The 41416-nt window shown below is 62.5% G+C and carries 44 protein-coding genes and 2 tRNA genes; 25 read left to right on the top strand and 21 right to left on the bottom strand.

The features are described from left to right. The 6 genes from AC04SG_RS29840 to AC04SG_RS29815 form a co-directional block, all read left to right on the top strand. A partial coding sequence (locus AC04SG_RS29840) for an FAD-binding oxidoreductase (protein ID WP_488553959.1) occupies positions 1-1079 on the top strand: 1079 nt, incomplete at its 5' end. Continuing rightward, entirely contained in the window at positions 1076-1819 is a 744-nt protein-coding gene (locus AC04SG_RS29835; RefSeq protein ID WP_488553958.1) for a FadR/GntR family transcriptional regulator, read from the top strand. The genes AC04SG_RS29840 and AC04SG_RS29835, both read left to right, overlap by 4 nt. Positions 1820-1821: 2 nt before the next feature. Further along, the gene (locus tag AC04SG_RS29830) at positions 1822-2259 is read left to right on the top strand and encodes a VOC family protein (protein ID WP_488553957.1); all 438 of its coding nucleotides are present in this window, start codon (positions 1822-1824) and stop codon (positions 2257-2259) included. A gap of 87 nt (positions 2260-2346) precedes the next feature. Continuing rightward, a complete protein-coding gene (locus AC04SG_RS29825; protein WP_488553961.1) occupies positions 2347-3375 on the top strand; it encodes an ABC transporter substrate-binding protein in 1029 nt (342 codons plus the stop codon). After that, positions 3375-4148 carry an ABC transporter ATP-binding protein gene (locus AC04SG_RS29820; RefSeq protein ID WP_352591755.1) on the top strand — a complete coding sequence of 258 codons (774 nt, stop codon included), beginning with the start codon at positions 3375-3377 and terminating at the stop codon, positions 4146-4148. Before AC04SG_RS29825 ends, AC04SG_RS29820 begins: the two co-directional genes overlap by 1 nt. Continuing rightward, on the top strand, positions 4145-4900 hold the full coding sequence (locus AC04SG_RS29815) for an ABC transporter permease (RefSeq protein ID WP_488553956.1): 756 nt from the start codon (positions 4145-4147) through the stop codon (positions 4898-4900). Before AC04SG_RS29820 ends, AC04SG_RS29815 begins: the two co-directional genes overlap by 4 nt. A gap of 45 nt (positions 4901-4945) precedes the next feature. On the opposite strand, the gene AC04SG_RS29810 is transcribed toward AC04SG_RS29815, so the two are convergent. After that, positions 4946-6127 carry a M24 family metallopeptidase gene (locus tag AC04SG_RS29810; RefSeq protein WP_488553955.1) on the bottom strand — a complete coding sequence of 394 codons (1182 nt, stop codon included), beginning with the start codon at positions 6125-6127 and terminating at the stop codon, positions 4946-4948. 208 nt (positions 6128-6335) lie between these two features. Between AC04SG_RS29810 and AC04SG_RS29805 the strand changes: the two genes are divergently transcribed. The 6 genes from AC04SG_RS29805 to AC04SG_RS29780 all read left to right on the top strand — a co-directional run bounded on the left by AC04SG_RS29805 (position 6336) and on the right by AC04SG_RS29780 (position 11651). Next, positions 6336-7502 carry an ROK family transcriptional regulator gene (locus tag AC04SG_RS29805; protein WP_488553954.1) on the top strand — a complete coding sequence of 389 codons (1167 nt, stop codon included), beginning with the start codon at positions 6336-6338 and terminating at the stop codon, positions 7500-7502. Then, positions 7499-8263: an ATP-binding cassette domain-containing protein gene (locus AC04SG_RS29800; protein WP_112561392.1), complete on the top strand. Its 765-nt coding sequence runs from the start codon at positions 7499-7501 to the stop codon at positions 8261-8263. Before AC04SG_RS29805 ends, AC04SG_RS29800 begins: the two co-directional genes overlap by 4 nt. Positions 8264-8304: 41 nt before the next feature. Next, complete coding sequence (locus tag AC04SG_RS29795) at positions 8305-9345, top strand: sugar ABC transporter substrate-binding protein (protein WP_488553953.1); 1041 nt, start codon at positions 8305-8307, stop codon at positions 9343-9345. 151 nt (positions 9346-9496) lie between these two features. Further along, entirely contained in the window at positions 9497-10492 is a 996-nt protein-coding gene (locus AC04SG_RS29790; protein ID WP_488553952.1) for an ABC transporter permease, read from the top strand. Between the two features lie 13 nt (positions 10493-10505). Then, positions 10506-11276, top strand: coding sequence for an SDR family NAD(P)-dependent oxidoreductase (locus AC04SG_RS29785; RefSeq protein WP_488553951.1), 771 nt, complete (start codon positions 10506-10508; stop codon positions 11274-11276). 174 nt (positions 11277-11450) lie between these two features. Beyond that, a complete protein-coding gene (locus AC04SG_RS29780) occupies positions 11451-11651 on the top strand; it encodes a hypothetical protein (protein ID WP_488553950.1) in 201 nt (66 codons plus the stop codon). 105 nt (positions 11652-11756) lie between these two features. Here AC04SG_RS29780 and AC04SG_RS29775 read toward each other — a convergent pair whose 3' ends face one another. Continuing rightward, entirely contained in the window at positions 11757-12581 is an 825-nt protein-coding gene (locus AC04SG_RS29775; RefSeq protein ID WP_488553949.1) for a M15 family metallopeptidase, read from the bottom strand. 117 nt (positions 12582-12698) lie between these two features. Here AC04SG_RS29775 and AC04SG_RS29770 point away from each other — a divergent pair, with 117 nt between their 5' ends. Next, positions 12699-13316, top strand: a complete 618-nt coding sequence (locus tag AC04SG_RS29770; protein ID WP_488553948.1) for a hypothetical protein — start codon at positions 12699-12701, stop codon at positions 13314-13316. A 123-nt stretch (positions 13317-13439) separates the two neighbouring features. On the opposite strand, the gene AC04SG_RS29765 is transcribed toward AC04SG_RS29770, so the two are convergent. After that, positions 13440-13515 (bottom strand) — tRNA-Val (locus AC04SG_RS29765). A 218-nt stretch (positions 13516-13733) separates the two neighbouring features. Here AC04SG_RS29765 and AC04SG_RS29760 point away from each other — a divergent pair. Further along, positions 13734-13810: transfer RNA gene (locus AC04SG_RS29760), tRNA-Asp, on the top strand. 126 nt (positions 13811-13936) lie between these two features. On the opposite strand, the gene AC04SG_RS29755 is transcribed toward AC04SG_RS29760, so the two are convergent. From AC04SG_RS29755 to AC04SG_RS29740, 4 genes are all read right to left on the bottom strand, one after another. Continuing rightward, complete coding sequence (locus tag AC04SG_RS29755; RefSeq protein WP_488553947.1) at positions 13937-14185, bottom strand: exopolysaccharide production repressor protein; 249 nt, start codon at positions 14183-14185, stop codon at positions 13937-13939. A gap of 497 nt (positions 14186-14682) precedes the next feature. After that, entirely contained in the window at positions 14683-15627 is a 945-nt protein-coding gene (gene rbsK, locus AC04SG_RS29750; RefSeq protein ID WP_488553946.1) for a ribokinase, read from the bottom strand. 4 nt (positions 15628-15631) lie between these two features. Then, positions 15632-16084, bottom strand: coding sequence for an RbsD/FucU family protein (locus AC04SG_RS29745; protein ID WP_112561382.1), 453 nt, complete (start codon positions 16082-16084; stop codon positions 15632-15634). A 43-nt stretch (positions 16085-16127) separates the two neighbouring features. Next, complete coding sequence (locus AC04SG_RS29740; RefSeq protein WP_488553945.1) at positions 16128-17180, bottom strand: ABC transporter ATP-binding protein; 1053 nt, start codon at positions 17178-17180, stop codon at positions 16128-16130. Between the two features lie 271 nt (positions 17181-17451). On the opposite strand from AC04SG_RS29740, the gene AC04SG_RS29735 reads away from it, so the two are divergent. The 3 genes from AC04SG_RS29735 to AC04SG_RS29725 all read left to right on the top strand — a co-directional run bounded on the left by AC04SG_RS29735 (position 17452) and on the right by AC04SG_RS29725 (position 21234). Beyond that, complete coding sequence (locus AC04SG_RS29735; RefSeq protein WP_488553944.1) at positions 17452-19116, top strand: ABC transporter substrate-binding protein; 1665 nt, start codon at positions 17452-17454, stop codon at positions 19114-19116. Between the two features lie 69 nt (positions 19117-19185). Beyond that, positions 19186-20307: a carbohydrate ABC transporter permease gene (locus AC04SG_RS29730; protein ID WP_488553943.1), complete on the top strand. Its 1122-nt coding sequence runs from the start codon at positions 19186-19188 to the stop codon at positions 20305-20307. Positions 20308-20316: 9 nt separating this feature from the next. Next, positions 20317-21234 (top strand): carbohydrate ABC transporter permease, encoded by a 918-nt coding sequence (locus AC04SG_RS29725; protein WP_352559816.1) that lies wholly within the window; start codon positions 20317-20319, stop codon positions 21232-21234. Between the two features lie 91 nt (positions 21235-21325). Here the strand turns inward: AC04SG_RS29725 and AC04SG_RS29720 are convergent, their stop codons facing one another. The 3 genes from AC04SG_RS29720 to AC04SG_RS29710 form a co-directional block, all read right to left on the bottom strand. Next, a complete protein-coding gene (locus AC04SG_RS29720; RefSeq protein ID WP_192253428.1) occupies positions 21326-21667 on the bottom strand; it encodes a hypothetical protein in 342 nt (113 codons plus the stop codon). 118 nt (positions 21668-21785) lie between these two features. After that, on the bottom strand, positions 21786-22529 hold the full coding sequence (locus AC04SG_RS29715) for a creatininase family protein (RefSeq protein ID WP_488553942.1): 744 nt from the start codon (positions 22527-22529) through the stop codon (positions 21786-21788). A 5-nt stretch (positions 22530-22534) separates the two neighbouring features. Then, entirely contained in the window at positions 22535-23101 is a 567-nt protein-coding gene (locus tag AC04SG_RS29710) for an SIS domain-containing protein (protein ID WP_488553941.1), read from the bottom strand. Positions 23102-23277: 176 nt separating this feature from the next. Here AC04SG_RS29710 and AC04SG_RS29705 point away from each other — a divergent pair, with 176 nt between their 5' ends. Further along, positions 23278-24300, top strand: coding sequence for an aldo/keto reductase (locus AC04SG_RS29705; RefSeq protein ID WP_488553960.1), 1023 nt, complete (start codon positions 23278-23280; stop codon positions 24298-24300). A gap of 107 nt (positions 24301-24407) precedes the next feature. On the opposite strand, the gene AC04SG_RS29700 is transcribed toward AC04SG_RS29705, so the two are convergent. From AC04SG_RS29700 to clpP, 4 genes are all read right to left on the bottom strand, one after another. Continuing rightward, a complete protein-coding gene (locus AC04SG_RS29700) occupies positions 24408-24680 on the bottom strand; it encodes an HU family DNA-binding protein (RefSeq protein ID WP_112392385.1) in 273 nt (90 codons plus the stop codon). A gap of 301 nt (positions 24681-24981) precedes the next feature. Next, a complete protein-coding gene (gene lon, locus AC04SG_RS29695) occupies positions 24982-27393 on the bottom strand; it encodes an endopeptidase La (protein ID WP_203279389.1) in 2412 nt (803 codons plus the stop codon). Positions 27394-27667: 274 nt separating this feature from the next. After that, entirely contained in the window at positions 27668-28942 is a 1275-nt protein-coding gene (clpX, locus tag AC04SG_RS29690) for an ATP-dependent Clp protease ATP-binding subunit ClpX (protein WP_023682305.1), read from the bottom strand. Between the two features lie 294 nt (positions 28943-29236). Continuing rightward, the gene (gene clpP, locus AC04SG_RS29685; protein ID WP_436259655.1) at positions 29237-29866 is read right to left on the bottom strand and encodes an ATP-dependent Clp endopeptidase proteolytic subunit ClpP; all 630 of its coding nucleotides are present in this window, start codon (positions 29864-29866) and stop codon (positions 29237-29239) included. Positions 29867-30183: 317 nt separating this feature from the next. On the opposite strand from clpP, the gene AC04SG_RS29680 reads away from it, so the two are divergent. The 3 genes from AC04SG_RS29680 (at position 30184) to AC04SG_RS29670 (ending at position 32866) form a co-directional block, all read left to right on the top strand. After that, positions 30184-30774 (top strand): hypothetical protein, encoded by a 591-nt coding sequence (locus AC04SG_RS29680; RefSeq protein WP_488553940.1) that lies wholly within the window; start codon positions 30184-30186, stop codon positions 30772-30774. A 107-nt stretch (positions 30775-30881) separates the two neighbouring features. Then, on the top strand, positions 30882-32144 hold the full coding sequence (locus AC04SG_RS29675; protein ID WP_488553939.1) for a cytochrome P450: 1263 nt from the start codon (positions 30882-30884) through the stop codon (positions 32142-32144). Then, on the top strand, positions 32141-32866 hold the full coding sequence (locus AC04SG_RS29670) for a transporter substrate-binding domain-containing protein (protein WP_488553938.1): 726 nt from the start codon (positions 32141-32143) through the stop codon (positions 32864-32866). The genes AC04SG_RS29675 and AC04SG_RS29670 overlap by 4 nt, the downstream gene beginning before the upstream one ends. On the opposite strand, the gene AC04SG_RS29665 is transcribed toward AC04SG_RS29670, so the two are convergent. The 6 genes from AC04SG_RS29665 to AC04SG_RS29640 all read right to left on the bottom strand — a co-directional run bounded on the left by AC04SG_RS29665 (position 32863) and on the right by AC04SG_RS29640 (position 37308). After that, positions 32863-33210 (bottom strand): cupin domain-containing protein, encoded by a 348-nt coding sequence (locus tag AC04SG_RS29665; RefSeq protein ID WP_488553937.1) that lies wholly within the window; start codon positions 33208-33210, stop codon positions 32863-32865. The genes AC04SG_RS29670 and AC04SG_RS29665 overlap by 4 nt on opposite strands. 91 nt (positions 33211-33301) lie before the next feature. Further along, positions 33302-34582 (bottom strand): O-acetylhomoserine aminocarboxypropyltransferase, encoded by a 1281-nt coding sequence (locus AC04SG_RS29660; RefSeq protein ID WP_488553936.1) that lies wholly within the window; start codon positions 34580-34582, stop codon positions 33302-33304. A 180-nt stretch (positions 34583-34762) separates the two neighbouring features. Next, positions 34763-35284, bottom strand: a complete 522-nt coding sequence (locus tag AC04SG_RS29655; RefSeq protein WP_488553935.1) for a CoA-binding protein — start codon at positions 35282-35284, stop codon at positions 34763-34765. Next, positions 35281-36057, bottom strand: a complete 777-nt coding sequence (locus AC04SG_RS29650; protein WP_488553934.1) for an AAA family ATPase — start codon at positions 36055-36057, stop codon at positions 35281-35283. The genes AC04SG_RS29655 and AC04SG_RS29650 overlap by 4 nt, the downstream gene beginning before the upstream one ends. 9 nt (positions 36058-36066) lie before the next feature. Further along, positions 36067-36489, bottom strand: coding sequence for a VOC family protein (locus AC04SG_RS29645; protein WP_488553933.1), 423 nt, complete (start codon positions 36487-36489; stop codon positions 36067-36069). Positions 36490-36492: 3 nt separating this feature from the next. Then, positions 36493-37308 carry an enoyl-CoA hydratase gene (locus AC04SG_RS29640; RefSeq protein ID WP_488553932.1) on the bottom strand — a complete coding sequence of 272 codons (816 nt, stop codon included), beginning with the start codon at positions 37306-37308 and terminating at the stop codon, positions 36493-36495. Between the two features lie 177 nt (positions 37309-37485). On the opposite strand from AC04SG_RS29640, the gene AC04SG_RS29635 reads away from it, so the two are divergent. From AC04SG_RS29635 to rpsI, 3 genes are all read left to right on the top strand, one after another. Further along, a complete protein-coding gene (locus tag AC04SG_RS29635; protein WP_436259644.1) occupies positions 37486-37950 on the top strand; it encodes a PaaI family thioesterase in 465 nt (154 codons plus the stop codon). Between the two features lie 223 nt (positions 37951-38173). Next, positions 38174-38638: a 50S ribosomal protein L13 gene (gene rplM, locus AC04SG_RS29630; protein ID WP_112561362.1), complete on the top strand. Its 465-nt coding sequence runs from the start codon at positions 38174-38176 to the stop codon at positions 38636-38638. Between the two features lies 1 nt (position 38639). Continuing rightward, positions 38640-39122 carry a 30S ribosomal protein S9 gene (gene rpsI / locus AC04SG_RS29625; RefSeq protein WP_112561361.1) on the top strand — a complete coding sequence of 161 codons (483 nt, stop codon included), beginning with the start codon at positions 38640-38642 and terminating at the stop codon, positions 39120-39122. A gap of 262 nt (positions 39123-39384) precedes the next feature. Here the strand turns inward: rpsI and AC04SG_RS29620 are convergent, their stop codons facing one another. Beyond that, the gene (locus AC04SG_RS29620) at positions 39385-40284 is read right to left on the bottom strand and encodes a LysR family transcriptional regulator (protein ID WP_488553931.1); all 900 of its coding nucleotides are present in this window, start codon (positions 40282-40284) and stop codon (positions 39385-39387) included. A 91-nt stretch (positions 40285-40375) separates the two neighbouring features. On the opposite strand from AC04SG_RS29620, the gene AC04SG_RS29615 reads away from it, so the two are divergent. Next, on the top strand, positions 40376-41245 hold the full coding sequence (locus tag AC04SG_RS29615; protein ID WP_488553930.1) for an aldo/keto reductase family oxidoreductase: 870 nt from the start codon (positions 40376-40378) through the stop codon (positions 41243-41245). Positions 41246-41416 lie beyond the last annotated feature (171 nt).

Genomic DNA, 41416 nt, shown 5'->3' with positions numbered 1-41416 from the left:
GTATTGCCGCCTTGTGGGATGATGCCGACGAACAGGACTGCCTGTTTCCGCTGGCGCTTGGCGCCCAGGGCGGTTGCCAGATCGGCGGCAATGCGGCCAGCAACGCCGGCGGCATCAACGTGCTGCGCTACGGCATGGCGCGCGATCTCATCCTCGGCCTTGAAGTGGTGCTGCCGGACGGCGAGTTGTGGAACGGCTCTTCCGGTCTGCGCAAGAACAACACCGGCTATGATCTGAAGCAGCTGTTCATCGGTTCGGAAGGGACGCTCGGCATCATCACCGGCGTCGAACTGAAACTGTTTCCAAAACCGGTCCGGACCGAGACCGCCTATCTCGGCCTTGCCTCGTTCGAAGCGGCAATCGCGCTGTTTCGGCAGGCCCGCCGCGCCTCGGCCGATCTGATGTCGGCGTTCGAGATCATCGGTTCGGAATGCATCGCGCTGGCGCGCCTGATCGACGTCAACATGGTGTCGCCGGTCGAAGCGCCCGTCCATGTATTGATCGAACTGTCGGCCAGTGCGGCGATCGACCTGCGCACGCTGCTGGTCGATTTCCTGACTGAAGCCATGGATAGTGGCCAGGTCATCGATGCCGTGCTTGCCGAAAGCAGCGCCCAGGCAAAATCCTTCTGGGCAATCCGCGAAGGGCTGGTCGAGGGGCAGGCCAAGCGTGGCTATCATGTGCGCACCGATCTTTCGGTGCGGATCTCGGACATCCCTGCCCTCATCGACCAGGCCCGCCGCTTCGTTGCTGAGGACCATCGCGGCTGGGTGCCGCTGGCCTATGGCCATGCCGGCGACGGCAACATCCATTTCAACGTGTTGCCGCCGGAAGGCCTCGACGAGCGCGAGGCCCGCGCCCGAGGCACTGACATCACCGCCGGACTCTACCGGATCGTCAATTCGCTCGGCGGCTCGATCAGCGCCGAGCATGGCATCGGCCGCACCCGCCACCGCACCTTCATGGCCGGCCTGGCGCCTGCTCATCGCCGGCTTATCGGCACGCTGAAGAATGCACTCGACCCGCAAGGGCTGATGAACCCCGGCTGCCTTCTGCCGGCAACGGAGACCGCTCCATGAAGCAAAGACTGGCTGCCATCGGCACCGTCGAGACGCTGCCGCACCGCGTCGCGACCTTCCTCGGCCGCGAGATCGAATCGGGTGACCTCAGTCCGGGCACACGGCTGCCGACGGAACAGGAGCTTTCGGAGAAATTCGGCGTCAGCCGCAATGTCGTGCGCGAAGCGATCGCGCAGCTCAGGGCCGACGGCATGATCGAGGCGCGGCAAGGCATCGGCGCCTTCGTGTTGGCGCCGGAGCAGCGGGCGTCGATCCGCATCGACGGCGAGGCGCTCAAAGAAGGCCAGAACATGGAGCGGCTGTTCGAGCTGCGCTGCATCCTCGAAGCCGAATCCGCTGCGCTTGCCGCCGAACGGCGTGGCCAGGAGCATCTCGACGCCATCAAGGCGGCGCTCGACCGCATGAGCGGCGAGGAACGCTGGGAAGAAGGCAGCATCGACGCCGATCTTCTGTTCCACCGTGAGATCGCGCGCGCCACCGGAAACAACTACATCCACACCTTCATTTCCTTCGTCTGCGAACAGATCCGCCGCTCGATCTACTACGCGCGGCAGACCAACCCGCTGCACGATCTGGTCGAGATCAATGTCGGCGAGCATGTGCGCATCTACGAGGCGCTGGTTGCCGGCGATCCCGCACAGGCGGAAGCGGCCATGCGCACCCACATCATCGGCGCGGCTCAGCGCGTCGGCGTCAAGTTGCCGGCCGCACGGCGCCTGCCCGCCAGCAAAGGGATTTAGCCATGCCGCTCGGAGGCGCTTACGCGATTTCGGATGTCTGCCTGCTGGTCGAGGACATCGGCCGGACCGTGGATTTCTATGTCGACAAACTCGGCTTCCGGCTGCGCCGCCGCGCCGAAGGCTTTGCCGATTTTCATGGCGAGGGCGTCACGCTCGCGGCGTGGGAGATCGACCACATCAGCCAGCATACCGGCGTGTCGAAGCTCAGATCGCCGCGTCATGCGCACAAGGTTTGCGTGGCGGTCAGGCTCGATACGCCAGCCGATATCGACCGTTTGCACGGCGAGCTCAACGCTAGGGGCGTGCCGTTCCACGGCCCGCCGGAAAACTATGTCTGGAACGCGCGCTGCGCCTATTTCACCGACCCGGACGACACACTCTGGGAACTATACGCCTGGCTCGACGGCGGCCCCGGCGACTACCACGACGAACAGCCGTAGACGACAGCGCGCCGTGGGAGCGGTGCGCAATGAACAGAGCAACGCTTGCAACAGGAGCGAAAAATGAGTGGGAACAAGCGATACAACATGAACCGCCGCAGCTTCGTGACATCCGGCATCGCCGCCGTGGCAGCCGCATCGGCCGGGATGCAGCTGGTGCTGACGCCGGGCGCCAAGGCGGCCGGCAAGGTCGTCATCCAGTATGACTGGCTGGTGTCGAACGGACAGATCGGCGACATCGCCGCCGTCGCCAACGGCTATTTCAAAGACGCTGGCCTCGATGTTGAGTTCAGCCCCGGCGGACCGAACTCCGCGACCGTGCCGCCGGTCGTCTCGGGTTCGGCCCAGCTCGGCCAGTTCTCCGAAACGCCGCAACTCTTTGCCGCGCGCGCCAGCGGTGTGCCGGTCAAGATCATCGCCTGCGGCTTCCGCACCGGCCCCTATGCCTTCACTTCGAAGCCGGCCAAGCCGATCCGTGGCGTCGCCGACCTCAAGGGCAAGAAAATCGGCATCCAGCCGACGGCGCGTTTCGTCATCGACGAGATCCTGGCCAAGAACGGCATCGACCCCGCTGACGTCACGGTCGTCAATGTCGGCTTCGACAAGGCGCCGCTGGTGCGCGGCGATGTCGACGCCATCGGCGGCTGGATCACCAACACGCAGGCGCTGAGCGTCGTCGGCGACGACCGCATCGACCTTCTGGTTCGCGATCTTGGCTTGAGTTCCTACGCCGACGTCTATTTCGCCACCGACGCGGCGATCGAAAAGGATCCCGAGACGCTGGCCAAGTTCATCGGCGCCGTCGGCAAGGGCTGGGGCTGGGTGCATGCCAATCCGCAGGAAGCGGTGAAGAAAATGGTCGCCGCCTATCCGGAAATGGATCTCGGCTGGGAAGAAAAGACCGTCAATCTGGTGCTGAAACTGTCCTTCGATGGCGCGACGGCCAAGGATGGCTGGGGAACGTTCGACCCCGCCTCAATCGAGGAGCAGCTGGCGCTGCTGGACAAGGTCGGCCAGTACCCCAACGGACGCCCCGCCGCAGCCGATGTCTACACCACAAAAATCCTCGAAATGTCGGTCGCAGAGCGGCCCAAGCTCGACGCGCCCGCCGCCTGATGGCAAACGCGATCGAGGCAGAGAAGCTGGATGTCGGCTATGGCGGCCGGCATTCGGCCGTCAAAGTGCTCTCCGGCCTCGACCTCACGGTTGCGGCCGGCTCATTCCTGTCGATCCTCGGACCATCGGGCTGCGGCAAGTCGACCTTGCTCAGGGTCGTTGCCGATTTGCTCGACCCACTTGGCGGCACGATCAGCGTGCTTGGCGACACGCCGCATGCGGTCCGCTCGCGCCGGGATGTCGGCTTCGTCTTCCAGGATTCGACACTGCTGCCCTGGCGCAGCGTGCGCGACAATGTGCGTTTGCCGCTGGGCGTCGGGCAAGGCAGCCTGACCCGCCAGATCGAAGACCGCTCAGAGGAGTTGCTGGAGCTGATGGGGCTTGGCGGTTTTGGCGAGCGCCTGCCGCACCAGCTTTCCGGCGGCCAGCGGCAGCGTGTCGCGATCGCCCGCGCCCTGCTCGGACAGCCGAAACTGCTGTTGATGGATGAGCCGTTCGGCGCGCTCGACGAAATCACCCGCGACCGCCTCAATGACGAGCTGCTGGCGCTGTGGCGGCGCAGCGGCACGACCATCCTGTTCGTCACCCATTCGATTGCCGAGGCCGCCTATCTCGGCGAGCGGGTGATCGTGCTGGCCGCCAATCCCGGACGTCTGGTCAAGGATCTCGACATGCGGCCGTTCAAGCAAGACGGCAACCGCTGCTCGCGCGAGGATCCGGCAATCGTTGCCGCCATGGCGGACCTGCGCAAAGCCCTGGAACTGGCCTCATGAGACAGGAGCCTTTGCCACCCGCGCTGGCGATTGCGCTGCCCGTCCTGGGGGCCGCCTCCATTCTGATCACCTGGCAGTTCCTGCTGCCCTGGCTCGGCGTTCCGGCCTATATCGTACCGACGCCGACAGCCATACTCGGCGTCTTCCAGAAGAGCTTTTCCCTGCTGCTCGGCAATCTCTGGCCGACGCTGATCGAGGCGCTGGCCGGCTTTGCCATCGGCAATCTCGCCGGTGTGCTGCTGGCGGTGCTGTTCGTACACAACCGCGTGCTGCAGGCGGCCTATTTCCCGATCGTGCTGTTCTTCAACACCATTCCGATCCTGGCGCTGTCGCCGATCATCATGCTGATCTTCGGGCTGGGCATGACGCCGAAGATCGTCATTGCGGCGGTGATCTGCTTCTTCCCGACGCTGGTCAACATGATCCGCGGCCTGGATTCGGCAAGCAGCAACGAGCACGAGCTGTTCCGCGTGCTGTCGGCAACGCGCTGGGAAGTCTTCTGGAGCCTGCGCCTGCCGCGCGCGCTGCCGATGCTATTCTCATCGCTCAGGATAGCCTCGGCGACCGCCGTGATCGGCGCCATTGTCGGCGAATGGATCGGCTCCGACAAAGGGCTCGGCGCACTGATCATCCAGGCGTCCTTCAACTACCAGTCGGACCGCCTCTATGCGGCGATCGTGCTGTCATCGGGCCTGTCGATCGTGCTGTTCTGCCTCGTGGTGCTGATCGAGCGCCGGGCGATCAGATACTGATCGCCGTCAGGCGGGATCGCGGCGCCGCCAAGTACTGCCGGCCGGTCAGGATTTGACATGGATGTCTCGCGGAAATTTCGTCAGCGTCTCATTGCCGGTCTCGGTCACCAGAATGGTTTCGCTGACCTCGATGCCCCAGCCATCCATCCACATGCCGAGAATGGAATGCACGACATTGCCTGATAGCAGCACCGTCTTGTCGCCGGGCCGAAGGCTGATCGTGTGCTCGCCCCAGTCCGGCGGATAGGCGACGCCGATGGAATAGCCGATGCGCGATTCCTTCTTCAGCCCGTAGCGCTGGATGACCTTGCGCCAGGCGGCTTCGACCGCTTCGGCCGATGTTCCTGGCCTGACCGTATCGAGCACCGCATCCATGCCTTCGATCACCGCCTTTGCGGTGTCGGCGACACGCGTCGGCGTCTTGCCGAGCTGCATCGTCCTGGCGAGCCCGGCGGCGTAACGGCGGCAGACGCCGGCGAGTTCCAGCGCGATCGTCTCGTTCTTCCCGAACCGCCTGTCGCTCCACATGATGTGCGGCGCCGAAGCATTTTCGCCGCCGAGGATCGTCGGCGGCAGTGCCGTGATGTCGCCGGCAAAATCAGGACTGCCGGCAATCTGCGCTGCCTGGATGGCGGCGATCGCATCGCATTCGCGCACGCCTGGCACGATCACTTCGAAGGCTCGTGCGACCGCTGCTTCGGCCAGCGTCGACGCCTTGCGCAGATAAGCGATCTCGGGCGCCGATTTGACCGCACGGATCCAGTTCACCAGGAGATCGGCGTCCTGCCATTTCGCGTTTGGCAATCCGGCGACGAGCCGGGTATGGGCCTTCGGCGAGAAATAGTAAGCTTCGAGCTCGATGCCGATGTGTCTGCCACCCCAGCCCTTGGCGACAATCCAAGCAGCGATCCAGTCCATCGGATGACGATCGGCTCGCTGGACATGGTCTTCGGGAAAGCCAATCACATTCTCAGGCTTCATCCAGACCGTCAGCAGGCCGCCGGCCGCATCCATGGCGCGGCCGATCCAGACCGGCTCGGCCTCCTCATCGATCGGAACCAGAACCACTTGCGGCGTGTAGAACGACCAGCCGTCATAGGCGGTGATGTAATGCTGGTTGGCGACGTCGTTGACGAAAAGCAGTTCGATCCTGCGCTTGGCCATCTCGGCGCGGATTTTTTTGAGACGCTGCTGGTACTCGTCGCGCGCAAAAGGCAATTCGATCATCGGTTTTCCCTGCTGGATCATCGGCCGGGCGAAGCCCCGCCCGCCTGACGTCATTCACCATTGCGGGGGTTTAACCCGGCTGCAATCGGCCAGCGCAGCGCATGGGACAGGTCCTGCATCGCGTCCGGAACCGTCACAAATTATTTTTGAATTCCATTTGACTGAATAAATTGCCTGTGCAAGTCTCCTCTCTCCCAGGGAGAGGGAAATGGCACTGCGGGGAACCAACCAGGAGTTCGGACGGCCCTACAACCGGCGCATCGTGCTGGAGTCCATCCGTCTGCACGGCCCCATTGCCCGCGGCGACATTGCCAGCCGCGTCGGCCTCACCGTCCAGACCGTATCGACCATCGTTCGCGAGCTCGAAGAGCACGGCTATGTGCTGTCGCTGCGCGAAGAGCCGCGCGGGCGCGGACTGCCGCCGGCTACGCTCCGTATCAACCCCGAGGGCGGCTATGCCGTCGGCATCCACCTCACCCCGCTCGGCATCGACGCTGCGCTGATCAATCTCAGCGGCGATGTCATCGAAAGCACGCATCGCGAGGCGCCGCATGCAACGCCCGACCATGCCTTCGACCTGATCGGCGCCATGGTGCCCGAACTGACCGCGTTGCGGCCTGGCGGCCGCGTGCTTGGCATCGGCATGGCGCTGCCCGGGCCTTTCGGTGTGGAATCGATGAGCTTCGTCGGCCCCACGACCATGGCCGGCTGGAAGGATGTCGCGCTGCCGGAGCGGCTGGCGGCATCGACCGGGCTGCCGGCCTTCTTCGAGACCGACATGGCGGCAGCTGCCATGGGCGAGCGCCTCTACGGCCTCGGCGCCGGCTATTCCGAATATTACTACCTCTATTTCGGCGTCGGCCTTGGCGGCGTCATCGTCCATGACGGCGCGGTGATGCGCGGCGCCTGGGGCAATGCGGGCGAAATCGGACACATCCCCGCCGTTCCCGGCGGCGAACTCTGCCCCTGCGGCAACCATGGCTGCCTCGAACGGTATCTCTCGCTCGAAGCACGTCGCCGCCGCAACATCAGCGATGCCGCATGGGTGGCCGAAGTTGCGCCGATCTTCCGCAACACGATCGTCACCATCGAGAATGTGTTCGATCCCGAAACCGTCATCCTCGGCGGGCTTGCGCCCACCGACCTGCTCGAAAAGCTGGTCGGCGCGGCAGGACAGCTTCCCAACTCGGTCTCGGCGCGGCGCGACCGCAAGACCCCGCGCGTGACGGTGGCGACCGGTGGCCAGCATTCGGTGCTGCGGGGCGCTGCCGCATTGGCGGTCTCCGGTGTGTTGTCGCCGCGGTTTGGCCAGATGTTCATCGCCGAGCGCGAGCGCCGGTCCGACCTCATGCACAGCAAGGGAGTGGCGGCATGACCGAACCGCTGCTGGTACTCGAAAACGTCACCAAGAATTACGGCGCCATCCAGGCGCTGAGAGGCATCAGCTTCTCGATCGGCAAGGGCGAGGTCGTGGCACTGCTCGGCGACAATGGTGCCGGCAAGTCGACGCTGGTCAAGATCATCGCCGGCGGCCTCGAGCCGAGCTCCGGCCGCATGCTGTTCGAGGGCAAGGAATTTCTGGCGAAAACGCCGGCCGAGGCCAAGGCTGCCGGCATCGAGACCGTCTACCAGGACCTTTCGCTCTGCACCAATGTCGATGTCGTCGCCAATTTCTTCATGGGCCGCGAGATCACGCGCAAGGTGCTCGGCATTCCGATCCTCGACGAGCGCGCCATGGAAGCCGTCGTCGGCAAGGCGCTGGCCAGTGCGGGCACGCGCATTCCGTCGCTGCGCACCAATGTCGAGCACCTCTCGGGTGGCCAGCGCCAGGCGATCGAGCTCAACCGCTTCGTGCATTGGGGCGGCAAGCTCGTGCTGCTCGACGAGCCGTTCGCGGCCCTCGGCGTAGAACAGACCAGGCGCGGCCTCGAGATGATCCGCCAGGTGGCCAACCAGGGCATCGGCGTCGTCATCATCACCCATATCATGCAGCAGGCCTTCCAGGTCGCCGACCGGATCGTGGTGATCCGGCAAGGCGTCGTGGCCGGCGATGTCGCACGCAACAAAACAAGTCCCGATGCGGTGATCAACATGATCACCGGTGAGACGCTTGCCGGTGCCGGACCGGCAGGTTGAGGGACAAAAGAGGGGTCCGGTATAAAAGAGGAGCGAACGACATGAAGCGAATATTGGTTCTTGTCTTCGGTATCCTGGCACTGGCTCTTGCCTCGCTCACGCCGGCAATGTCCCAGACCAAGGGCACCGTCTACTATATGGTTCCGACCCTGCTCGATGAATTCCAGACCGGCTCGGTGAGCGCGCTGGAGCTGTTCCTCAAGCAGGTCGGCTATGAGGTGAAAACACTCAACGCCGACAACAAGACCGACGCGCAGCAATCCCAGATGAACGACGTCATTGCGCTGAAGCCGGCGGCGATCATCCTGGCCGCCGTCGATTTCAACGCGCTGAAGCCGTCCATCGAAGCAGCCCGTGCCGCCGGCATCCCGGTGGTCGAGTTCGACCGCCAGATCACCTCGACCCCGTCCGACTTCACCTCGGTGGCTGGCACCGTGGAGATCGGCTACGTCGCAGCCGAGCAGGCTGAAAAGCTTCTGAAAGCCAAGAACGGTTCGGTGAAGGGCAAGGTGTTGCAGGTGCTCGGCGATCCCGGTGACCCCTACACGCTCGACATCCAGAAAGGCTTTGAGGAGAAGATGAAGGCGTTCCCGGACGTCAAGATCATCTCGCTGCCCGCCATGCAGTGGGAAGCCAGCAACGCCGGCACCATCGTTGCCGACCAGATGCTGGCCAACCCCGACATCGACCTGATCTTCAGCCATGCCGCGCATCTCTCGGTCGCTGCCGTCGCCTCGCTCGAGGCCGCCGGCAAGAAGCCGGGCGATGTCATGCTGATGAGCTCGAACGGCGCTCCGGTCGGTCTCGACCTGATCCGCAAGGGCTGGCTCAATGTCGAAGTCGAGCAGCCGCTCTACGCGCAGGCTGCTGCCGTCGCCATGTTCATGGGCAAGATCGCCGGCAAGCAGGAAATCAAGCCCGGCGAGTATGACGTGCTCGGCTTGAAGTCGACCGTGACCACGGAAGCCTGGGGCCCGAACATCAAGATCCCGGGTGCCGCCATCACCAAGGAAAACGTCGACAATCCGGCCTTCTGGGGCAACCAGAAGCCGCCGACGGAAACCATCAAGCCGGTCGAATAGCCGCTTGCCAAGCGCTCCGGGCCGCCCAGGCCGCCCGGAGCCTGCCCTTTCACAACGCCGCGTCTGACAAGGACGCTGTGGCGAATTTGAAGCCGCGCCTTGGCCCGACAAAATCAATTTGATTTCGCGGGGGCGCCAACCGGATCAGCCCATGAACCCGCGCACCCGCAAAGCCCTGGAGTTCGTCCTCGACAACCTCGTCTGGTTCATGCTGGTCTTTGTGTTGATCGTCTTTTCCATCTTCGTCCCGAACTATTTCCAGCTTGGCATATTTGCCAACATCATCGAGGCCTCGAGCGTGCTCGGCGTGATGTCGATCGGCCTGTCGCTGGTCATCATTGCCGGCCACATGGACCTGTCGGTCGAATCGGTGGCGGCACTCAGCGCCATGACGGTCGGCATCCTGTTTTGCTCGTCGGGCATCGGCATGGGCATACAGCTCAACCCGCAATGGCTGATGGTTCCGGTTTCGCTGCTGATCGCGATGGCCGTCGGCGGCATCATCGGCGCCTTCAACGGCTATCTCGTGGTCAAGGTGAAGATGAGCGCCTTCATCATCACGCTAGCATCCTACATCTGGGTGCGCGGCCTTGTGCTGGTCATCTCCGGCGGCCGCTCGGCACAGGATCTGGCGCCGGCCATACGCTGGTTCGCCATCCAGCGCCTCGCTGGCCTGCCGCTGACGGCCTGGATCGCCGTCGCCTGTTTCGTTCTCTTCTCACTGATCATGGCCAAGACGCCGTTCGGCCGCCACCTGATCATGATTGGCGGCAATGAGACCGCAACCTTCCGTGCCGGAATCCGCGTCAACCGCAATTTGGTCATCGCCTTCGTGCTTGCCGGCGCCATTGCCGGCCTCGCCGGCTGGCTGCTCGCAATCCGCACATCCGGCGCGACCGCCAATCTCGGCGTCGGCCTGTTGTTCAATGCCTTTGCCGCCGTCGTCATCGGCGGCGTCAGCCTGAAAGGCGGCGTCGGCACCTTGCCCGGTGTCTATGCCGGCGTGCTGCTGCTCTCCTCCATCAACACGGCGATCAACCTGATGGGCCTGCCAGCCAATTACACCCAGGTGATCCACGGCCTGCTGGTGCTCGCCGCCGTGCTGCTCGACGCCTTCAAGCAAACCATTCGCCAAAGACTCGCATGAAAGGACGGCTCGCATGAGCGGACGGCTGCAAGACAAGGTCGCGCTGATCATCGGCAGCGCGCGCGGCATCGGCAAGGGCATTGCGCAGCGCTTTGCAGAGGAAGGCGCAAGGCTGATCCTGGCCGACAGCGAGGCCGAGGCAGGCCAGGCGACCGCCGACGAGCTCGGCGCTGCCTTCATTCGCACCGACATCTCGCTGATGGCCGATGCTGAAGCCGCGGTAGCGCTGGCGCTGAGCCATCACGATCGCCTCGACATCGTCGTGCAGAATGCCGGCATCTATCCCTGGCAGCTCATCGAAAACACCAGCCCGGACGATTGGGACCGGGTGATGGCGGTCAATCTGCGCGGCACCTTCAACGCCACGCTGGCGGCGCTGGCGCCGATGAAAGCGCAAGGCTATGGACGCATGCTCTACACCTCGTCGATCACCGGCCCGCATGTCACCAGCCCCGGCCACGGCCATTACGCCGCCAGCAAGGCCGGCATCAACGGCTTGATCCGCTCGGCGGCGCTGGAATTTTCCGGCTACGGCATCACGGTCAACGGCGTCGAGCCCGGTAACATCCTGACCGAGGCGATCGAGCTGCATCGCGGCGCCGCCTACATCAAGAACATGGAAGACTCGATCCCGCTCGGCCGCCTCGGCAGCCCGCGCGACGTCGCTAACGCCTTCCTGTTCCTCGCCTCCGACGATGCCAGCTACATCACCGGAACGACCATCGTCGTCGACGGCGGCCAGTTGCTGCCCGAGGGCAAGGATTTTAGGCTGCTGCCGCCGTGATCCTTGCATCGATGGGCAACGGACCGGAATGCGCCTCCTGACGACGAGAGGTCACTTTAGCGAAAGATACAGCGTTCCCTGCGTCGGCGATCCAACTTCCCTTCTAAGTTGCATGGAACCCGAATACTTCTCGAAAGTTGTTCATGACGTGCCGATCAAGGGAGGTATTTGTGAATGGCAGACAACATCAGAGCCAGCCATATCTACCAGCGGGCGCATGCTTTGGCACAAGATGGTTTCCACCAGTCGCCGGCCGAGATTGTTGCCGCGTTGCTGGCCGAGGGCTTTCCGGAAGCCGCCGAGTTGCTGAACTCCGAAAACATCCGTGCCGATCTTCGCCGGGTTTGTAGTGCCGCGACCGCCAACGGCCGGTAAGTCGCCACGAACCTGGGACCTCGTTATTGATGTTCGTAAGCGCGGTCTAGGCGGATGTCGGCACCTTCGGCTGGCGCATGCGCCTTCCGGCTGCTGCCGCCGTAGTCAGCCCGATTTCTTGTAAAGCAGCAATTCGGGCCGATATTCGAAATGCATGGTGTCATAGTGATACCAGCGCCCACCCCAGATGAAGCCGTTTTTCTCAAACAGTTCCACGATTTGCAGCGGAATCCGGTTCCTGAACGGAATGTGGGCCTTGGGGTCGGCTTTGTTTCTGTTGTTGTACCAATAGTCGGAGAAACCGACATTGATATCGAAGGCTGCGCCGAAAGAGTGGACGCTCAGGCGGTTTGTGCCGGCGATGGGCCGCCAGACAAAGCCGCCGCCGGGCTTGAGCCCGTAACGGCTGAGCTCCGCGGGCATCGCCTCCAGAGCATCCGAGACCTTGCCCAACCGGTCGTTGATGCCGAAAATTTTGGTGACCTGCACGGTTTTCTTGGCAAGTTTCGGCAGCCATTTGACGTTGGCGATGTGCTTGCCCACTTCCGCGGCGCTTGCCCCGTAAAGCTTCTCGAAGAAAGCTTCGTTGCGGATACGGCCGGGATCGAAATCCTCCGCCGGGACCAGCGCGCCCGCCGCTGCCGTGGGATAGACGTAGCGAAACATGTCTTCGATGTCGGGGCTCTCCAGCAGCGCCTCAGCGTCGCGCGCCTTGCCGTCGTCCCACACCATCGTGGTGCCGTCGGTCCAGGTCAAAACATTACCCGAGATGGTGAAGAGTCCGGGATAGGCCTTGAGCAAGGCCGCTTTGGCGGCCGGCTGGTCCACACCGTCGCCGCCGGCCTCTGTCGCATAGGCGAGGCGCCCGGTGCCACAAATTGCCAACACGATCATCAGCTGAAGCAGCAGGCGCTTGGGACCGTCGATCATTGTCCTGCCTCTCCGGAGAGCCAATCGATTGCTGACCAGGACCCTTATCAAATCCGGAATGATGGCGGCAGCTCCCTGGCCAGAAAACGGGAAATCAGCTCATGCCGGCTGTTGGCAATGGCTTTCGTTCATCTTGCGTTTGGCAAGGCTGCTGTAAGATGGCGCGTGAATCAAAAAGGGAGACAGATCGTGTCAAAAACCTCCAACGCCCTGATCCGGATGGCGTTCACATTCATTTGCCTGGTTGGCCTTGTCTCGGCCGCCTCTATTCTTTTCCCGGCCACCGCATCGGCCCAGCGCATGCAGCGATGCGCTGACGAGGGTGGCATCTGCCGCCTGCCCTATCCAGCCGAAGTGGTCTATGGCGCGCGCGGCCAGACCACCTCCCGCTTTTTCGACCGCCCTGCCGTGCCCTGTTCAAACCGCGTCTTTGGGGATCCCGCGCCCGGCCGCGACAAGGCCTGCTATATCGTGAGGCGCGGCGGCGGTAACGATTATGGCGACAATGACGACGACAATTACGGTGACGACGACTACGGCCAGGGCCGCGGCAGGTGGGTGGCCTGCGCCAGGGAGAATCAGTACTGCGATTTCCGTGGCCGCAAACTGGTGAGATACGGAGCGCGCGGTCAGTTCACGCAAGGCGTGTTCAGGAACGGCGTGCGCTGCAGCAACGACGCCTTTGACGAGGATCCCGCTCCGCGGGCGAAGAAGACCTGCTACATCAGGCAGTAGGTAGCACACCGGCAGAAAGGCGGGCGCGGCCGAATGTGGCCGCGTCCTCGCTATCGGTCATACGCAGCTGAGTTGCGAACATGAAGGCAACGGACGTCGAGGCATGGGCCGGCGTGCGGGATATGGTGGGCGATGACGGGCTCGAACCGCCGACATCTTCGGTGTAAACGAAGCGCTCTACCAACTGAGCTAATCGCCCGCTCCGGGCCGGACCTTTAAGCGGTCGCAACCGGCTTCGCAAGGCCAAATGAGCAGGCGTGAGCTTAGCCGCATAGTGGTTTTCCCGGACAAAGTGCCGCCTGTCAAAAAACCTTCTCCTGTTTGCTGTTATGCTGTCGAGGTGCGCTTGACACCCGGTGGCGAACCCCTTATCCACCGCCCCAACGACGAACACGGCTGACACGTGCTCGTCCATGCGCGGGTGTAGCTCAGTTGGTTAGAGTGCCGGCCTGTCACGCCGGAGGTCGCGGGTTCGAGCCCCGTCACTCGCGCCATTTCTCTTCAAGGGTCACGATCCTTGGTGCAGGAGAAATGTCGACGTTGATGTCAAAAATGTCTTCTTGGATGCATTCATTCAGATCGATCGCCTTGCAGCGATCAATGGCAGCGCCTGGTGCAGCTCAGAGTGCCGGCCTGTCACGCCGGAGGTCGCGGGCTCGAGCCCCGCTCGCACCATTTCCCTCGACGACTTCCGATTCCCGCCTGTAGACCAGGCGGACGACGAGACCGATGTATCCGAGCTGAAGAATGACCATTGCAAGAACAGCCCAGCCGAGCGCCTTCCAGACGGAGCCAGTTGCCATGTCCGCCCAGATCGCAACGACGAACGACGTTGCGAACATGCCCACCAGAAATTGCGGAAAATACATAATGGCCCAGCACCCAATGTTTCGGCGATTCAGGGTTTCGGCGATTCAGGCGGCTTTTTAAATCGGCACCTAAGAGCCCGCCGCTTCATTTTGAGAAGCAGCGGGCCCCAATCGCCCCCCGGCTTGCCAGGAGCGATGGATGCCCCCGGCGTTGCTGACAGTGCAATTGCGGTGCCAGACACGGTGACCCATTACCGGACATCTATGCCAATGGCGCAAGACCGGATTGCCGATTAACATTACCTGTTGCTAATATGACACCCTGGTCGGGAAGGACCAAGGTGGCGCCGTTTTTGGCAGGCTTGTTGGCAGCGACGCTGGTGGCGTCGGAAAGCAGATGCTGGTCCAAGGACACCAACAAGCAAATCTCCGAAGACGCACTGAGAACGATCAGCGCCCAGGGCGGCTTGGCATGCCGCGCCAATTCGGTTGTCTCGATGCATGTTGGCTCGACGACGATCCAGACTGGTAAGGCCCTATATGGGACGTGGTCGAGATCAAACCCTGGCCAGCAGCGCCTCGACCTCCTGCAGCGTCGGCATGGATGGCGCCGTGCCCGGACGCGTCACAGAAATGCCGGCGACGGCGCAGGCGAAGCGGACCGCTTGCAGCGGTTCCACGCCTTTGGCGAGCGCTGCGGCCAGTCCGCCATTGAAGGCATCGCCCGCACCCGTGGTTTCGACCACAGGGCCGGCGCTGACCACGGGGACTTGGTCGGAACGATGCGCGGTGTGCAGCAGCGCGCCTTTTTCGCCGAGCGTGATGATGACCGAGCCGACGCCCTTTTTGAGCAGGCTGTCAGCGGCGCGGCGCGCGTCGTCGATGGAAGAAACCTTGATGCCGGTCAGTTCCTCGGCCTCGGTCTCGTTGGGCGTGACGTAGTCGCAAAGCGTATAGATGCGGTCCGGCAGCTTGGCCGCCGGCGCCGGGTTCAGGATGGTGGTCACCCCTGCCCCGCGCGCGATCTCGAGGGCGCGCAGTGCAGCGTCGATCGGCTGTTCGAGCTGGGTGACGAAGACACCGGCCCCGCCAATTAGGCCGGCATTGGCCTCGATGTCTTCAGGCGAGATCAGCATCGCCGCACCGGGACTGACGATGATGGCGTTGTTGCCGGTGGTCTCCTCGATGAAGATATAGGCGGCACCCGTATAGCTCTGCGGCGTATCGATGACGGCGGATTTCACGCCGGCATCTTTCCAGGTCGCCTTGGCCATGTCGGCGAAAGCATCGACGCCGAGCCGCGTCAGGAAGGTGATGTCGGCGCCGAGCTTGCCGGCTGCCACCGCCTGGTTCGAGCCCTTGCCGCCGGGCCCCAGCTTGAAGGAATTGCCAAGGATGGTCTCGCCCATGCGCGGCTGGCGGTCGGCGCGGTAGGCGGTATCGGCGACGAAGACGCCCAGTATGACGACAGGCTTTGTGACAACAGATTGGCCGGACGCCATTGTGCTATTCCGCATCCGGCGGCACGACGCCCTTGCGGAAGGCAAAGCAGCCATAGAAGCGGCGCTCGCCGGTCTGGATGACGCAATAAGCCTTCTTGGCGCGTTCATAGAAGGCGTAGCGCTCGACCGAAATCATCGGCCAGGCTTTGCCCTCGGCCTTGTCGATCTCTTTTTGCACCTCTTTTTGCACCGGAGGGATCTCGTTGGGGTTGCCGACGATCTCCATGCGGGCGGCCGCGTCGTCGACGAACGTGTCCAGCGGATAGAGCGACAGCACCGCCTTGACCACATCGGCCGCCGGCGCATCGATGTGCAGCAGCTTGCCGAGCACGGTCTGGCGCGCCACCGAATCGGCGGGGAAGTTGGTGTCGGCGATGATCAGATCGTCGCCGTGCCCCATTGCCCTCAGCGCCTGGAGCACATCGGCGTTCAGCAATGGGTTGATCCCTTTGAGCATGGCAGTCCTCTTCAAACAGGTTTGGTCAAAAGTCGATTGGAAATCAGAGCCGGTTGCCGGTCTCAGCGTCGAAGAGATGGACCTGGTCGAGGCGTGGCTTGAGATTGAGCATGTCGCCGGGCTTGAAGTCGTGGCGCTCGCGAAACAGCGCCACCATCTCGCCATCGCCGAAGCGAACGAAGACCAGCGTTTCGGAGCCGGTCGGCTCCACCACCGAGATCTTCGCCGGCACGCCGTCGGCGTGGATTTCGAGATGTTCGGGCCGCACGCCATAGACCACGGCCTGGCCCTCCTTGGCGGCGCTGCCGGCAGCGATCGGGAACAGCGTGCCCGCTATCTCGACCTTTTCGCCCTTCCTCACCACGCCCTTGAGCAGGTTCATCGACGGCGAGCCGATGAAGCCGGCGACAAACAGATTGGCCGGCCGGTCGAACAATTCCAGCGGTGCGCCGACCTGCTCGATGCGGCCATCGCGCATCACGACGATCTTGTCGGCCATGGTCATGGCCTCGATCTGGTCGTGGGTGACGTAGATGGTCGTGGTCTTCAGCCGCTGGTGCAGTTCCTTGATCTCGGTGCGCATCTGCACGCGCAATTTGGCGTCGAGATTGGAGAGCGGCTCGTCGAACAGGAACACTTGCGGGTTGCGCACGATGGCGCGGCCCATGGCAACGCGCTGGCGCTGGCCGCCGGAGAGCTGGCGCGGATAGCGCTTCAGGTAGGGGTTGAGGTCGAGAATGTCGGCGGCGCGCTTGACCCGCTCGGCGACCACGGCCGGATCGGTGCCGCGCAGCTTCAGCGCAAACGCCATGTTCTGCTCCACCGTCTTGTGCGGATAGAGCGCATAGTTCTGGAATACCATGGCGATGTCGCGTTTGGCCGGCGGCAAATTGTTGACGATGCGCTCGCCGATGGCGATCGTGCCGCCGGAGACGGTTTCCAGCCCGGCCACCATTCTGAGCAGCGTGGACTTGCCGCAGCCCGACGGGCCGACCAGCACCACGAACTGGCCATCGGCGATTTCGACGCTGACGTCGTGCAGGACCTTGACGGTTCCGAACGCCTTGGCCACATTGCTGATCGCGACTTGAGCCATCGTCCCCCCTTTTCTCGCGGTGAAGCTAGCCATTGCCAACGGCAAGGGCAAGTCAGTATCTTATAGATAAAAAGTCATTCGTGTTGACAAGGTAATCGATTACGCGAATAGTGGCGAGTGCCAATCCGACAGTCGGATTTTTTCCCGAAAATCGGAGCTTCAGGCGACGCAGGGTGGGGTCCCACGTCCCCGTGTGATAAAGGAGAACCGTCGACGTTTCGGCGTCTGAGGATTGGTATTTCAATTCACGACTGTGTTCTGGGAGGAATAGATGAGAGTCGGTCTGTACGAAAAACTCGTCCGCGCGGGTGCGACCCGGCGTGATGTCCTTAAGGGAGCGGCCAGCATGGCCGCGCTCTCTGCTGCGTCCGGCGCGGGTCTCGGCGCATTGACGCGTCCGGCTTTCGCCGCCGATGATCTGCGCGCGCAGTTGCTGCAGGTCCCCGGCGTCGGCAAGGGTCAACCGACCGACGCCGACTTCCAGAAGGTCGGCGAGATGTGTCTTGGCGCCACCAAGGCCAGTGTCAAGCAAGGCGAGTTTGCCGGTGTCGAACTCACCTTCATGGGTCTCAACAACCAGAACCTGCACAATGTGCTGTATCGCGGCTTCCTGAAGGCGTGGGAAGACTATACCGGGGCCAAGTTCACCTGGATCGATCTGGCACAGGCCGATTATAGCGCCCGTCTGCAACAGTCGATCGCCACCGGTACCGTCGACTTCGACGTCATCGAAATGGGTGCGCCGTTCGAAGGCGACGTTTGCGGCAAGGGGCTGGCCTCAGAGATGCCGGACTGGGTCAAGAAGCAAATCGATATGGACGACCTGGTGGCCTATCTGAAGCCGCCTGTCGGCACCTGGGATGGCAAGCAGTACCGCGTGACCGTCGACGGCGACGCGCACAATTTCAACTATCGCACCGATGTCTTCGCCGACAAGGGTCTCGCCGATGAGTGGAAGGCCGCCGGCAATACAACGCCCTGGGGCGTGCCGACCACCTGGCAGCAGGTGCAAGCCGTAACCAAGTTCCTCAAGGGCAAGAAATTGAACGGCCAGGACGTCTACGGTTACCTTGACGCGCCCAAGGGCTGGGGCGGTTTCGGCTTCTATTTCCTCGGCAGCCGGGCCACCGCCTATGCCAAGCATCCGGACGACAAGGCCTGGCTGTTCGACGCCGACACGATGAAGCCGCGCATCAACAATCCGGCCTGGGTGCGCGCCATCCAGGACGTGATCGATGCGCTGCCGTCGGAGCCGCCGGACCAGATCAACGCCGACCCGAACACCACCGGCTTCCAGCAGTTCCTGGCCGGCACCGGTTCGATGATCTCGTGGTGGGGCGACATCGGCTCCAACGTCAAGACCAACGACTCCTCGGTCGTCGGTGACGTCACCGGCTTCTCGATCCTGCCGGGCTCGGACGATGTCTACAATTCCAAGACAGGCAAGTGGGACACGCTTGCGAGCGGTCCGAACTTTTCGCCGAATTGCGCCTATCTCGGCTGGGGCGTCTATGTCATGGCCCGCGTCGATAGCGACGAAAAGAAGAAGAAGGCCGCCTGGTCGGCGGCAGCCCATCTCGGCGGCAAGGACCTGTCGCTCTGGTGCGCGGCATATCCGTCGGGCTTCCAGCCTTACCGCAACAGCCATTTCAACATTCCGGAATGGGTGGCGGCTGGTTATGACGAGGCGTTCATCACCTCGTATCTCAAGTCGGAGGCTGACAGCTACAACCATCCGAACGCGGCGATCGAGCCGCGCATCCCCGGCATCTTCCAGTATTACAGCGCTGCCGAGGATATTTTGGCCAACACCTTCGCCGGCAAGATGAAGGCGCAGGAAGGCGCTGACGCCATTGCCGCCGCCTGGGAGAAGCTGACCGATCAGCTCGGCCGCGAAAACCAGATCAAGCTCTACAAGGGCTCGCTTGGCGTGTAGCGTGATACTATAGTGAACCCTGACCGGCCTAAGGCCGGTCGGGGATTTTTTTGTAAACGGACGGGACGCGTGGCTGAACAGACCTTGCCCACCAATGCTTGGCCGGCAAACGGCGTTCCATCCGATCTGATCGCGCCTGGCCGCAAGCGGCTCGGCTTTACCTTGATGGCCGCCGCGACACTCGGCCTGCTGGCCGTGATCGCGCTGCAGATTCTTTACAAGACGGAAGTCACCACGCTCGGTTTCGAAACCTGGCGTCCCGTCGTCTATGCCTATGTGTTGTGGGGCGTGGCACTCGGCATCGGCCAGGTGCTGACGCGCGGCGAAGACGGCCAGCGCGCGCTGTTCCTGCTGCCGGCGCTGCTGTTCACCATCGCCATGGTGATCTTTCCGACGCTGTTCGGCTTCTACATAGCGTTGACCGACTGGAACCTCAGTTCGATCACCGGCCGGAAGTTCAATGGGCTCGACAATTTCTGGCAGATGTTGGCCGACCCGTACTACCGCAACGCGCTGTTCAACATGGTGCTCTACGTGCTCGCCGTGCTGGTCGAGTATGCCATCGCCTTTGGCCTGGCGCTGCTGCTCAACGCGCAGATCCGGGCACGCAAATTCTTCCGCGTCGTCTTCCTGATGCCATTGATGCTGTCGCCGGTGGCGGTGTCGTGGATGATCGGCAAATCGCTGATGGAGTACCGTTTCGGACCGGCGGCGACGCTGGCACGTCATCTCGGCTGGGAAAACCCCGCCTTCTTCTCCAACCCGATCACCGCCCGCATCTCGATCATGGTGCTCGACGCCTGGACCTTCATCCCGTTCATGATGATCATGCTGCTCGCCGGCCTCCAAGCGATGTCGCGCGACGTTCTGGAGGCGGCGCGCGTCGACGGAGCCACGACATGGCAGACCTTCTGGCAGGTCACCTTCCCGCTGATGCTGCCGGTGTCGGTGACGGCGGTGATCCTGCGCATCATCTTCAAGCTGAAGTTGGCTGACATCATCATCACCGTGACCTCCGGCGGCCCCGGCGGCGCCACGGATTCGGTGTCGAGCTTCATCTACCGCGAGTACCGCGACCGTTCGAATGTCGGCTACGGCACCATGCTGGCGATGGCCTATCTCGTCATCATCGTGGTGTTCGTGACCTGGCTGTTGAAATTCGCCAACCGCTTCGTGCGCAACGTGAACTGACAGGGGATCATGAGCGTCCAGACCACCGACTATGTCGCTTCGGAAATCCGCTCGCCGGTGGGCTTTTTGGCCAATCGCGTGTTCATTTATGGCGCGCTGGCGTTCTGGGCTTTCATCTGCCTGTTCCCGATCTACTGGACGATCACCACTTCGTTCAAGACCGCGGTCGACGTCACCCAGGGGCACCTCATTCCCTTCGTGGACTTCCAGCCGGACTGGAAGGGCTGGCGCTCGCTCGGCCTGTCGCCGGACTCGATCTTCCGGACCTCGACGGTGCGCGACGAGTTCCTCAAGCGCTTCATGAATTCGGTCATCACCTCGGTCGGTGCATCGAGCCTTGCGATCGTCATCGGCAGCCTCGCCGCCTACGGGCTGACCCGCTATCGCTACCAGTTCGCCTGGTTCAAGAACGAGGACATCTCGTTCTTCTTCCTGTCGCAGCTGATACTGCCGCCGGTGGTGCTGGCCCTGCCCTTCCTGGTGCTCTACCGCGAAGTCGGCCTGCTCGACACGCGCATCGGGCTGATCCTGCTCTACACGCTGATGGTGCTGCCGATCGTCATCTGGATCATGCGCGACCAGTTCAACTCGATCCCCGTCGAGCTCGAGGAAGCCGCCTTGGTCGATGGACTGTCGATCTGGGGCGCCTTTTTCCGCATAGTCATGCCGATTGCGCTCCCCGGCATGGTCGCCGCCTTTATCCTGGCGATGGTGCTGTGCTGGAACGAGTACTTTTTCGCTGCCCTGCTGACCTCGACCGATGCCAAGACCATCCCGGTCATGGTGGCCAGCCAGACCGGCTCACAAGGCATCAACTGGTGGTCGATGGCCGCGCTCGCCACCGCCGCGATCGCGCCGCTGGCGGTCATTGGCATCGCGCTGGAGCGCTACCTGATCATGGGCATGACGGCAGGGGCGGTGAAGTAGGTGGGGCGATGCCGGTCGGCGCCCTGATCGGCTGTTGATAGCCGGGTGTAGGGGCCGAGCGCGGTGGGGCAAGCATGCCGCGAGTTTTCACCTACATCGCCTCTGACGGCGCAAAGAAGCAATTTTCGTGCTCCTCTGTCGGATGCAGGCAGATGTGGAAGTTGTCGTCTCCTGACGGAATGACACTGTCGTAGGGGACAAAATAGCGGTTTTGGTGAGTGACCTTCCGATGGTCTCCCGGCCGCAAGATGATCACGTAGCCATCGGCCTGTGGTGTAACGGTGATGCTGGGAATTCTACCGCATTCGCCTGCCACTAGATCGCCATGACAGCAGGCTGGCGGATAAGTCCAGCCGCTGTCGGTACTGTGCGCAAACGCAGAAACGTTTTGAAGTGCTGCAGCCGTGGCGATCACGCCTGCCAAGCTTGTCATGCGTCGTTTTCCTACCGCGTGCACCGAGCGGCTTCCAAGCTTAGTTGGAACCATTGTACCTTATTCGAACTTGCTAATATATAGACGGAGGGGCTTCCTGCCGTTCGAAGGGCACTGGCTAGCGCAAAAGCGTCGCACGCAGGTGATCGAGGATCATGGCGACACCCTTTTGCCCGAGTTCGGCGGACGCCTCCGGCGCACTTGCCGTGTACCAGCTCGTGTTGTCCGCGAAATGTCCGGCATCGACTGCTTCCGGGCACAGCGCCAGCATCAGGGAGGTCTCGCCGATGCCGGCATGGTCGAACGGGTACTTGCCGTTCATGGCGGCCGACATCAGCGGATGCACCTGCACCCAGTTGAAGAAATTTTCGCCGGCGGCGTGCCCGGCATAATAGTCGGCCATCTCGTTCGAGCCCCACCAGCCCTCGCCGCGCTGCTTCTCGAGGAAGCGGAAGATCGCCTGGCGGCCGGCAGTCTTGAAGGCGAGATCGGTCGGCATCCCCGCCGCGAAATTCTCGGTCTGATGGTGGATGATCGCGTGGATGTTGCGAAAGCCGATGCGTAGCAGGCTGTAGAACAGTTCCTCGCCGAACAGCGCCAGCTGATTGCCGCCAACCTGCACCGAACCGCTGCCTTCGGGCGCCGCCACCGCATAGCTCGCCGCGCCGTAGTAGAAGGACGGCAGGATGACGATGTCGGCTTCCTTTTCGTAGAGCTCCAGCGTCTTGATGACGGCCAGCGTGTCCATGCCGACGGCCATGTGCTCGCCGTGATATTCGAGCACGCCGAGTGGCAGCACGACCGGCCAGTTCTCGGCAATCGCCTTGCGGATCTGGTGCGGCAGCATCAATTCGTAGCGCATCGCGCCTACTCCAAGTTGGTGTGGCGCGCGCGCATGGCCTCGGACGACTGGCCGGTCAGCCCCTTGAGCTTCAGCACCATCACCTCGAACAGCAGGAACAAAGCGCCTTCGAAGACCGAGCCCATCGGCAGCAGCGATGTCTTTTGCGGCCCCTGGTCGCGGGCCATGGTCTGCGCCGGGATCAGCAAGGTGAAGTCGGCGAGTGCGGTCGCACTGCCCTCGGCCTCGGCGGTGAGCAGCAGCACCGTCGCGCCGGCGTCACGGGCAACCTGCATCAAGGTCAGCACCGTCGTGGTCTCGCCCGGACCTGAACTGACCAGGAAGACATCGCCCGGGCCAAGAGGTGGCGTGTTCATGTCGCCGACCACCGACACGTCGAGCCCAAGGTGATAGAGCCGCATGGCGAGGCCCTTGAGCTGCAAGGCCTCGCGGCCGCAGCCATAGACGACGATTTTCTGCGCGCGGGCAAGCGTTGCGCAAGCAGTGTCGATGCCGGCTTCGTCGACGCGTGCCAGCACGGCGCCCAGCTCTTGCAGGGCGGTCGCGAACATATCCGAGCCGGCATTCGTCATCAGGGTTCCGCCAGGGTTGTGGCCGGGATTTCCGGTTGCGCATTTGCCGGGAAAGGCTTGTTTTTGTTCATGCTATCACCGCGAAAATGCGTGTCCAACAGCCGCCGCGGCTTTTGCTGTGCCACCGGCGTGATAGTGTCATGTCAGACAAATCAATCCAGGAAATCTCAAGCGACATGAAGACACGGCATTTCGACCGCATCGGCAATGGCGGCATCGACTTCACCGAACTCGGCTTCGGCAGCGCGCCGCTCGGCAACCTCTACCGAGCCGTCCCCGACGAGGATGCCAATGCCACGCTGGAGGCGGCGTGGGCGACCGGCTGCCGCTACTACGACACCGCGCCGCTCTATGGCTTGGGTCTCGCCGAAACACGTCTCAATGCCTTCCTGCGCGACAAAAGCCGTGACGACTATGTGCTGTCGAGCAAGGTCGGCCGCCTGTTACGCGTTTGTCCGCCGGAAGAGCGCACCGGCATCGGCAAGTTCTTCGACACGCCGACGCGCCGCGAAATCTACGACTACAGCTATGACGGCGTCATGCGCTCGTTCGAGGCATCGCTGGAACGGCTCGGCGTCGACCGCATCGACATCCTTTTCGTCCATGACCTCGACATCTTCACCCATGGCAGCAAGGAAGCGTCCGACCAGCGTATCGAGGAGTTCATGGCCTCGGGCTACAACGGACTGCTTGCGCTGCGCGACCAGGGTGTGATCAAGGCGTTCGGCGGCGGCATCAACGAATGGGAGGTCTGCCAGACGCTGGCCGAGCGCGGCGATTTCGACTTGTTCCTGCTGGCCGGGCGCTACACGCTGCTCGAGCAGGAAGCGCTTGCCACCTTCCTGCCGCTCTGTGAGAAGCGCGGCATCGGCATCGTGCTCGGCGGCCCCTACAATTCCGGCATACTGGCGACCGGGCCGAAGCCAGGCGCCTATTACAATTACTCCGAGGCGCCACACGACATCATGGATCGTGTCGGGCGCATCGAGGCTGTCTGCAAGCGCCATGGCGTCAGGCTGATCGAGGCAGCGCTGCAATTCCCGCTGCTGCATCCGTCCGTGGTGTCGGTCATCCCCGGCGGCCAGCGGCCGGCCGAGGTTGAAAGCAACCGCGCACTGCTCGACGCCAAGCTGCCCGCGGCACTTTGGGCCGATCTCAAGCAGGAAGGCCTGATGAGGGCCGACGCGCCGGTGGGCTGAAGGCTCGCCTCAGCGGGCTGACGGCGTGGGTGTCGCGTTGCCGTCGAGGCAAAAGAAAAGCCGGGCGAACCCGGCTTTTCAAGATTCTCTGAAAAGAAAAAATGGTCTTAGTTGACCGCGTCCTTGAGGCCTTTGCCGGCCGAGAACTTCGGCACGGTACGCGCCGGAATCTTCACTTCCGCGCCAGTCTGCGGGTTGCGGCCAGTCGACGCCGCACGCTTGGAGACGGTGAAATTTCCGAAGCCGACGAGCCGTACATCGCCGCCCTTCTTCAGTTCGCCAGTGATGACGGAGAACACCGCATCGACCGCCGACTGTGCGTCACCCTTCGAAATGCTCGCGGATTCAGCGACAGCGGAAACCAGTTCGTTCTTGTTCATAAAAATTCCCTTCCATGAGAAAAACCGGAACTCTTCGACTCATCCGGCAGGAAACGGACTTTAGAAAGAAGCGCTCCCGCAACCAAGTCGAAAAGCGCGGAAAAAGTTCGAAAAAGCCCGGAAAAGGTGGGTTTTTCACATGAAAAAGCCGGGCTCAATGCCCGGCTCTCTCTTTGTGCACTGCACCTTTAGTATTTTCTAATGCATAGCCCCGAAAACCGTAGCCGGTTTTCGGAAAGGACCATGCGCCAGTCTAGAGTGCTAGAGCGTCCTTTGCGCGTCCAAGTGGACGCGCGGCGCTCTAGTGTGCAAGCGACTTTCCAGCATCGTCGGCGCTGTCGGTCGTGGCCGGTGGATTGACCGGCTCGACCCACTCGATCGGCTCCGGCATGCGCACCAGCGCATGCCTCAGAACCTCGCCGACGCGTGAGACCGGAATGATCTCCATGCCGTTCTTCACATTGTCCGGAATCTCCGCCAGATCCTTGGCGTTGTCTTCCGGGATCAGCACCTTCTTGATGCCGCCGCGCAGTGCGGCGAGCAACTTCTCCTTGAGGCCGCCGATCGGCAAGATGCGGCCGCGAAGCGTTATCTCGCCAGTCATCGCCACATCGGCCCTGACCGGAATACCCGTCAGTACCGATACAATGGCTGTCGCCATGGCGGCACCTGCGGACGGTCCGTCCTTCGGCGTGGCGCCTTCCGGCAAGTGCACATGGATGTCGCGCTTGTCGAACAGCGGCGGCTCGATGCCGAAATCGATGGCCCGCGAGCGGACATAGGAGGCCGCCGCTGAAATCGATTCCTTCATCACGTCGCGCAGATTGCCGGTCACCGTCATGCGACCCTTGCCGGGCATCATGACGCCTTCGATCGTCAGCAACTCGCCACCGACTTCCGTCCAGGCAAGTCCGGTGACGACACCGACCTGATCGTCAGCCTCGACCTGACCGAAGCGGAAGCGCGGAACGCCGAGGTAATCCGAAAGATTGGCGGCGGTGATCGCGACCGACTTCTTCTTCGTCTTCAGGATCTCGGTCACCGCCTTGCGCCCGAGCTTCATCAGCTCGCGCTCCAGGCTTCTGACGCCCGCTTCACGGGTGTAGGTCTGGATGATGCCGCGGATCGCGTCCTCGCTGACCGAAAACTCCTTCGGCTGCAGGGCGTGGTCGCGGACCACCTTGGGCATCAGGTGACGCTTGGCGATCTCGATCTTCTCGTCCTCGGTGTAGCCGGCGATACGGATGATCTCCATGCGGTCCATCAAGGGCGCAGGGATGTTCAGCGTGTTCGCCGTCGTCACGAACATCACGCTCGAAAGGTCGTATTCGACCTCGAGGTAATGGTCCATGAACGTCGAGTTCTGCTCGGGATCGAGCACCTCGAGCAAGGCCGATGACGGATCGCCGCGGAAGTCCTGGCCCATCTTGTCGATCTCGTCGAGCAGGAAGAGCGGGTTGGACTTCTTGGCCTTCTTCATCGACTGGATGACCTTGCCGGGCATCGAACCGATATAGGTGCGGCGGTGACCACGGATCTCGGCTTCGTCACGCACGCCGCCGAGCGCCATGCGGATGAACTCGCGGCCGGTCGCCTTGGCGATCGACTTGCCGAGCGAGGTCTTGCCGACGCCGGGAGGGCCGACGAGGCACAGGATCGGCCCCTTCAGCTTCTTCTGGCGGCTCTGCACGGCGAGATACTCGACGATGCGGTCCTTGACCTTGTCGAGGCCGAAATGATCGGTGTCGAGCACGTTCTGCGCGAAAGCCAGGTCCTGCTTGACCTTGGAGTTCTTGCCCCACGGGATCGACAGGATCCAGTCGAGATAGTTGCGCACGACGGTCGATTCAGCCGACATCGGCGACATCGTCCGCAGCTTCTTCAGTTCGGCTTCCGCCTTTTCGCGGGCCTCCTTGGAGAGCTTGGTCTTCTTGATGCGCGCCTCGATCTCGGCGGCCTCGTCGCGGCCGTCCTCGCCTTCGCCGAGCTCCTTCTGGATCGCCTTCATCTGCTCGTTGAGGTAGTATTCGCGCTGCGTCTTCTCCATCTGGCGCTTGACGCGCGAGCGGATGCGCTTCTCCACCTGCAGGACGGAGATTTCGGCTTCCATGAAGCCCATCGCCTTCTCCAGCCGCTCCTTGACGGAAAGCGTGGCCAGCATCTCCTGCTTTTCAGGGATCTTGATGGCAAGGTGCGAAGCGACCGTATCGGCGAGCTTGGAATAGTCGTCAATCTGGCTGGCAGCGCCCACCACTTCGGGCGAGATCTTCTTGTTCAGCTTGACGTAGTTTTCGAAGTCGGTGACGACCGAACGGGCGAGCGCCTCGACCTCAACCTCTTCCTCTTCCGGCTCGACCAGCGCGGCAGCGCGGGCTTCGTGGAAGTCCGGACGGTCGGTGAACGAGACGATTTTGGCACGCGAAGCACCTTCGACCAGCACCTTGACGGTGCCGTCGGGCAGCTTCAGCAATTGCAGCACATTGGCGAGCGTGCCGATGTCGAAAATCGCATCGGGCTCGGGATCGTCATCGGCGGCATTCATCTGGGTGGCAAGCAGGATCTGCTTTTCCTGACCCATAACCTCTTCCAGCGCCTTGATCGACTTTTCACGCCCGACAAAGAGCGGCACGATCATGTGCGGGAACACCACGATGTCGCGCAGTGGGAGGACTGCGAAGACGCCGTCGCTGGGAGCCTTGGATATTTTGGCCATTGTCCAACCTTTCATGTCGCGGCCGCTAATTGAGCCAACCGCGAATCTCATATTAACGACCGTAGGTCGTTCCGCCTACCACCGTTTGTGACGGGAGTTTTACAGCACAGAATTCGGCACCACGGCCTTCCAGTGTTAGTTGGATGCACAAGGGGCAAAGATCAAGGGTCAACACGGGCGGTTCGTCCAATCCAGCACTAGAACTGATACCTCACCACAGCAAAACGGCGCCCAAGGGGCGCCGTTCCATAAAAAGATTGGGCCAGATGCCATGTCAGGCGCTGACGTTGCCCTTCTTTTCCTTCTGCTCGGAATAGATGTAGAGCGGCCGGGCGCTGCCCGTCACCACTTCTTCCGAAATCACCACTTCGCGCACGCCTTCCAGCGCGGGCAGTTCGAACATGGTGTCGAGCAGGATCGCTTCCATGATAGAGCGCAGGCCGCGGGCGCCTGTCTTGCGCTCGATGGCACGCTTGGCGATCGCCGACAGCGCATTTTCGTGGAAGGTCAGGTCGACACTCTCCATCTCGAACAGCCGCTGATACTGCTTGACCAGCGCGTTCTTCGGCTCGGTCAGGATCTGGATCAGCGCCGGCTCGTCGAGGTCCTCAAGCGTCGCCAGGACCGGCAGACGGCCGACAAACTCGGGAATGAGGCCGAACTTCAGGAGATCCTCGGGCTCGACCAGGCGGAACACGTCGCCGGTGCGACGATCCTCGGGCGAAGCGACGATGGCGCCGAAGCCGATCGAGGTTTTCCTGCCGCGATCCGAGATGATCTTGTCCAGCCCGGCGAAGGCGCCGCCGCAGATGAACAGGATGTTGGCAGTGTCGACCTGCAGGAACTCCTGCTGCGGATGCTTCCTGCCGCCCTGCGGCGGCACGGAGGCGACGGTGCCTTCCATGATCTTCAACAGCGCCTGCTGTACGCCCTCGCCCGACACGTCGCGGGTGATCGAGGGGTTGTCCGACTTGCGCGAAATCTTGTCGATTTCGTCGATGTAGACGATGCCGCGCTGGGCGCGCTCGACATTGTAGTCGGCCGACTGCAAGAGCTTCAGGATGATGTTTTCGACGTCCTCACCGACATAACCGGCTTCGGTCAGGGTCGTGGCGTCGGCCATGGTGAAGGGAACGTCGATGATGCGGGCCAGCGTCTGGGCAAGAAGCGTCTTGCCGCAGCCGGTCGGGCCGATCAGCAGGATGTTGGACTTCGCCAGTTCGACGTCGTTGTTCTTGCCGGCATGCGCCAGGCGCTTGTAGTGGTTGTGCACGGCCACCGACAGCACGCGCTTGGCGTAGGGCTGGCCGATGACATAGTCGTCGAGGACCTTGAGTATCTCCTGCGGGGTCGGCACGCCCTCGCGCGACTTCACCATCGAGGTTTTGTTCTCCTCGCGGATGATGTCCATGCAGAGCTCGACGCACTCGTCGCAGATGAACACCGTCGGGCCGGCGATCAGCTTGCGCACCTCGTGCTGGCTTTTGCCGCAAAACGAGCAATAAAGCGTGTTCTTGGAATCACCGCTGTTGTTGCCGACCTTGCTCATTTTCCTGTCCTTTCATCGCCGCCCGCCGATGGTCTGGCTGGAACGGCGCATATTCTATCTATCGCGGGAATTCGCCGCCGCCAGTGTCCCGGCTCCCGCAACGCAATCCGTACGAAACACAAATCAGAAAACGTAGCAATGATTCGCGCCAACCCCGCACAAAGCTAAGCCGTCGAAAATCAACATAGCATTAACGTAGGCAATCCCATCCGCCGAGGGAACAGCCAATTGTGGCCGAAATGCCGCAAATCCCAGCAAAAGCGCGTTATCCCGCCATCCAACTGCCATGCAGCCTTATGCGGCAGCGCCTTCGACCGGCTCGCGCGACGAAATGACCTTGTCGATCAGGCCGAAATCCCTGGCTTCGTCGGCGGTCATGAAATGGTCGCGGTCAAGCGTCTTTTCGATCTCTTCGTAGCTCTTGCCGGTGTGCTTGACATAAACCTCGTTGAGGCGGCGCTTCAGCTTGATGATGTCCTGGGCGTGGCGCTCGATGTCGGAAGCCTGGCCCTGGAAGCCGCCGGAAGGCTGGTGAACCATGATGCGGGCGTTCGGCGTGGCAAAACGCATATCCTTGTGGCCGGCGGTCAGAAGCAGCGAGCCCATCGAAGCGGCCTGGCCGATGCACAGCGTCGACACCGCCGGCTTGATGAACTGCATGGTGTCGTAGATCGCCATGCCCGAGGTCACGACGCCACCCGGCGAGTTGATGTAGAGGTTGATCTCTTTCTTCGGGTTCTCGGCCTCGAGGAACAAAAGCTGTGCACAAACGAGCGTCGCCATGCCGTCTTCGACCGGGCCGGTGATGAAAATGATGCGCTCCTTCAAGAGGCGCGAGAAAATGTCGTAAGCCCGCTCGCCGCGATTGGTCTGCTCGACCACCATCGGAACGAGGTTCATGTAGGTTTCGACGGGGTTCTTCATGGACTATCCCTTTTTGGAGATGGGGATTCCGGCGCCGGAAACATTAGCAATCGGGCAGAATCGGTTCTGGACGGTTAGGATGTAAATAGGATGCCGGCTCACCCTAGCGCAAGGCCGCCTTCTCCTAGCCATCTGGTTAAGTCGAATCAAGGTTTCCGCGCAAGGGGAGCCCGAACGCGGCCGGCCGTGCTTTCGGGTGTAGCAATTCCTTAACCGCATCGCTTAACGAAATGCGGTGAAACCGCTTTCCCCTAGAGAACCATACCCTACAATTCAACGTTGAACCTGCGTTTTCGCGTTCAAACAGGGGGAGTGCCATGATCAGGAAAACAGCTTCCTTGGCCATTGCCGGCCTTGCCGGTCTCGGCATGGTGTCCGAAGCGGTCGCCGGCGGCCGCGCCGTCGAATGCTACGAGCCGGTGCACAGGCCTGCGCTCTATGACACCGTCTATGAAGACGTCATGGTCAGCCCCGGCGGGCAGTTGGTCGATTACGACCCGCCGATCTACGGCACGCTTGAGCGCGTCGAGCAGATCGCGCCGCCCCGCGTCACCTATGAGGTCGTGCCGGCCATCACCCGCACCGTCTATCACACGGTCAAGGTCGACGATGGCGGCTATGCCTGGGAGTGGCGCGTCATCCATGGCCGCCGGGTGCTGTGCAAGGTCTGGCGCAAGGCTCGCTATGCGCGTGTCGCCGAAACGGTAGAGATTGAACCAGAACGCACCCGCCGGGTCGTGCTGCCGGCCGAATATGAGAGCGTTGCGCATGAAGTGCTGGTGCGGCCCGAGCGGCGGCACATCACTGAGATTGCGCCGTCATACCAGCGGGTGGCGCGCCGGGTGGTGGTACAGGAAGGCTCGACCAGGTGGCGCCGTGTGCACATTGCGCGCCATTGCCAGGATTAGACTTCGGCACGTCGTCGAGAGCCGTCCCGGCTGGCTCAATCCACAGGCCCGTCGGTGGCCAACATACGGTCTGGCACCAAGCTGGCAAGCCGCGCTAATGGTCTGGCATGACCAAATCCATGCCGCCCTACCTCTCCTTTGATCCAGCCGCGCGCCGCCTGCGGCTCGATCCGCATGAACCGGCGTTTTTCCAGAACCCTTACGACGCCTACGCCTTCCTGCATGGCGCATCGAAGGCCTTCTTCTGGGAAGGATTCGGCTTCTGGTGTTTTGGCGGCTTCGACGACGTCAACCGGCTGCTGCGCGACCGCCGTTTCGGCCGCCAGAACCCGGCCGGCATCCCCGACAGCCGCGGCATCGGCGAAGATCGTTCGCATCTCGCCGCCTTCGACGGCATCGAGGTGAATTCGATGCTGGAGTTGGAGCCGCCGGTGCACACCAGGCTGCGGACGCTGGTCAATCGCGCCTTCGTCTCGCGCCAGGTCGAGCGGCTGCGGCCGCGCGTCGAAGCGCTCGCGAATGAACTTATCGACCGGTTCAAACCGGACCAGGTCGATCTGCTGCCTGCCTTCGCCGCGCCTTTGCCGATCACCATCATTGCCGAAATGCTCGGCGTGCCGGTCGAGATGGGGCCGCAACTGCTCGACTGGTCGCACCAGATGGTGGCCATGTACATGCATGGCCGCACCCGCGAGACAGAGGAGACGGCCAATCGCGCCGCGCACGATTTTTCCGGCTTTTTGCGCGGCTACGTCGCCGAGCGGCGCAAAAAGCCCGGCGACGATCTGTTGTCGCTGCTGATCGCGGCGCAGGAGGATGGCCAGAAACTCTCGGAGGACGAACTGGTCTCGTCCGCCATCCTTTTGCTCAATGCCGGCCACGAAGCAACGGTCCACCAGACCGGCAACGCCGTGCGCTCATTGCTGGCGCAAGGCGGCGATCCCGGCCGTTTCTTCACCTCGCCGGAGGCTACCGCGGCCACCGTCGAGGAATGCCTGCGCTTCGACGCGCCGCTGCACATGTTCACCCGCTACGCCTATCAGGAGATCGAGGTGACATCAGGGGTTGTCGTACAACCGGGCGAGACGATCGGTCTGCTGCTCGGCATGGCCAACCATGATCCGCTTGCCTTTGCCGAACCCGAGGTCTTCCGGCCCGGCCGCGCCGACCAGAAGAATGTCTCGTTCGGCGCCGGGATCCATTTCTGCATCGGCGCGCCGCTGGCGCGGCTGGAATTGCAGGTGTCGCTGAAAACGCTGTTCGAGCGGCGGCCGGAGTTGCGCCTGGCCGAGGCGCCGCGCTTCCGCGACAGCTATCACTTCCACGGGCTGGAAAAGCTCGCGGTGACTTTCCAGGGCAACGCGAAATGAGATTCGCCTTCCTGCAGGAACCTCCTTTCTGCTTCACCGATGCTTCCGGCAAGCTCGGCGGCTGCGACGCAAAGCTCGCCGAGAAGATTGGCCAGATGGTTGAGCTGGCGGATTTCTCGCCCATCGAGATAGAGTTCGCCGACTTGCTGCCCGGAGTGGCCAAAGGCCGCTGGGATATGACCACAGGCCTGTTCATCTCGGACGAGCGCCGAAAGCTCGTCGACTTTACGCGACCGATCTGGGCATTGCCTGACGGGCTGATGGTCGCGAAGGGCGATCCGCTGGGGTTGGCGGGCTACCGCTCGCTCGCCCGGAACCCCTCGGCGATATTGGCCGTGATCTCAGACCAGATTCAGCATCAAACCGCACTGCAGAACGGCGTTCCCCCCGGACGGATCAAAACATTCGCAACGCAGGCGGAAGCAGCGGAGGCCGTGGCGCAGGGTGCAGTGCAGGCCTATGCCAGTGTCGCCATGGCGCATCGAGGATACATCGCCCGCGAACCCGATGCTCCGCTCGACGTCGTCGATGTTCCGGCATCCGAGAAGCAGCCTGCCGCCGGCGCCTTCGCGCTTGCCAAGAACAATGCCGCGCTACGTCAAAAGGTGGATCGGTGCCTGGATGAATTGCTCGGCAGCTCGTGGCACCGGGAGATGATGAGCCAATACGGTTTTTCCGACGATGATATTGACCGGCTGCTGTGGCCGGCCGCTAGCCGTTAAAGCCTGATCACATATTCCTTGCGGGTGGTCTCGAGCACTTCCCAGGTCCCTTTGAAACCCGGCCTCAGCACAAAGCTGTCGCCGGCGCGCACGGTGCGCGCCTCGCCGCCGTCCTCAGCTATCACCGAAACGCCGGACAGGATGTGGCAGAACTCCCACTCATCATAGACGATGCGCCATTTGCCGGGTGTGGCTTCCCATATCCCGGCATAGAGGCCGCCATCGCGCTCCTCGACATTCCAGGTGCGGAACTTCGGATCGCCCGCAATCAGGCGATCCGGCGCCGGCGCGCCATGCTCGGCGTCGACGCTGTCGGTCGATATCGTCAGGTAATGCGTGGACAAGAATTGCCTCCATGAAAGAGCTGGCTTGCGCGCCGGCTCACCCCCACCCGGCGCTACGCGCCGACCCTCCCCACAAGGGGGAGGGTAAAGATCAAACCTTGGCCAGGGCCTGTTCCAGATCGGCGACGATGTCGTTGACATCCTCGATGCCGACCGAAAGCCGGACTGTATCCGGTCCGGCACCAGCCTTGACCTTCTGCTCGTCGGAAAGCTGGCGGTGCGTGGTCGAGGCCGGGTGGATGACCAGCGACTTGGTGTCGCCGACATTGGCCAGATGCGAGAACAGTTCCAGCGCCTCGACGAATTTGACGCCCGCCTCGTAGCCGCCCTTCAGGCCGAAGGTGAAGACAGCGCCGGCGCCGAGCGGCGAGTATTTCTTCTGCAGCGCGTTGTTCTTGTCGCTGGGCAGGCCCGGATAGTTCACCCAGGCGACCTTGGGATGGTTGGACAGCCAGCCGGCGACGGTAACCGCGTTGTCGCAATGGCGCTGCATCCGGAGCGGCAAGGTTTCCAGGCCGGTGAGGATCAGGAAGGCGTTGAACGGCGAGATCGCCGGGCCAAGGTCGCGCAGGCCGAGCACGCGGGCGGCGATGGCGAAGGCGAAATTGCCGAAGGTTTCGTGCAGGACGAGGCCGCCATATTCGGGGCGCGGCTCCGACAGCATCGGGTATTTGCCCGATTTCGACCAGTCGAAGGTGCCGCCATCGACAACGGCGCCGCCGATCGAATTGCCGTGACCGCCGATGAATTTGGTCAGCGAATGGACGACGATGTCGGCGCCATGCTCGATCGGCCGCACCAGATAGGGCGAGGCCAGCGTGTTGTCGACGATCAACGGCAGGCCGTGCTTGCGGGCAATGTCGCCGATCTTCTCGATGTCGACGAAGACCCCGCCCGGATTGGCCAGGCTCTCGATGAAGATCGCCTTGGTCTTGTCGTCGATCTGGCTCTCGAAGGTCGAGATGTCGTTGGTGTCGGCCCAGCGCACTTCCCAGCCGTAATTCTTGAAGGCATGGCCGAACTGGTTGATCGAGCCGCCGTAAAGCCTTGTCGCAGCGACGAAATTGTCGCCGGGGCGCATTAGATTGTGGAACACCAGGACCTGCGCGGCGTGGCCGGAGGCAACGGCCAGCGCCGCGGTGCCGCCTTCAAGCGCGGCGATGCGTTCCTCCAGCACCGCCTGGGTCGGGTTCATGATGCGGGTATAGATGTTGCCGAAGGCCTTCAGCCCGAACAGCGACGCGGCATGGTCGGCATCGTCGAAGACGAAGGAGGTCGTCTGATAGATCGGCGTGGCGCGTGCGCCGGTCGCCGGGTCGGGCTTGGCGCCGGCATGGACGGCGAGCGTATTGAAACCGGGCGTACGGGTCATCGAAACCTCCCTCTCCTGAACCTTCTGAAAATCGTGGGCATTCTTGGCGAACCGCAGCCACGAATGCAAAGAAGAAAATACCTTTCGGCAAGCGATCTACGATGAACGCGCGGGGAACTTCATCGCTTCCCGGAATATTTTGCTCGCCTGGGAACCGAGCATGGCTTTCGGGATCGCGGTCTATTTCTGGCGCACGCCAAAACTCTGGAATCCCGGCCGCATCAGCGGCTTCTTCGATGACAGCACACCCGAGTTAACACCGGTCCAGCCGATCTCGCCCGACAGCTTGCCATATTCGATCTTGGGGCAGCGGTTCATCACCACCTTGATGCCGGCCGCTTCGGCGCGCGCCGCCGCCTCGTCATTGCGCACGCCAAGCTGCATCCAGATCACCTTCGGCAAGGGATTGAGCTTCAGCACCTGATCGAGAATGCCGGGCACTGCAGTGGAGGCCCGAAAAATGTCGACCATATCGACGGGACCCGGCAGATCGGCCAGGCTGGCATAGACTGTGCGGCCGAGGATTTCCTTGCCGGCCTGTCCGGGATTGATCGGGAAGACCAAAAAACCCTTGGCCAGCAGGTATTTCAGCACGAAAAAGCTCGGCCTGACGTCATTGGCCGACGCGCCGACCATGGCGATGGTCTTCACCGAATTGAGGATGCCACCGATATAGGCATTGTCGTAGGTATCGTGGTTCACTCGTCAGTCTCCCTCAGCGACTCTTCCATAAACGCCTGCGGGTCGGTGCAGAAGTCGCGCATCATGCGAAAATGATCGGTGTCGCTGAAATCGGTCGGGTCGAGGCCGAAGCGGCTGATGCGAAACAGCCGCGCGCCGGGACAAGCCATCAGCAGCGGCGAATGCGTGGCCATGATCACTTGCGCCGTGCCCGACTGGTCCATGCGCCGCAGCATCTTCAGCAGCTCGATCTGCCGCGACGGCGACAGCGCGCTTTCGGGCTCGTCGAGGATGTAGATGCCTTGCCGACGGCAGCGCTCCTCGAAAAAGCGGATGAATCCCTCGCCATGGGACCAGGACAGAAAATCCGGCGGCGTCCCGCCGGATTCTCTGGCCGCCTCGTCGAGGTAACGGGCAACAGAATAGAAGGATTCGGCGCGAAAGAACCAACCGGCTGTAACCTTCGGCAGCCAATGGCAACGAAAGCTATTGACCAGCCCAGCACCGCTCTTGTCGATGGCACGGGAATGGTCGACGGGCATGTAACCCTTGCCGCCGCCGGCCTCGTCGTAGCCGGCCAGCGCGCCGATGGCCTCAAGCAGCGTCGATTTTCCGGTGCCGTTTTCGCCGACGATGATGGTTATCGGCGTGGTGAATTCCAGTTCGAACTCACGGCCACGAAACAGCGGCAGGTTCCAGGGATATTTCTCCCAGTCCTCGACCTTTGTGGCGTCGAGCAGGATGCGCTTGAGATAAGGCGCCTTCAGTCGCGTCAGTTGCTTGCGATAGGCCATGCGGACCGATCAGTCCGGCAGCGAGATGGTGCCGTCTTCCGCGATCGGAAAGGCCGGATTGTGCGCGACTTCCCAGACATGGCCGTCGGCATCGGCGAAATAGCCATACCAGCCGCCCCAGAAGGCGCGCCCCGCCGGCTTGACGATCCTGCCGCCGGCTTTTTCCGCCATGGCGAGCACCTCATCGACTTCGGCGTCGGAGCGGGTGTTGTAGGCGAGGTAGACCGCGGATGGCGCCCTGGCGAAGGTGACGCCTGAATCTTCTTCGGCGCTTTGGCGTGGAAACAAGCCGAGAATGGCACCGCCCATCTGGAAGAAGGCAACGCCGTCGGTGATGCCGGCGTGACGCGTCAGGCCCATCGCCTCGTAGAAGCGCACGGCGCGGTCGAGATCGTCGGTGGCGACGGTGATGATCGAGATGCGCGGTTCCATGTTTTAGTCGTCCGTCCATTCCGGCTTGCGCTTGCCGATGAAGGCGCCGATGCCTTCTTCCGCATCGCGTGCCAGCATGTTCTCGACCATGACGCGTCCTGTATAGGCATAGGCGTCGGCCAAGCCCATTTCGGCCTGCGCGTAAAAGGCCTCCTTGCCCGTCTTGACCACCAGAGATGATTTGGAAGCAATGGTTTGCGCGTATTTGGTGACGATCTGATTCAGGTATTCGCGCGGCACGACGCGATTGACCAGGCCGAATTCCTTGGCGGTTGCCGCATCGATGGTCTCGCCGGTCAGAAGCATCTCCATGGCGTGCTTGCGCGAGACGTTGCGCGACAGCGCCACCATCGGCGTCGAGCAGAACAGGCCGATATTGACGCCCGGCGTGCAGAACGTCGCTTCATGCGAGGCGATGGCGAGGTCGCAGCTGGCGACCAGCTGCAGCCCGGCGGCGGTGGCGAGGCCGTCGACTTCAGCGATTATAGGCAGCGGATGGCGCACGATCGCCTGCATCAGGGCAGCACAAGCCGAAAATGTCTGCTCGAAGAACGCCTTGCCCTTGTCCGCGTCGGCGCGGCGCGCGGTCATTTCCTTGAGGTCGTGACCCGCACAGAAAACCTTTCCGGCCGCCGCCAGGACGATGACGCGGACGGATTTGTTGGCTTTTGCATGGTCGAGCTCGGCACTCAGCGCCGCCATGACGGCAAGCGACAAGGCATTGGCAGGTGGGTTGGCGAGCGTCAGGCGCAGCACGCCCTTGTCCAGCCTGGCGATGACCGGACCTTCGGGCGGCTTGATCGCGACTATTTCGGCCATGAGCCGCTTCTCCCCAGTCGAGTTGGATGACTACAATCTAGTATGCGATCTTGCTTCGTCCAACACCTTGAAACCGACGCTGGCACAAGCGACGAACCGACCTGACGCCATCGGCGACGGTTGCAACAGGGACCGGACCACGTTCATACAGGCGCAGGTGCCAAGGGGGAAACCGACATGCCCGCTCAGGACAATCTCAAGCCGGTGCTGAATGCGGCTGAAGTCAATGCGCTGATGGCCAGCGTCTACCCCCAACTCAACGACGAATTCGCTTCATACGAAGCACTTGAAGTGTTTCCTGGCGGCTGCACGGTGCGGCTCAATGCCGACGAGCGGCATTTGCGGCCCGGCGGCACGGTGTCGGGCCCCTCGCTGTTCACGCTGGCCGACATTGGCGGCTATGTCTGCGTGCTCAGCCACGCCGGACCGGACGCGCTATCGGTGACCGTCAACCTCAACATCAACTTTGTCCGCAAGGCCGAGGCCGGGCCGATCGACGGCCATTGCCGCATCCTGAAGCTGGGCAAGAGCCTGATGGTGTTCGACATCGACATCGTTGCCGGACCAGACGGACACACGGTGGCGCATGCAACGGGCACCTATTCGATCCCGCCGAAGCGGATAAATGATGTGGTAAAATAATACCTTTTACTCAAATAGTTGTTTTTACTATATTTTTGGCGATGACGGGCTTTTCCTGCGTCTTGACGCGCAAAGCCCCCTCGCCTATAAGCCCACCCGAAGCAGCGGCCCGCAAAGGCCGCCGTTTTGTTATTGGCGGCGGGTAAGTGCCTTTTGCCAATCCAAGCAACAAGAAACGCCTTCTCCATCATTTGGGGCAGGTCCAAACCGAAAGCAGAACTCCATGGCAACCTTTTCGCAGAAGCCTGCGGATGTGGTGAAGAAGTGGGTGCTGATCGACGCCGAGGGTCTCGTCGTCGGCCGTCTCGCCACTGTCATCGCCAATCATCTTCGCGGCAAGCACAAGCCCACCTTCACCCCGCATGTCGACGACGGCGACAACGTCATCGTCATCAATGCCGACAAGGTGGTGTTCACCGGCAAGAAGTTCACCGACAAGGTCTATTACTGGCACACCGGTCACCCCGGCGGCATCAAGGAGCGCACCGCGCGCCAGCTGCTCGAGGGCCGTTTCCCCGAGCGTGTCGTCGAGAAGGCCGTCGAACGCATGATCCCGCGCGGGCCCCTCGGCCGTCGCCAGATGAAGAACCTCCGCGTCTATGCAGGCACGGAACATCCGCATGTCGCCCAGCAGCCCGTCACCCTCGACGTCGGCGCGCTGAACGCCAAGAACAAGAAGGCTTCGTAAGATGGCTGAGCTTTCCTCGCTCGCAGAACTCGGAACGGCTACCGGCAACACCAACACGCAGCCGGCTGCCCCCGTCCATGTCCAGAAGCTCGACAAGTCGGGCCGCGCCTATGCCACCGGCAAGCGCAAGAACGCCATTGCGCGCGTCTGGGTGAAGCCGGGTTCCGGCAAGATCGTCGTCAACGACAAGGAATTCGCGACCTATTTCGCGCGTCCGGTCCTGCAGATGATCCTCAACCAGCCGATCATCGCCTCCAACCGCGCCGGCCAGTATGACATCGTCGCCACTGTCGTCGGCGGTGGCCTGTCCGGCCAGGCCGGTGCGGTTCGTCACGGCATCTCCAAGGCGTTGACCTACTACGAGCCGGCACTGCGCGCCGTGCTCAAGAAGGGCGGCTTCCTGACCCGCGACAGCCGCGTCGTCGAGCGCAAGAAGTACGGCAAGGCAAAGGCCCGCCGCTCCTTCCAGTTCTCGAAGCGCTAAGCGTGTCGAACTTCCATGTCGAAAAGGCCGCCTCCGGGCGGCCTTTTTGTTTTGGGGTCTCGGCAGTCACCCCGCCCGTGCCTTCGGCGCGACCTCCCCATCGAGGGGAGGTAGAAGGTCGCGGCAGTTTCGCCCGACGCCATTCAATAAGGTGGCAGGGCACGGAACGATAGTGCAAGGGGCGTGACGCCCTACCTCCCCTCGATGGGGAGGTCGGCGCGCAGCGCCGGGTGGGGTGACGGCGCCGGCTTCGGTTCAAGTCTCAGAACTTGCCGGCCTTGACGAAATCGATAAACGCCCGCAGCGGCGCCGGCACCAGACGCCGTCCCGGATAATAGAGAAACGGTCCGGAAAAGCTCTGCCACCAGGGTTCGAGGACGGGCTCGAGGGCGCCGCTGTCGAAGTGCGGGCGAAGCCAGCCCTCGAAGAGCGCGACGATGCCGCTGCCGGCGATCGCCGCATGGACGGCCAGATCGCTCGCGCCGCCGATACGCACGATCAACGGCCCCGTCGTGTCGACCCGCACCACCTCGCCGTCGCGCTCAAACTCCCACGGCAGCATCGCACCGCTGGCAAAGCGGCCGCGCAGGCAAGAGTGGCCAAGCAGGTCGCTCGGGTGCTGCGGCCGCCCATGGCGATCGAGATAGGCGGGGCTGGCGGCTGTGGCGAAATGCTGGACGCGCGGTCCGATCGGCACCGCAATCATGTCCTGCTCCAGCCGCTCGTCGTAGCGGATGCCGGCGTCACAGCCGGCCGCCAGAACGTCGACAAAGTTCTCATCGGCGATCACCTCGAGCCGGATGCCGGGATAAGCGGCGAGGAAGCCCGGAATGATGTCAGGCAATATCAGCCGCGCGGCGCTGACCGGCACATTGAGGCGCAGCGAACCGGCCGGCCTGTCGCGAAAGCCATTGACCACGTCGAGCGCCGCCTCCACCTCCGACAGTGCCGGACCAAGCCGTCCCAAGAGGCTGAGGCCGGCCTCGGTCGGGACAACGCTGCGCGTCGTGCGGTTGAACAGCCTGACCCCAAGCTGCGTCTCCAGCCGGCGCACCGCCTCGCTCAAGCCCGACGCGCTGCCGCCACTGGCGCGAGCCCCTTCGCGAAAACCGCCGGCACGCGCCACCGCCACGAATGAGTTCAGATCGCCAAGGTCCATCATTGTTCGCCATTCCGCACAAGCTGTGCGGATTGTACCTTATTATCCCGAGGTTGAGCAGCGTCTATCTTCGCCTCCTCAAAGGAGATCGAGCATGTCCACTGTCCAAAAGTCCGGCACATTCACCCTCGGCAGCCACACCGTGAAGCGGCTCGGCTACGGCGCCATGCAACTTGCCGGCCCGCACGTTTTCGGCCCGCCGAAGGATCGGGACGCGGCCATTGCGGTGCTGCGCGAAGCGGTGGGCTCCGGGGTCAACCACGTCGACACCAGCGACTATTATGGCCCGCATGTCACAAACCAGCTGATCCGCGAAGCGCTGGCGCCCTATGCCGACGATCTGGTCATCGTCACCAAGATCGGGGCGCGGCGTGGCAGCGATGGCTCCTGGTTGCCTGCCTATTCGGCCAAGGAACTCGAGCAGGCCGTGCACGACAATCTCAGGAATCTCGGACTTGAGGTTCTGGACGTCGTCAATTTGCGCATCATGTTCGGGATGGGCCCGACCGAGGGCTCGATCGAGGCGCAGCTGGCGGCGCTTGCCGAGTTGCAGCGCAAGGGCCTGGTGGACCATATCGGCCTGAGCAACGTCACCCCTGCGCAGGTCGAGGAAGGCCGTGGGATCGCCGAGATCGTCTGTGTGCAGAACCAGTACAATCTGGCGCACCGGGACGATGACGGATTGATCGACGAGCTGGCACGCGCCGGTATCGCCTACACGCCGTTCTTCCCGCTCGGCGGTTTCAGCCCGCTGCAGTCGTCGACCTTGTCGGATGTGGCGGCGCGGCTCGGCGCCACGCCGTTGCAGGTTGCGCTCGCATGGCTGCTCAAGCGTTCGCCGAATATCCTGCTGATTCCGGGGACATCGTCGGTTGGGCATTTGAGGGAGAATTTGGCGGCGGCGGAGCTGGAGCTGTCGGTTGATGTGCTGAGGGAACTGGATGGGGTTGCGAAGGCGGCTTGAAGCGGGACCCATCTCCCCCCTCGAGGGCAGGGGAATCGCAGATAAGTTGATTGGCTCTTGCCAAGTAGGAAAAGAGGGATTCTTGAGAGGCTTTCTCGCTACAGAGGAGGCCGCGGTGCCGTTGATTATGTCTATCCTGCGAGAGGTTCGAGATCCGCGCGATATCAATGC

This window comes from Mesorhizobium sp. CNPSo 4684 (genome assembly GCF_057784315.1).
The sequence above is the reverse complement of the archived record's forward strand: the minus strand, read 5'-3'. Positions and strand labels throughout refer to the sequence as shown.

What these genes read in the sequence shown, in the direction of transcription:
- AC04SG_RS29800 (WP_112561392.1), top strand. Translation starts at nt 7,499, where the DNA reads ATGACCGAACCGCTGCTGGTACTCGAAAACGTCACCAAGAATTACGGC.
- AC04SG_RS29715 (WP_488553942.1), bottom strand. Translation starts at nt 22,529, where the DNA reads ATGCGCTACGAATTGATGCTGCCGCACCAGATCCGCAAGGCGATTGCC.
- AC04SG_RS29635 (WP_436259644.1), top strand. Translation starts at nt 37,486, where the DNA reads ATGCCCGCTCAGGACAATCTCAAGCCGGTGCTGAATGCGGCTGAAGTC.
- AC04SG_RS29740 (WP_488553945.1), bottom strand. Translation starts at nt 17,180, where the DNA reads ATGGCTCAAGTCGCGATCAGCAATGTGGCCAAGGCGTTCGGAACCGTC.
- AC04SG_RS29805 (WP_488553954.1), top strand. Translation starts at nt 6,336, where the DNA reads ATGGCACTGCGGGGAACCAACCAGGAGTTCGGACGGCCCTACAACCGG.
- AC04SG_RS29755 (WP_488553947.1), bottom strand. Translation starts at nt 14,185, where the DNA reads ATGTATTTTCCGCAATTTCTGGTGGGCATGTTCGCAACGTCGTTCGTC.
- AC04SG_RS29830 (WP_488553957.1), top strand. Translation starts at nt 1,822, where the DNA reads ATGCCGCTCGGAGGCGCTTACGCGATTTCGGATGTCTGCCTGCTGGTC.
- AC04SG_RS29660 (WP_488553936.1), bottom strand. Translation starts at nt 34,582, where the DNA reads ATGACCCGTACGCCCGGTTTCAATACGCTCGCCGTCCATGCCGGCGCC.
- AC04SG_RS29735 (WP_488553944.1), top strand. Translation starts at nt 17,452, where the DNA reads ATGAGAGTCGGTCTGTACGAAAAACTCGTCCGCGCGGGTGCGACCCGG.
- AC04SG_RS29810 (WP_488553955.1), bottom strand. Translation starts at nt 6,127, where the DNA reads ATGATCGAATTGCCTTTTGCGCGCGACGAGTACCAGCAGCGTCTCAAA.
- AC04SG_RS29645 (WP_488553933.1), bottom strand. Translation starts at nt 36,489, where the DNA reads ATGGAACCGCGCATCTCGATCATCACCGTCGCCACCGACGATCTCGAC.
- rplM (WP_112561362.1), top strand. Translation starts at nt 38,174, where the DNA reads ATGGCAACCTTTTCGCAGAAGCCTGCGGATGTGGTGAAGAAGTGGGTG.
- AC04SG_RS29825 (WP_488553961.1), top strand. Translation starts at nt 2,347, where the DNA reads ATGAACCGCCGCAGCTTCGTGACATCCGGCATCGCCGCCGTGGCAGCC.
- lon (WP_203279389.1), bottom strand. Translation starts at nt 27,393, where the DNA reads ATGGCCAAAATATCCAAGGCTCCCAGCGACGGCGTCTTCGCAGTCCTC.
- AC04SG_RS29770 (WP_488553948.1), top strand. Translation starts at nt 12,699, where the DNA reads ATGGCTTTCGTTCATCTTGCGTTTGGCAAGGCTGCTGTAAGATGGCGC.
- AC04SG_RS29650 (WP_488553934.1), bottom strand. Translation starts at nt 36,057, where the DNA reads ATGGCCTATCGCAAGCAACTGACGCGACTGAAGGCGCCTTATCTCAAG.
- AC04SG_RS29795 (WP_488553953.1), top strand. Translation starts at nt 8,305, where the DNA reads ATGAAGCGAATATTGGTTCTTGTCTTCGGTATCCTGGCACTGGCTCTT.
- AC04SG_RS29720 (WP_192253428.1), bottom strand. Translation starts at nt 21,667, where the DNA reads ATGACAAGCTTGGCAGGCGTGATCGCCACGGCTGCAGCACTTCAAAAC.
- AC04SG_RS29615 (WP_488553930.1), top strand. Translation starts at nt 40,376, where the DNA reads ATGTCCACTGTCCAAAAGTCCGGCACATTCACCCTCGGCAGCCACACC.
- AC04SG_RS29815 (WP_488553956.1), top strand. Translation starts at nt 4,145, where the DNA reads ATGAGACAGGAGCCTTTGCCACCCGCGCTGGCGATTGCGCTGCCCGTC.
- rpsI (WP_112561361.1), top strand. Translation starts at nt 38,640, where the DNA reads ATGGCTGAGCTTTCCTCGCTCGCAGAACTCGGAACGGCTACCGGCAAC.
- AC04SG_RS29670 (WP_488553938.1), top strand. Translation starts at nt 32,141, where the DNA reads ATGAGATTCGCCTTCCTGCAGGAACCTCCTTTCTGCTTCACCGATGCT.
- AC04SG_RS29700 (WP_112392385.1), bottom strand. Translation starts at nt 24,680, where the DNA reads ATGAACAAGAACGAACTGGTTTCCGCTGTCGCTGAATCCGCGAGCATT.
- clpX (WP_023682305.1), bottom strand. Translation starts at nt 28,942, where the DNA reads ATGAGCAAGGTCGGCAACAACAGCGGTGATTCCAAGAACACGCTTTAT.
- AC04SG_RS29680 (WP_488553940.1), top strand. Translation starts at nt 30,184, where the DNA reads ATGATCAGGAAAACAGCTTCCTTGGCCATTGCCGGCCTTGCCGGTCTC.
- AC04SG_RS29710 (WP_488553941.1), bottom strand. Translation starts at nt 23,101, where the DNA reads ATGACGAATGCCGGCTCGGATATGTTCGCGACCGCCCTGCAAGAGCTG.
- AC04SG_RS29820 (WP_352591755.1), top strand. Translation starts at nt 3,375, where the DNA reads ATGGCAAACGCGATCGAGGCAGAGAAGCTGGATGTCGGCTATGGCGGC.
- AC04SG_RS29835 (WP_488553958.1), top strand. Translation starts at nt 1,076, where the DNA reads ATGAAGCAAAGACTGGCTGCCATCGGCACCGTCGAGACGCTGCCGCAC.
- rbsK (WP_488553946.1), bottom strand. Translation starts at nt 15,627, where the DNA reads ATGGCGTCCGGCCAATCTGTTGTCACAAAGCCTGTCGTCATACTGGGC.
- AC04SG_RS29745 (WP_112561382.1), bottom strand. Translation starts at nt 16,084, where the DNA reads ATGCTCAAAGGGATCAACCCATTGCTGAACGCCGATGTGCTCCAGGCG.
- AC04SG_RS29675 (WP_488553939.1), top strand. Translation starts at nt 30,882, where the DNA reads ATGACCAAATCCATGCCGCCCTACCTCTCCTTTGATCCAGCCGCGCGC.
- AC04SG_RS29780 (WP_488553950.1), top strand. Translation starts at nt 11,451, where the DNA reads ATGGCAGACAACATCAGAGCCAGCCATATCTACCAGCGGGCGCATGCT.
- AC04SG_RS29785 (WP_488553951.1), top strand. Translation starts at nt 10,506, where the DNA reads ATGAGCGGACGGCTGCAAGACAAGGTCGCGCTGATCATCGGCAGCGCG.
- AC04SG_RS29775 (WP_488553949.1), bottom strand. Translation starts at nt 12,581, where the DNA reads ATGATCGACGGTCCCAAGCGCCTGCTGCTTCAGCTGATGATCGTGTTG.
- AC04SG_RS29790 (WP_488553952.1), top strand. Translation starts at nt 9,497, where the DNA reads ATGAACCCGCGCACCCGCAAAGCCCTGGAGTTCGTCCTCGACAACCTC.
- AC04SG_RS29640 (WP_488553932.1), bottom strand. Translation starts at nt 37,308, where the DNA reads ATGGCCGAAATAGTCGCGATCAAGCCGCCCGAAGGTCCGGTCATCGCC.
- clpP (WP_436259655.1), bottom strand. Translation starts at nt 29,866, where the DNA reads ATGAAGAACCCCGTCGAAACCTACATGAACCTCGTTCCGATGGTGGTC.
- AC04SG_RS29620 (WP_488553931.1), bottom strand. Translation starts at nt 40,284, where the DNA reads ATGATGGACCTTGGCGATCTGAACTCATTCGTGGCGGTGGCGCGTGCC.
- AC04SG_RS29705 (WP_488553960.1), top strand. Translation starts at nt 23,278, where the DNA reads ATGAAGACACGGCATTTCGACCGCATCGGCAATGGCGGCATCGACTTC.
- AC04SG_RS29725 (WP_352559816.1), top strand. Translation starts at nt 20,317, where the DNA reads ATGAGCGTCCAGACCACCGACTATGTCGCTTCGGAAATCCGCTCGCCG.